The sequence below is a fragment of the Methylobacterium sp. PvP105 genome, assembly GCF_017876975.1.
Lineage (GTDB): Bacteria > Pseudomonadota > Alphaproteobacteria > Rhizobiales > Beijerinckiaceae > Methylobacterium > Methylobacterium radiotolerans.
The window spans coordinates 4,751,485-4,807,799 of record NZ_JAGIPA010000001.1 but is presented as its reverse complement, the minus strand read 5'-3'; the positions used below and the strand labels follow the sequence as shown (position 1 = coordinate 4,807,799).

Here is a 56,315-nt window from a genome sequence, read left to right as displayed (position 1 = left end):
GCCGAGATTGCCCTTCACGAGCCGCATGCCGCCGTCGGGCTGGAACGGGTTGCCCGGCCGGCGCAGCATCGTGTCGTCCAGGCTCTCCGGCACCGCGTCCTCGAAGACCAGATCCTCGCCGTCGAGTTTCGGGTCGCGGGCGTGGTCGCGCAGCGACTGGCCCGCCACGGTCAGGATGTCGTCGTGCAGGAGGCCCGCGTCGAGCAGCGCCGCCATCACGAAGCTCATGCCGCCCGCGGCGTGGAAGTGGTTCACGTCGCCGGCGCCGTTCGGGTAGACGCGGGCGATCAGCGGCACGGCGCTGGAGAGCCGGTCGATATCCTCCCAGTCGATCACGATGCCGGCGGCGCGCGCGATGGCCGGCAGGTGGATCGCGTGGTTGGTCGAGCCGCCCGTGGCGAGGAGGCCGACCGCGGCGTTGACGATCGCCTTCTCGTCGACGCAGAGGCCGAGGGGGCGGTAGTCGTTGCCGGCGCCGCCGATCTCGGTGAGGCGGTGGATCGCCGCCCGGGTCACGGCCTGGCGCAGCTTGGTGCCCGGGTTGATGAAGGACGCGCCCGGCATGTGCAGGCCCATCATGTCCATCATCATCTGGTTGGAGTTGGCGGTGCCGTAGAACGTGCAGGTCCCGGCCGCGTGGTAGGAGGCGGACTCGGATTCGAGCAGTTCCGCCCGGCCGACCTTGCCCTCGGCGTAGAGCTGGCGGATCCGCTGCTTCTCCTTGTTGGCGAGGCCCGAGGGCATGGGACCGGCCGGGATCAGGATCGTCGGCAGGTGGCCGAAGCGGAGCGCCCCGATGAGCAGGCCCGGCACGATCTTGTCGCAGATGCCGAGGAGCGCCGCCCCGTCGAACATGCCGTGGCTCAGCGCCACCGCGGTGGAGAGCGCGATCGTGTCCCGGGAGAACAGCGACAGCTCCATGCCGCTCTGGCCCTGGGTGACGCCGTCGCACATGGCCGGCGTACCGCCAGCGACCTGCGCGGTGGCGCCGCGCTCCCGGGCGAACAGCTTGATCTGCTCCGGGTAGCGCCCGTAGGGCTGATGGGCCGAGAGCATGTCGTTGTAGGCGGTGACGATGCCGATGTTCATCACCGTCCGCTCGTCGCGGATCGCCGCCTTGTCCTCGCCGGAGGCCGCGAAGCCGTGGGCGAGGTTGCCGCAGGCGAGCTTGCCGCGCCGGACCCCCGCCTCGCGCTCGCGGGCGATCAGGTCGAGATAGGCGCGCCGGGTCTCGCGGGAGCGCGCCACGACGCGCTCGGTGACCGCCGCGACCTCGGGATGAAGCTCGGTCATGCTCGTTCCTCCAGGCTCGGTGCCGACGGGCGCGCGGCCGGGGCCGCGAGTCGGGATCGGCCGCGCGGCCGCGTCGTCGGTGGCCGGTATCTAAGGGGGTGCGCCGCGGGATGTAACCCGGGGCGAGCGCCGGCGACGCCATGCGGTCTGCCCGCCGGCTCGGGAAACCCCGAGTTCAGGGCAGCGAACGCTCACGCCCTCGATCGATGCCGCCGGCCTCGTCGTGACGAGCGGAGCGAAGTGACACAGGGCAGCGCGACCCTGGATCGCTTCGCTGCGCTCGCGAAGCCGGTGGGTCCACGCCCCTGCGCGGACGCCCGACGTCGGCAGGTCTCGAAGCGTTCCTCCGAGGCCTGCCTCAGCGAGGGGTTGAACCTCAGGGGCGCAGCGCGTCCCTGGACTCAATACTCCCAGAAGATGCGCTGCAGCTCCTTGGTGTCGCTGGTCTTGGTGAGCGCCACGGCCGCCAGGATCTTGGCCTTGGCGGGGTTGAGGTCGTGGGCGACCACCCAGTCGTACTTGTCGTCGGGCTGCTCGGCGTTGCGCAGGACGAAGCCGTCCGGCACCCGCGACGAGCGGATCACGATGGCGCCCTTGGAGCGGATGTCCTTCAGCTTGTCGACGAGGTAGCCGGGCACCGAGCCGTTGCCGGTGCCGGCGTTGACGATCGCCTTCGCGCCCGCCTGGAGCTCGGCGTCGTAGACCCCCGGGATCATGTTGCCCGAGCCGTAGACGATGCCGACCAGCGGCAGGCTGTCGATCTGGTCGATGTCGAACTCGGAGCTCATGTTGTGCCGCTTCGTCAGCGAGCGGAAGAAGTAGGTCTTGCCCTCGACCACCATGCCGAGCGGCCCCCACTGGCTGTAGAAGGCGCTGGGCACGATGTTGGTCCGCTTGTTCACGTCGCGGCCGCACTGGATGTAGTCGTTCATCGTCACGGTGACGCCCTGGCCGATCGCCTCCTTGCTGGCGGCGACCGTGACGGCGTCGAGCAGGTTGAGGGCGCCGTCGGCCGAGATCGCCGTGCCCGGCCGCATCGAGCCGACCACCACGATCGGCTTGTCGCTCTTCACCACGAGGTCGAGGAAGAACGCGGTCTCCTCCAGCGTGTCGGTCCCGTGCGTGACGACGACGCCGTCGACGTCGTCCTGCTTCAGGAGCTGGGACACGCGCTTGCCGAGCTGGACGAGCTGGGCGTCGGTGAAGCTCTCGGAGGCGATCTGGAAGACCTGCTCGCCGCGGACGTTGGCGATGGTGTTCACCTGCGGCACGGCCGCGATCAGCTTGTCGACCGGCACCTTGGCGGCCGTGTAGGTGGCGCTGTTGGCGGCGTCGGCGCCGGCGCCGGCGATCGTCCCGCCGGTGGCGAGGATCACGACGTTCGGCTTCTTCGCTGCGGCGGCTGCGCCGGCCTCGGGCATCTCGCGGGCGACGAGGGGCGCCGCCCCGAATCCGCTGGCCAGGGCCAGGGCGAAGACCGCTCCGCGCAGGGGAAGAGCCGCGCCGCTTCGGCAGGAGAACATCGGAGATCCTCGACGGTTGACGGGAGAGCGAGTGGGACTCGCCGCGGGGATGGTAGCCGCGCCTCCGGCCGAGGCAAGGATCATGCAGGGCGCCGACGCGCAGGGCGCGACGGATCGTTACGCAAGCTCGGGCGTTGATGGCGGTTGCTGTCCGCTCGGAGGTAGAAGCCATGCTGCATCTCGCCGGCCTGCTCGAGGAACTCGAGCGGAGCGAGCCCGCGCGGGCCGCGATGTCGATCCTCGAGACGTCCCTCGCGCGCCGCTCGACGGAGGAGCAGGGGGCGTTCTGGCGCGCCGTCGACATCTACTACGTCTCGCGGAAGGCCCCGCCGGAGGCGACTGTGCCGGGCGAAGTCGTGCCGGGTGAAGTCGTGCCGAGTCAGGCCGCGCCGGAGCTGGCCGCCGCGTCCTGAGCGCGGCCTCGGGACCCGATCGCGGCGCTCAGGCGCTCGCCGGCACGGCCGGCGGCATGCCGGCGCCGCTCTCGGGCTCGCTGCCCGCGCGCTCCGCGTCGCGGGTCTCGGGCATCAGCGCGAGGTAGAGGACGAAGCCGAGCGCCGCGATCGCCGCCAGCGCCAGGAAGGCGGTGGCGTAGCCCGCCGACACGATGATCACGCCGGCGAGCGTCGCGCTCAGGGAGGCACCGATGCCCTGGGCCGTCGCCACGGCGCCCTGGGCGGCGTTGAACCGGCCGCCGCCGCGGGTCAGGTCCGCGACCACGATCGGGAACAGCGCGCCGTAGACGCCGGCGCCGATTCCGTCGAGGAGCTGGACGCCCACCAGCCAGAACGGGTTGTCCGACAGCGTGTAGAGGACGCCGCGCAGCGCCAGGATGCCGAAGGCGGTGAGGAAGATCGGCTTGCGCCCGATCACGTCGGCCTTCGCGCCCACGAAGATCGCCACCGGCACCATCACGCACTGCGCCGCCACGATGCAGACCGCGATCAGCGAGGTCGCGTGGTCCTTGCCCGAGACGTGCGTCAGGAGCTGGCCCACCGAGGTCAGCATCGCCGCGTTGGCGAGGTGGAAGATCGCGCAGAGCACCGCGAAGATCAGGAGCGCCCGGTTCTGCAGCAGGGTGGCGAGGCCGGAGGGCTTCTCCTGCGCCTGCTCCTCGTCCTCGGTCATGCCCCGGGCGAGGTCGTTGTCGATGGCGTCGGCCGGCACCATCAGCATGGCGCCGATCGACAGCGCCGCCAGGATGCCCATGAGCCAGAACACCACCACCGGTCCGAAGAAGTAGGCGAGTCCGCCCGCTACGGCGGCCGAGACCGCGTTGCCGGCGTGGTTGAAGCCCTCGTTCCGGCCGATCCGCTTGGCGAACATCTTCGGCCCGACGAGGCCCAGCGTGATCGCGGCCAGCGCCGGCGGGAAGATCGTCCCGGCGACGTGGGCGATCGATTGGGTGGCGGTGACGAGGTAGAAGTTCGTGATGAACGGCAGGACGAGGCAGCTGGCCGTCACCGCGATGGCGCCGCCGATCACCACCGCGCGCTTGTGGTTGGTGGCGTCGATCAGCGCGCCGGCGGGCGTCTGCGCCACGAGGCCGAGAATGCCCGCGATCGTCATCACGAGGCCGGTCGTGGCCTCGTTCCAGCCCTGGTCCGGGCCGCGCACGGCGATCAGGTAGATGGCGAGGTAGGGGCCGAGGCCGTCGCGCACGTCGGCCAGGAAGAAGTTGAGCGCGTCAAGGCCGCGCAGGGCCTTGGCCGAGGGCGTCCGGCTGCCGGCGCCGCGGGCGCCCGTCTCGATGCTGTTCATCCTGCCGCGATCCCCCGACCGACGGACGGCGCGGCTCCGATCCGGGCCGCGCCGTCGCACGCGGGGCTCGACGCCCGCGCGCGCCATCGGTTCCCGCGCCGCCGGGACCTCACGCGGGATGTGAACGATTCTCCGGCCCGATGGGCCTCAGGCCGGGTCGGTGCCCGCCGAAGCGTCGGGATTTCCGACAGCATCTGTCGTCTCTTCCGACAGATCGATCCCCGGCGCGGCGAGGCCGTAGCGCTCGATCTTGGCGTAGAGGAGCTGCCGCTGGATGCCGAGCCGGCGGGCGGCCCGGGCGCGGTTGCCGTCGGCCTCGCGGAGCGCGGCGGCGATCATGGTCCGCTCCAGGTGGGCCACGGCGCCGGGCAGGTCGCCGGCGAGCCCGTCCGTCACCGCGTCGTCGCCGCGCCGCTCGGGCCGCGCGGCCGGCAGATCGATGGCCTCGGCCGCGATCACGCCGCCGCGCACCAGCACGGCGGCCCGCTCCACGACGTTGCGCAGCTCGCGGACGTTGCCGGGCCACTCGTAGGCGAGCAGGCGCGAGGCGGCACCGCCGCTCAGGCGCTTGCCGGAGGGGACCAGGAAGTGCTCGGCGAGCGGCACGATGTCGGCCAGCCGCTCGCGCAGGGGCGGCAGGGCGATCGGCACGACGTTCAGCCGGTAGTACAGGTCGGCGCGGAACGTGCCCTCGGCGACCAGCGCCGGCAGGTCGCGATGCGTCGCCGCCACGAGCCGGACATCGACCCGGGCGGACCGGCCACCCAGCGGGGTGACGACGCAGTCCTGGATCACCCGCAGGATCTTGGCCTGCATCGCCGCCGGCATGTCGCCGATCTCGTCCAGGAACAGGGTGCCGCCCTCGGCCTCGTGGAAGGCGCCGGCGCGGTCCGAGGCCGCCCCGGCGAAGGCGCCCCGGACATGGCCGAAGAGCTCGCTCTCCAGCGCGTCGGCGGGGATCGCCGCGCAGTTCACCGGGATGAACGGCCGCGCGCGGCGCCGCGAGAAGGCGTGGAGGGCCCGGGCGACCTCCTCCTTGCCGGTGCCGGTCTCGCCCTGGATCAGGATCGTGGAGGCGCTGTCGGCGACGAGGCCGATGGTCTTCTGGACCTTCCGCATGCCCGCGCTCGACCCGATCAGGACCGGGTGGCCCGGCGGCGGGGCGGCGCTGCCGGGATCGCAGCGGGCGTCGCGCAGCATCGCGTCGAGGGCGGCGGCGAGATCGGCCCGGCCGATCGGCTTGGTCAGGTGGTCGTGCGCCCCCAGGCGCATCGCCTCGATGGTGTTGGCCGGGCTCGCGAAGGCCGTCAGCACCGTCACGGGGGGCGGCTCCGGCAGGGCGCGGATCCGCTCGAGCGTGGCCATGCCGTCGAGGGCGCCGGGCATGCGCAGGTCGAGGAGCACCGCCGCCACCGGACCCTCGGCCAGCCGCGCCAGGGCCTCCGAGCCGGAGGCGACCGGGAGCGCGGTGTGCCCGAGATCGGTCACCGTCTCGGCGAGCCCGTCGCGCAGGGCTCTGTCGTCGTCGACGATCAGGATGGTTGCCATGGCAGGTCCAGGACAAAGGTGGTCTCCGGAGCGCCCTCGACCAGCCTCGCCTCGCCCCGATGGGCCAGGGCGATCTCGCGCACGATCGCGAGCCCGAGGCCGGTCCCGTCGGGCCGGCCGGTGACGAACGGCTCGAACAGGCCGGCGCGGATCACCGGATCGACGCCGGCGCCGGTATCGGCGACGCTGAGGCGCAGCCGCAGCGCGCCGTCGACCGTCGCCCGCTCGGCACCGAGGCGGATCCGGCCGCCCGGCGGCGCGTGCTGCAGGGCGTTCAGCAGCAGGTTGTCGACGGCCCGGGCGATCTGCGCCCGGTCGAGATGCGGATGGTCCGTGGCGGGCAGCCCGTCGGCGGCGACCGCGATCCGGACCGACCGCGCGCTCGCCAGCTCCTCGTGCAGGTGCGCGCACTCGGCCAGGAGCGGCTCTACCGGCGTGGGCATCCGGTTGAGCGGCCGCGCCTGGGTCAGGTTGAGGAGGTCGCGCAGCAGCGTGTCGACCCGGGCGATCTGGCCGAGCACCGCCTCGAGGGCGGCAGCGGTCCGGTGGGGATCGCCGCTGACCAGGGCGTTCTCGGCTTTCAGGCGCATCGCCGCGATGGGATTGCGGATCTCGTGGGCGACGCTCGCCGCCAGCCGGCCGACGGCGGCCAGTCGCTCGGTCGCCACGATGCGCGCCTGAGCCTCCCGCAGCCGCCCGCCGGCGGCGTTCAGGGCGTCCACCAGCCGGTCGAGTTCGCGCTCGCCGGTGCGGTCGAGATGGGGCAGATCCTGGCCGTCCGGGCGCGGCGCGGCGAGCGCGGCCTCCAGCCGGGCGATCCGCCCTGAGAACCCGTACAGGAACCAGCTCAGGAACGCGGCCGATCCGAGCACCGTCACGGCCAGGAAGCCGAGGCCCGCGAGGAAGCGCGTGTAGGTGGGGCCGTCGTTGACGTGCGCGCGCGTCATCGACCACGCGGTCAGGCCGGCCTCCGGCCCGTGAAGGGGGCAGGCCTGGAGCATCAGGACCTGGGTCCGGCTCGGCCGGCGCTCCGAGACCGCGTGGTCGACCCGCAGCGCCTGCGCGTTCAGCGCCGCGATGGCGTCGCGCTCGGCCGCCGGAAAGTCGGTCTTCGGCCCGGATCCCTCGTAGGTCGGATAGGCGTAGGCCACGGATCCGCGGGCGGCGCTCCAGATCCCGCCCTCGAGGCCCGGGAAGCGCGCCAGCGCGGTCGACAGGGTGCCGACCAGGTCGGCCTCTGCGCTACCCTTGCCGCGGGCCCGGACCAGGGCGGCGTACCGGTCGATGATCTCGCGGCAGGCCCGCCCGACCGCGAGGTCGGCCTGCGCCACCTGGACACCCGTCGACTGGTCGTAGACGCCGAGCATCAGGTAGGCGGTCGCGGCCGCGGAGGCGAGCAGCAGGACCCAGAGCGCGAGCAGCCGGGCGCGCAGGCTGTAGGCCGTCACGGCGGTGTCCGACCCGGCATGGCGCTGGCTCCTGCGGCGGCGTCGCGCCCGGACCCCGTTCCTACGCCAAGGCCCGGCCCCGTGACCACTCGACGACGCGAGGACGGCGCGCAGGATCGCGATGACGGAGCACCGCGCGCGGGCGATCCCGGGCCAGGCCCGGGACCGCCAGGAGAGGTGCGCCGCGTCCGGTGCTCCTCTCGGACAGAAAGACAGTCAGTCGTCGGCGTGGGCGCGCCCGCTCACTTGCGGTTCGTGATGAGGCTGTCGACGTTCTTGTTGGCTTCCTTATTCTCCTTCCGCTGCATCACCACCTCGTGCTTGGTGTCCTTCATCGACATCTCGTCGCGCTTGCCCTGGGGCATCTCCTTCGGGGCCGCCAGGGCCGGCGTGACCGACCAGAGACAGGCCAGGCAAAGTGCAGCGCGCGCCGTAGTCTTGAACATGATGCCTCCTCCATTCAATTGACAGTGCGAGACGTCTTGGAGATATCGCCGGTTCCACTTGCGCGGATCACGGACGTGCGATCCGGTCCGCCGCGTGGATGGTGCCGTCTCACGGCGGACCCGACGGGTTGATCGGCAGGGCGTCGCTCCCGAGCTGCACGCAGGTCAGCATCGCCACGTAGGAGGGGGCGCCGCCGATCTGGCTCTCCGCAGCGCAGGTCCGGCGCTCCGCCACGTCGAACGTCGGCCAGCGCTTGATCAGGGTGCGCCGCGCGGCGGCCTCGTCGGACAGGCAACCCCGGTAGCTCGCCCGATCGACGGCGTTGGATCCCGCCCGGTGCTCCGGCGCGCAGATCGCCCGGATGTTGAAGTGCGGAACGCCCGCCGTCCGGGCGGAGGCCGCCGGGGTTCCGCCGAGGAGCAGCTCGAGTCCCAGGATGGTCGAGATCCAGAATCGCCGCACGGAGCCCTCCCTTGTGCGCGCCGACCGGGCCGCGCCCGAGATCCGTCGGGCGCGGCCGTCCTCGGCGGTCGGTCACTTGCTGGTCTTGGCGCCCGCGGTCGTACCGGTGGCCTGCGGCGCGCCCTTGTCGGCCGTGGCGGCGGTCGCCTTCTGGGGCACCGCGATCGCGTCGATCACGTCGAAGCGCATGTTGTCCTGGGCCGACTTCAGGGCGGCGTTCGCCTCGTAATACTTGCCCTGATTGATCAGCGTCGCCGCCTGATCGACGTCGGTGATGGTCTTTTTCAGGGGCAGGACCGCCATGGTGAAGTTGACGTCGACGTGGGCGAGCTTGAGCTTCTCCAGGGCGCCCTTCTGGTCGCCCTGGGCGAGGTTCTTGTTCGCCTCGGTCACCGCGGAGGCCTTGGCGGGCGTGGCCACGAAGTCGTCGCCGAGGGTCAGCTGCGCGTCGACCGGAACCCAGGCCACCTGCTCCTTGGAGGCCGCCTTGGTATCAGCCTTGGCGTCGGTCTTGTCGCTCGGCGCGGTCGCCTTGTGGGCGGCCATGTCGGCGGGCGACTTGAGATCGGCCTCGGCCTTGGTGAACACCGCGTCGTCGGTCTTGGCCTTCGCGAAGGCGGCCTGCGCCTTGGCGATCATGTCCTTGGCCTGACTCGGGTTGGCCTCGAAGATCGCGAGCCGGGTGAGCTGAAGATCTCTGAAGCCCTGCGCGCCGTCCTTCGAGAGCTTGCCGACATCCTTGTCGACCGCCGCCTGGCTCGCGCTGATCTGCGTGCCGTTGTTCTGGACGGCCTGCTCCGCCGCGTAGGCAGTTCCACCGAGGATTGTGGTGAGCACGAGAGCCGCAGCCATAGATTTGCGATAGGACATGATAATATCTCCCTCTGGTGCCGGAGATAAGGCCTTCATCTGCATTGGCCTCATTCATTCCGTGTTCAGATAATAGATCAGCCATCATTTGGTCGCATGACCGAAGGATTAAAAAACGGCAATGCGCCGGGCGCTGGCCGTGGGGGCTCGGCGCGGCGGGAAGCGGCCGGCGCGCGCGTTCAGCAGCGCCAGCAGGGCCGGTGCCATGAGGCCGTGCGCGTCGGGGCGTCGGGGCAGGCGCGGCGGGTGCCGCCCAGGACGGCCCCGGGGCGGCGCATCAGCGTGCAGCTCGCGCCGATGCGCGCGCCGTGACGCCGTTGATCTCCGCTCCGGCGCGATAGTCGGCGTCCACCGGCTCCCCGGCGTCGAGGGAGGCGCCCGCGCCGGCCGTGTCGATCCGGGTCCGGCGCGCGAAGATCCGCTCCGCGGCCGGGCTGCGGGCGCGCGCCCGGCCGCGGAGGAACCGGATCCTCACGCGCTCTCCGCGAGGTCCGATTGCCGCTCGAACAGGGCGCGGTAGGCCCCGTCCGGGCGGCGCATCAGGGCGGCGTGCGACCCGTCCTCGACGACGCGGCCGCGGTCGAAGACGAGGATGCGGTCGAGGGCCCGCACCGTCGACAGCCGGTGAGCGATGACGATGGCGGTGCGCCCGCGCATCAGCCGCGCCATGGCCTCCTGCACCAGCGCCTCCGATTCCGAATCCAGGCTGGATGTCGCCTCGTCGAGGATCAGGATCGGCGCGTCCGCCAGGAAGGCGCGGGCCAGCGCTACCCGCTGGCGCTCGCCGCCCGACAGCTTGACGCCGCGCTCGCCCACCGGCGTGGCGTAGCCCTTCGGCAGCCGCGCGATGAAGTCGTGCGCGTTGGCGAGGCGCGCCGCCCGCTCGATCTCCCGGGCCGAGGCGCCGGGCCGGGCGTAGGCGATGTTCTCGGCCAGGGAGCGGTGGAACAGCACCGGTTCCTGGGGCACGATGGCGACCTGCGCCCGCAGGCTCGCCTGGCTCGCCGACGCCACGTCCTGTCCGTCGATCGTCACGCGCCCGCCCGACACGTCGTAGAGCCGCTGGATCAGCTTGACGAAGGTCGTCTTGCCGGAGCCCGAGCGCCCCACCAGTCCGACCCGCTGGCCGGCCGGAATCGCGACGGTCAGCCCGTCGTAGAGGGGCCGCGTGTGGTCGCCGTAGTGGAAGCGCACGGCCTCGAAGCGGATCGCCCCGCCCGCGACCGCGAGTGGAACCGCGCCGGGGCGGTCCGCGACGCCGACGGGTTCGGCCTCCAGGGCGACCAGCTCCTCCATCTCGTTGATGGCCCGCTGCAGGTGGTTGATGTGGCCGCCGATGTCGCGGAGGTAGCCGTGCACCACGAAGGTCGAGGTCAGGACGTAGGCGACGTCGCCCGGGCTCGCCCGCTCCCGCCACCACAGCCACAGGGCGATGGCGACGATGACGGTGCGCAGGACGAGCAGCAGCCCGAGCTGGCCGGTGCCGCCCCAGGTGACGATCATCCACGTGCGCCGGGTCCGCCGCTGCCACTTCCCCAGCAGCCGGCCGAGCCGCGCCTCCTCCCGCGTCTCCGCGCCGAAGGCCTTGACGACGGCGTTGTTGCCGATCGCGTCGCTCAGCGCGCCGCCGAGGCGGGTGTCGAGGGCGTTCGACAGGGCGGCCGCGGGCGCGATGACGCGGGTCGCGAGGAGGACGGTCGCGCCGATATAGGCGCCCGCGCCGATCGCGACCGTCGCGCCGAGGGCCGGCCAGTGCAGGCCGAGCACGAGGGCCGTGCCCACCAGGACGACGAGCGCGGGCAGGAGCGACAGCAGCAGCGTGTCGTTGAGCCCGTCGATCGCCCACATGCCGCGGGAGATCTTCCGGACGGTCGAGCCCGAGAAGGTGTTGGCGTGCCACTCGGTCGAGAAGCGCTGGACGCGGGCGAAGCCGTTGCGGACGATATCGCTCATGGTGTGCAGGGAGAGCGGCACCACCAGGCTCCAGGCGACGTGCCGCAGCAGCACGGTGGCGAGGCCGAGCCCGGTCATCGCCAGGAAGGCCGGCCAGGCCGCGTCCAGCGCGGCGCCGCGCTCGCTCCCGGAGAGCGCGTCGACCAAGCGGCCCGCGTAGAGCGGCAGCAGCACTTCCGCCAGGGTGGCGAGCGTGATCGCGCCGGTGAGACCCGCGACGAGGGGCCAGCGCGCGCGCCAGCTGCGGACGACGTAGGTCAGGACGCGACGGACCGCGTCCGCCTTCCGGGGTGACGACAGAGACATGCAAATGCCCGACGCAGGGACAGCGTCGGCTCCGGGTGACGCGGGCGTCCCATCGCGAACGATGCGCGCCGGCGAAATCAGACGGGACTGGGTTCAGAGGCGCCGGGCCACGGGGCCGGGCGGGAGCGGGAGGCGGCTAGCCGATCCGCGCGGGGGCGCCGACCCGTCCTGCTCCGAGGGTCGAGAACTTGGCGATCATGCAGCCCCCTCCCTGATGCGAGCGCGACAGGCCTTTGAGGCTAGGAGGGGCCGAATTGATTCGCAATGCCCATAGCGACGCTTCGGGCCTTCGCGATAGGCCGCGTCTGACCGCCGCTTCGGACCGGTCTTTCGGCCGCCGCCACCGCCGATCCATGCGCCCGGTTCAATCCTGCGAGGACCGGAAAACGGTCGAGCTTCGTTGAAAAGCTGACGCAACGCGGTGTAAACACTTGGCTGCAAACTTGGCCGTTGTGCGGCGCCTTGGTTGCGCGCCTCTCTCGGATCGCTGTCGCGGATCCGTACATGGAGACCGACGGTGTCGCACTCCCTGGTGAACCGGGACGCGCTCGAGGAACTCACGGCCGTGATCGGCACGGAGAAGCTCGTCCGCATCCTCGACCGATTCGTCGTCAGCCTCACCACCGCCTTCGAGGGGCCGGATCGTGCCAACGACGATTACGGCCGCGAGGCGCACACGCTGGTCTCGATGTCCGGCATGCTCGGATGCGCCGAGCTCTCCCGGGCCTGCCGCGGCCTCGAGGAATCGGCCATGGCGGGCGACGATCTGACCCGATCGCTGGTCGATCTCAGGACCCTGCGCGACCGGACGGTCGCGGCCCTGCGGGACCTGCAGGCGGAGACTCGGCTGAGCGCCTAGCGCCGCGCAGCCGGATCAGGCCGCCACCACCGCGTCGAGGGGAGCCTCGAAGGTCAGCACCGCGCCCTCGCGCGGGTAGCTCATGTGGGCGGTGCCGCCGAAGCAGTGGGCGAGGCTGCGGGCGATGAGCCGCGTGCCGAACCCCGTGCGGGTCGGCGGCGTGACCGGCGGTCCGCCGCTCTCCTCCCAGCGGAACCGGAGGGTCTGGGCGCCGGCCGCCTCGGCCACGTTCCACGTGATGCAGACCCAGCCGGCGGCCACCGACAGCGCGCCGTATTTGGCGGCGTTGGTTCCGAGCTCGTGCAGCATCAGCGCCAGGGTCATGCCGTGCCGCGGGCCGAGCGTCAGGTCGGGGCCGGCGATGCGGAACCGGCCCGCGACGCCGTCCCCGTGGAGCGACACGGCCCCCTCGACCAGGCCGCTCAGGGACGCCCGGGTGAAGGAGCCCTGCAGCAGCACGTCGTGCGCCTTCGCGAGGGCCAGCAGCCGCGCGGCCAGGGCCTCGCCGGCCGCTTCCAGCGACGGCGCGTTGCGCATGGTCTGCGCCGCGACGGCCTGGACCATGGCCATGGTGTTCTTCATCCGATGGGCGAGTTCCTGCATCAGCAGCGTCTGGCGCGCCTCGGACAGCTTCTGGTCGGTGATGTCGCGCGACACTGCCAGGATGCGCTCGGGCCGGTCCGGCGCCGCGCCGATCGGCGTGACGGCCACGTCCCACCAGCGGATCGCGCCGCCGGTCTCCGACTGCGCCTGGAACCGGCTCGGCCGGCCGAGCCGCGCCCGGTCGAGCGCCTCGGCCACCGCCTCGCGGTCCTCGGGGCGCGTCCAGACGTCGATCCACGGCCGGCCGATCGCCTCCGCCTCGTCTCCCGCGGCCGACAGGGCCGGGCCATCCTCGCTGGCGGTGATCAGGCAGCCGTCGCGGTCCAGCAGTTCCAGGTAATCGTTGGGGGCCTGGGGCAGGCCGACCGGGCGTGCGCGGCCGGCAGCGCGCGCCCGGGCCTCGGGCGCGAGCCCGGCCCCTTCGCGGGGCGGCGGCCCGCGGGGCGCCTCGGCCCGTTCGGCCGCCATGCGTCCGGCCTCGACACGGCTCGCCGCCTCGATGATGCGGCCGAGCCGCCGGCTCCGCTGCCGCTCCCAGTCGGCCTGCGCGGTTGCCTGGCTCAGCAGTCGGCGCAGGCGGATGTTCTCCGCCTCGAGCGTCTCGACGCGGCGCTCCGCCCCGTCGGTCCGCGGCCGTACGATGTCCGCTTCCATCGCCCGCCCCCCACGTCGTCGCGACGGGGCGCCCGTGCGCGGCGCGCCGTCGGAGGTCCCCGACCGCGGCGCGGCGACGGATGTCGGAGGCAGGGCCGCACCGGCGGTTCAGACCGCTTCTGGTGCCGGTTCCCCGCCCGCAGCCGAGCGAATCGTTGGATGTGTCACGCTACCATGCCGCGCGGGATTATCAACTCAGTCCCGTATTCGATTGCGGGTGTAAACTTATGTTGATGTCTCTGGCCGATGCGAAGACGGTTACTTGTTTCGCATCAGCAGCACGAGCCAGCCAATCCCGAGGATAAAAATTATCAATCCGATCGAGACGAAGACGGGCGTGCCGAGATCGATGAGGCGGGGCGCGAGCTGGGTGGCGAAGGCCGCCACCACCAGGGCCACCGCGACGCGCGCGGCCGCGCGCTCGATGCCGCGGGTGACCTTGTCGAGGCCCTTCACCTCGATCTCGACGGTGACGCGGCCCTGCTTCAACCGCACCAGCATCAGGTGGATCAGGGTCGGCAGCTCCGAGGCGGCGCCGTAGAGGCCGACGCCCAGGGCCTCGGCCTTCTGCTTGAGGGCCGAGAGCGAGAACTGCGTCTGCATGCTCGCCCGGACCGTCGGGCCGGCGGCGGCGAACAGGTCGAAATTCGGGTCGAGGTGGCGCATCACGCCGTCGGCGGTGACCAGCCCCTTGAACAGGATGGCGAGGTCGGTCGGCATGGCGAGGTCGTTCTCGCGGGCCATGTTCATGAAGTCGGTGAGCACCAGCCCGAGATTCAGCGGGATCGACGAGTGGCTCTCCACGAAGGACTGGGCCGAGACCTGGAGGCGGGTGAGGTCCGGGTTGCTAGTGCCGGTCCAGTCGAGGAGCACGGCCATGAGGCCGTCCGCGTCCTGCTTGAGCATGGCGCCGATCAGCACGAGCAGCTGCGAGCGCCGCCGCTGCGACAGCCGGCCGATGATGCCGAAATCGATGAAGCCGATCTTGTTGCCCGGGAGCGCCAGCATGTTGCCGGGATGCGGGTCGGCGTGGAACACGCCCTCGATCAGCGCCATCTGCAGGAACGCGTCGGTGCCCTTCTGGGCAAGCAGTTTCTTGTCGATGCCCGCCGCGCGCAGGGCCGCCTCGTCGTTGGGCGGGATGCCGTGGATGAAGTCCTGAACCAGCACCCGCTCGGAGCAGTACTCCCAGTGGATCTTCGGGAAGACGATGTCGTCGCGGTCCTCGAAGATCTGGGCCAGCAACTCGCAGTTGCGCGCCTCGTTGAGCAGGTCGAGCTCGCCGTTCAGGCCCTCCGCGAGGTGGCGCATCTGCTCCCGCGGCTGGTAGCGGGCCATGTCGGGCCACTCGTTCTCGACGATGCGGGCGCCGTGCGCCATCAGGCGCAGATCCGCCTCGATGATCTTGCGCAGGTTCGGCCGCAGCACCTTGACGATGACGTCTTCGCCCGAGTGCAGCCGCGCCCGGTAGACCTGGGCGATCGACGCCGAGGCGATCGGGTTGGTGTCGAACTCGGCGAACACCTCCATGGGCGAGGCGCCGAGATCGAGCTCGAGCTGCGGGCCGATCTGCTCCCACGTCACCGGCACGACCTGGCTGTGGAGCTTCTGCAGCTCCTCGGTCCAGGCCGGCGACAGGAGGTCCGGCCGGCTCGCCAGCACCTGCCCGAACTTGATGAAGGTCGGCCCGAGCGCTTCGATCGCCCGGCGCAGCCGCTCCGGCTCGGACAGGCGCGTGACGTCGACCCGAGGCTGACGGCGCGGCACCAGCGGCAGGTAGCGCAGGCCGAGCCGGTCCACGACGCGGGTGACGCCGAAGCCGATGAGGATCGTCGCGATCTCCGACAGCCGCTGGCGGTCGCGGGCGGCAACGAAGGCTGTCTTCAGCATGAATGGAGCGATCCGGTCGGACGGGATTGGGCGTCCGGACAGCACGAGCATAAGGACTTTTTTGCGGTCGCGAACCCCGGTTCCGCCCCGGGGCCGCAACTTAGGCGGCGCGGTCGGCGGGGCGCGGCGGCGGCGGGGCCGGCGCGGACGGGGGCGCTGGCGGCCCGTCAGAAGGCCGGCTCCAGGCCGCTGGTCCGGTAGGCCTCGGCCGCCCGCGGCGTCGTCAGGCCTGCGAGGAACCGGGCCGCGCCGTCCCGGTCCGTCGCGCCGCGCAGGATCGCCGCCGCGAAGGTGGTCATCTCCTGCACCGGGTCGGGGAGGGGGCCGACCACCTCGATGCCGGGCACGACCATCAGCTCGCTGATCTGCTGGACGGCGATGTCGGCCTCCCCGGAGACGAGCTTCTCTGCCGTGAAGCCCTGCGGGATGATCGTCGCCTTAGCGTTGACCGCCTCGGCGAGGCCGAGCCGCGGCAGCAGGCCGGCGAAGTAGATCCCGCTGGCGCCGGTCCGGGAGTAGGCCACCGAGCGCGCCGCCACCAGGGTGCGCTTCAGCGCCTCGACGGTCGCGATGTCCGGATGCGGAGCTCCGGCCTTGACGGCGATGCCGTAGCGCGAGCGCACCACGTCGACCCGGCTCTCGGGCTCGACGCGTCCCTCGGCGACCAGCCGGTCCATCGCGTCCGACAGGACCAGCACCGCGTCGGCGGTCTCGCCCTCGGAGAGGGTCTTCATGATGACGGTGGTCGGCGCCCAGTGGATCGTCGTCCGGCCCCCCGCGGCCTCGAAGGCCGGGACGACGTGGGCGTCGAAGGCGCCGCGCACCACCAGCGCGCATTTCAGGCGTGTCTCGGGTCGCTCGTTCGCCATGATGGGTCTCGTGCTTCGTCTCTGGAACTGGGCGCCCCGGCGCTCCGCCGGGTCACGTCGGCTCGGCTGGCCCGCCCTCGGGCGTCGCTGCGCGGCCGCCTCAGGCTGAGTGGGCGATGGTCCGCGCGCCGAGAAGCCGGACCGTCACCGCGGCGGCTCGGCGCGGGAATAGTCGATCGCCGTGAAGCCGCCGCCCTGGTAGCGCTCCACCACCGGGTTGCCGCTGGTCTTCCCCTCCAGCGCCGCCGCGTGGGAATCGGCGCTGTCCTGCGGCGCCCAGCCGATGACGGCGCGCCCGTCCTTCCGCCACCAGGTCATGCGGCTGTTGTTCGACGCGCCCCAGATCACCACCGAGCCCGTCGGGCCGAGGTCCGGGGCCAGGGTGGCGCGGGTGATCAGCCGGGTCAGGTCGGCGTAGGACAGCCACGTGGCCAGCATCCGCGCGTCGGTCGGCTCCGGGAAGCACGAGCCGATCCGCAGGAAGACGCTCTCGACCCCGTGCTTGTCGCGGTAGAGGCCGCCCATCAGCTCGCCGTAGGCCTTGGACAAGCCGTAATAGCCGTCGGGTGCGAGGCCGCAATCGTCGTCCAGCACCTCCGAGCGCGCGTGGAAGCCGATCGCGTGGTTCGAGGAGGCGAAGATCATCCGGGCACCCTCGCGCCGGGCCGCCTCGTAGGCGTGGTAGAGGCCGCGGATGTTCGGGCCGATCACCGTCTCGAACGGGTGCTCCACGGAGATCCCCCCGAAATGGAGGATCGTGCCGCAGCCCTCCGCCAGCCGCAGGATCGCCGGCCCGTCCTCCAGGTCGGCGACCTGGAACCGGGCCCCCTCGGGTAGCGGATCGGGGAAGGGGACGCGGTCCGTGAGCCGGAGCGTCCAGCCCTGCGCGCCGAGCGCGCGGGTCAGCACGCGCCCGAGGGCGCCGGAGGCCCCGGTCAGGAGGACGGGTTTGGACGGGACGGTCTCGGCACTCATGGGACGCTGCTCCAGATTTCGGCGGCCTGGTCGGGCAGCCTTGATCAGACGGCCTCGGTCAGACGGCCTTGGCCGCGGTGAGGGGACCGGCTTCCGCCGGGTTGCGCGGCCGCCGCACGAAGATCGCCATCGCGACGACGCCGGCCGCCGCGATCAGGGCGGCGATCACGAAGGCGCTGGCGTAGCCCCCGAGATACTGCACGGCCAGCCCCGTGGCGGTCGGCCCGATGATGCCCGAGATGTTGCTCAGGAGGTGGATGAAGCCGCTGACGCCGCCGACCCGCGCCTCGGGCACCAGCTCGTGGATCGTCGCCCAGCAGGATTGCACCGAACTGGTCAGCATCAGCACGGCGAGCGCGATGAGCGAGACCGCCATGGCGGTGCTGGTCGCGGCGTTGACGGCGAGCAGGGCGACGCCCGCGACGGCCAGCGGCACGATCGTGGTGATCTTCCGCGCGGCGAGCTTGTCGCCCATGCGCGTGTAGACGAAGTCCGCCACCACGCCCCCGCCGACGTATCCGACGAAGCCGCAGGCCCAGGGAATCGAGGCGACCAGCGCCATCTCCTTCACCGGCATGTGCAGCGCGTCGGTGAGGTAGCTCGGGAGCCACGAGAGGAAGATGTAGAGGGTGTAATTCACCGCGAACATGCCGAGCCCGAGCGACAGGGTGCTCGGCAGGAACAGGTATTCCTTGAGCGACCGGGCATGGTCGGACGGCGCGAGGTGCGTGACGGCCCGGCTTCGCTCCACGAGGGCGATCTCCTCCGGATCGACCCGGGGATTGTCCTGGGGCCGGTCGGTCATGAGCATCCGCCACGCCACGACCCAGAGCAGGCCGACGGCGCCGATGGCCACGAACGCCACCCGCCAGCCGTACTGGATCGCCAGCAGGCCGACGACCGGCGCCGCGATGGCGCTGCCCACCGTCTGGCCCGAGAAGGTGAAGCCGATGGTCCGGGCGGTCTCCTCGCGGGGGAACCACGTGGTGATGGTGCGGTTCGTGGTCGAGTTCATCGGACCCTCGGCGAAGCCGAACAGGGCGCGGACGACGAACATCTGGGCGAAGCCGGTCACCGCGCCGGTGAGCATGCACAGGACCGACCACGCGGCGGCGGCCCAGCTGTAGACGCTGCGCGGCCCGTAGCGGTCGGCGAGCTGGCCGCCCACGAAGGCGAACAGCGCGTATCCGAAGAAGAACGTGCTGAAGATCACCCCCAGTTCCGAGGGCGACAGGTTCAGGTCCTCCTTGACGAAGGGCGCGGCGACGCCGAGCGCGGCCCGGTCCATGTAGTTGATGATACCGGCGATGAACAGCAGGAACGCGATCAGGAATCTGTAACGCTTGGCGAACATTGGGCATCCTCCGAAATATTTATGGTTTTCTTTTCTTGATTGCTCGGTGCGGCCCGGCGGCCAGAGGTCACGGTTCGACCGCCGCCGGCTCCGCCTCTCCTGCCCCTGAGGGGCATGGTCAGGCCCACGCTCGGCGCGGGCCCGAACGCGCGTCGGCGCCTCCTACAAGAACGCGATCGTGCAGGGGCTGAGGCTCGGGCGTTCGCCCGTCCGAGTCAGGTCCCCGGTCTCGGGATCGATGGCGAAGGCGACGAGGCTGTCGCCCTGCTCGTTGGCGACGAGCAGGTGGCCTCCGTCCGGTGCCAGGATCATGAAGCGCGGGTCGCGGCCGCCGGAGGGCGTCCAGCCCGCCGGCTCGAGGCGCCCGGCCGGGTCCGCCCGGAACCGCGCGATCCCGTCCTGCCCGCGGTTCGACGCGTAGACGAACCGCCCGTCCGGCGTGACCGCGATGGCCGCGGCGGTGCTCGCCCCGAAGAAGTCCGGCGGCAGGGTCGAGGCGAGGTGCAGGGGCGTCAGCGTCCCGGCGTCCGCGTCCCACCGGCAGGTGGCGACACTCGAGTCCAGCTCGTTGACCAGAAAGGCGAGGGGCCGGTGCGGGTGGAACGCGATGTGGCGCGGGCCGGCGCCGGGCCGCATCGCGGTCTGCGAGACGACGGCGAGCCGCTCACCCGCGAGCTTCAGCACGAAGACGCGGTCGAGGCCCTTGTCGGGGACGACGACGTGGCGGCCGTCCGGCGACAGGACCACGTGGTGCGGGTGGGCGCAGGCCTGCTCGGTCCGATGCGGGCCCGGCTCGCCCGGCAGCGGCAGGACGTCGCGCGCGGGCTCCAGGCCGCCATCGGCGCGCACCGGCATGAGGGCGACCGATCCGCTGGCGTAGTTGGCGACGATCAGGAAGCGGCCGTCGGGGGCGAGGGCCTGGTGCACGCTGTTGGTGCCGCCGGTGGCGGCGCTGCCGAGACCGCGCAGGGTGCCGTCGGGCGAGACCGCGAAGGCGCTCGCCGCCTCGCCGTCGCCCTGGACCGTGTAGAGGATCGCGCGCGCCGGGTCGGTCACCAGGAAGGACGGGTTCGTCAGGTTCTCGACCCGCCCGAGACGCGTCCAGTCGCCGAGGTCGCGGCCGGTCCGGTAGATGTCGATGCCCTGGCCGCGCGCCCGGCGCCGCTCGGTCGTGAAGCAGCCCACGAAGGCGAGGCCGCGGGGGGCGGTATCGGTCATGCGGAGCATCCGGATCGGGAACAAGGCTGCGGCGGCAGCCTGCGGGATCGACCCCGCGGGGATGCCGGCCGCCCGAGAGCGGCCGCTCCGGCGCCCCGGGAGGGGGTCCGCCTCGCGGGGACCGGCGCGCTGCGCGTGTTCGGGAAGACGATCATGGTCGATCCTCCCGCCATTGGCTCAGGCCCGCCGCGGGGCGCGGCGCAGGAAATCGGGATTGAGTTCGGACAGGCGGTTCACCCCGATCAGCGCCATGTCGCGGTTGAGCTCCTCCTTGAGGATCCGCATCGCGTGCTCGACGCCCGGGACGCCGCCGAGCGCCGCGGCGAACATGAAGGGCCGGCCGAGCAGGACGAAATCGGCGCCCAGCGCCAGCGCCTTCATCACGTCGGTGCCCCGGCGGACGCCGCTGTCGACGATGATCTTCAGCCCGCCCTTCCGGGCGGCGATCTCCGGCAGCACGTCGAGGGGGGCGACGGCGTAGTCGAGCTGGCGGCCGCCGTGGGTCGACAGGATCACGCCGTCGGCGCCGCACGCCCGCGCGATGTCGACATCCTCCGGCGCCAGCAGGCCCTTCACCAGCAGGTTGCCGGACCAGCGCTTGCGGATCGCCTCCAGGTTCTTCCACGAGAGCTGGTCGCGGGCGATGGTGTTGCGCACCGCGCCCTGGGACATCATCGGCGGCCCGCGCTCGGCCTCCGTGTTCTCGAAGTGCGGGGCCCCGTGCTTGAGGAAGGTCCGGGCGACCGTTCCGAGCAGCCAGCGCGGGTGGGTGACGCTCTGCCACGCCACCTTCGGCGTGACCTTGATCGGCATGGAGAAGCCGCTGCGGATGTTGTGCTCGCGGTTGCCGAGGGTCGGGGTGTCGGCCGTGACCACGAAGGTCCGGTAGCCGGTGGCCTCGACCCGGTCGAGGAGGCGGTCGATCCGGTTCTGGTCGCCCGGCAGGTAGCCCTGGAACCAGGCCTGCGGGTTCTGGGCGTGGACGTCCTCCAGCCTGATCAGCGAGGAGGCGCTGAGGCACATCGGCAGGTTCATCCGCCGGGCCGCCTCGGCGAGCACGAGGTCGCCCCGGTAGGCGATGAAGGCGGCCCCGCCCAGCGGCCCGATGCCGAAGGGCGCCGCGTAGGTCTGGCCGAACAGCGTGGTGGCGGTGTCCCGCGCCGAGGTGTCCCGCATCAGGCGGGGCACGAGGGCGTAGTCGGCGTAGGCGCCGCGGCTCTGCGCCAGGGCCGAGCCGGTCTCGACCCCGCCGGAGACGTACTGGAAGATCATCGGCGGCAGCAGCTTGCGCGCGTGCCGCTCGAAGTCGTCCAGCGCCAGCAGGTCGCGGAACCGGTAGGGCGTGACCGCGTCGCTCCGCTTCAGGCTGGTGACGATGGCCTGCGGGGCGGCGATGCCCGCCGCAGTCGCGTCGGCGCCGCCGACGGTCGGCGCCGCGCGCTCGGGGGCTCCCAGTCCGGAGGCCGGCCGGTCGAGCGTCGCCATCGGGTCCTCCTGCGGGTCGCCGGATCGCGCGGCCTCTTGAAAGCGCTTTCAGATAGCCAGCGGCCGGGCGAGGTGTCAATATTCTGCCGGTCCGGCTCAGTTGGCCGGGCATCGCCGCGTCGCGTATCCGGTACCGGCGCGATGCCCGTCGGGCCGCTCGGGGGTGGGGGATCGATCTCAGTGCTGGACCTGCCGGAAGAGATCCTCGAGCCGCCGACGCGCGGCCCGGTTGCCCGGGACGTCGCCCGCCGCGCCGGCGTCTCGACCGCGACGGTCTCCCGGGTTCTCAACGGCTCCGCCGGGGTCCGGGCCGACAAGCGCGAGGCGGTGATGCGGGCCGCGCAGGATCTCGGCTTCGTCGCCAACGGCGCGGCCCGGGCGCTCTCCACGCGACGGTTCATGGCGGTCGGCGCGGTCGTGCCGAACATCGAGAACGAGGCCTTCGTGCGCGTCCTGTCGAGCTTCCAGGACCGGCTGCGGCAGGCGGGCTACACCCTGGTCGCGGCCAATGCCGGCTACGACCTGGAGGACGAGCTCCGCGAGGCGACGTTCCTGCTGGAGCGGGGCGTCGACGGGCTGATGCTGGTCGGCGACATCCACCACCCAGACCTCCACGCCCGGATCGCCCGCGCCGGCATCCCGATGGTCCAGACCTTCAGCCTGTCCCGCGAGCGGCCCTGCGTGGGCTTCGACAACGCCGCCTCGGCGGCCCGGGCGGCCAACTACCTGATGGACCTCGGTCACCGCCGGATCGGGGTGATCTCGGGTCTGCGCAAGGACAACGATCGCGGCGGCGCCCGGGTCACGGGCATCGCGGCGGCGCTCGCGGCCCGGGGCCTGCGGCTCGCCCCGGAGCACGACATCGAGATCTCCTACGGGATCGGCGGCGGCCGCGACGGGTTTCGCCAGATGCTGGCGGGCGGGCCGCCGCCGACCGCGATCATCTGCGGCACCGATCAGATCGCCTTCGGGGCGATGATCGAGGCGCGGGCCCGCGGGCTCTCCGTCCCCGGGGACCTGTCGGTGATCGGCCACAACGATTCCGACTTCGCGCCCTTCCTGGACCCGGCGCTGACGACGATCCGCATCCACTCCGCCGAGATCGGCCACGCCGCCGGCGACCACCTGATCGCCCGGATCCAGGGGCGGCCGATGGTCCGCCTCACCGAGATCGACGCCGAACTGATCCTGCGCGCCAGCACGGCCCCGCCGAGGCGTACCGGCGCCTGACCTGCGCTATCTTGCCACCGCTTTGAAATCGCTTACAACATGCGGACCGGCGCGGCCGGGTCCGCGCCCTCTCCGGAACACAGCATGGCTCCCCGCATCGTCCTCCTGCACGCGACGCCGGTCGCCATGGCGCCGATCCAGGCCGCCTTCGCCGAGCGCTGGCCGGAGGCCGAGACCGTCAACCTGCTCGACGACGGCCTGTCCCTCGACCGGGCGAAGGAGCCGGGCGCGATCTCGGAGAGGATGATCGAGCGCTTCGTGCGGTTCGGCCGCTACGGCCACGACATGGGCGCCGACGGCATCCTGATCACCTGCTCGGCCTTCGGGCCGGCGATCGATCGGCTGATCGAGAGCGTGCCGGTGCCGGTGCTCAAGCCCAACGAGGCGATGTTCCGCGCCGCCATCGCTCAGGGCGCGCGCATCGGCATGCTGGCGACCTTCGGCCCCTCGGTCGGCACGATGACGGACGAGTTCGAGGAGTTCGTCGCCGAGACCGGGCGCCCGGCAAGCCTGCGGACGGTCCTGGTGGACGACGCGATGGCGCGGCTGCGCGCCGGCGATGCCGAGACCCACAACCGGCTGATCGCCGAGCGGGCGCCGGACCTGCGCGACTGCGACGCGATCATGCTCGCGCATTTCTCCACCTCGCGCGCGGCCGAGGCCGTGCGGAAGGCCGTCGACATCCCGGTGCTGACCGCGCCCCACGCGGCGGTGGACCGGATGCGGGCGGTGATCGAGACCGGCGGGAGCGCCTGAGCCATGACGCGACCCATGAAGCTCGGGTCCTACAAGGATCGTCTCAGCGGCCATTGCGGCTTCCTGTTCACGGAGCTGCCGCTGGCCGAGCGCTTCGCGGCGGCGGCCCGGGCAGGGTTCCGCGCCGTCGAGCACCCCAACCTGTTCGCGACGCCGGCCCGCGAGGTCGCGGGCTGGCTGGAGCGGGCCGGCGTTCCGCTGGTCCAGACCGGCTTCCCGGCGGGGGACGCCGCCAAGGGCGAGAAGGGGTTCGCGGCCCTGCCCGACAGGATCGACTACTACCGCTCCACGATCGAGCCGACCCTGGACTACGTCGCGCAGCTCGGCTGCCGGATGGTTCACCCGATGGCGGGCGTCCGGCCTGCCGGGGTCGAGCGGGCGCGGCTCTGGGACACCTACCTCGACAACCTCGCCTTCGCGGCCGACGCCGCCGGCGCGCGGGGCATGACGGTGATCGTCGAGCCGATCGGCCCCGGCTCGATCGCCGACTACGTGATCGACGACCCGCTGGTGGCGGTCGAGGCGATCCGGGCGATCGGTCGCGACAACGTCAAGCTCCTGTTCGACGCCTATCACTGCGTCTGCCTCGGCCACGATCCGGCGGCGCTGATCCGGGCGCACGCGCCGCTCATCGCCCATGTCCAGATCGCCGACGACCCCGGGCGGCACGAGCCCGGGACCGGCACGATCGCCTTCGACCCGATCTTCGCCGCCCTGGAGGAGGTCGGCTATTCCGGCTTCGTCGGCTGCGAGTACCATCCCGCGGCCGGCACCGAGGCGGGGCTCGGCTGGATGAGGGCGGACGCGGCGTAGGCCGGGGGCTCAGAACCGGGCCGCGACGCCGCCGATGATCGTGCGCGGCTGCCCCGGCGTCGCGTAGCGGTTCTGGAATGCCCGGTCGTAGAACGTCGCGTCGAACACGTTGTCGACGTTCAGGTAGATCCGCACGCCCGGCGCGATCTGGTAGTACGAGATCAGGTTGACCAGCGTGTATTGCGGCAGGTTGAAGGTCGCGAGCGCCGTCCCCGCGGCGCGACGACCGACGAAGTCGAGGCCGCCGCCGAGCCCCAGACCCTTCAGCTCGCCGCTCTGGAACTCGTAGACCGTCTGGAACGCGAGGCTGTTGGCGGGCACGTTGGCGATGCGCGTGCCGACCGGAAGGGTGTTGTCGCGGGCGACGGCCGCGTCGACGCGCGTGTAGGTCCCGATCACGCGCCAGCCCGGTGCGAGGTAGCCCGCCGCGGTCAGATCGAAGCCGCGGCTGCGGATTGCGCCGGTGGCGACGCTGAAGTTCGGATCGACCGGGTCGGTGCTGAGGACGTTGGACCGCCGGATCTCGAACAGGGCGGCGGTGGCGTCGAGGCGGCCGTCGAGGAGGCTGACCTTCGCGCCGGCCTCGTAGCCCTCACCCTCCTCGAACGCGAAGGGCCGGCCGCTGCGATCCGTGCCGATATTGGGCCGGAAGGAGCGGGCGTAATTGCCGTAGACCGAGACCGTGTCGGTCAGGTCGTAGAGCAGGCCGAAGCGCGGCGTCGCCACCAGGCCCTGCAGGCTGGTGGTGCCCTTCGTGAGGTTGTTCGTCGAGACCAGCCCGAGATCCTCGACCCGCACACCCAGGAGCGCGTGGAGGCGGGGCGTCAGGTCGATCTGGTCCTGCACGTAGCCGGCGTAGCTCTCGGTCTTCTGCAGGAAGTTCGTGACCCGCGCGGTGATCGGCGGCAACGGCTGGCCGTAGCGCGGTGCGAGCAGGTCGAGGAGGAACGGGTTCGTCGCGACGTTCGAGCGGTTGAACACCTCGCGGTAGCGGTAGCTGTCGTATTCCAGCCCGAGCAGGAGCGTGTGGCGGAACGGGCCGGTCTCGAATTTGCCCGCGAGATTCGCCTGCAGGTCGAGATCGGACCACGTCAGGTCCCGCCATTCCAGGGTTCGCCGCTGGGTCCGGCCATCCGGCAGCAGGCCGATGGCGCCGACCCCGTAACCCGACAGGTTCCCGCCGAGCACCTGCGCGCCGGCGTTCAGCACCCAGTCCTGGTCGAACCGGTGCTCGACGCGCAGCTGGCCGAGGGCGTTGTCGACATGGGCCGGCGGCAGGCCCGGCTCGCCGATGAAGCGGCTGCGCGGCAGGGCGCGCACGTTGCCTCCCAACGGCACGATGCCGCGGTCGAAGGTCTGCGCCGTGCTGATGAAGTCACCCTCCAGGGTGATGGTCGTGTCCGCATTCGGCTTCCAGGCGATGACCGGGGCGAGGGCGTAGCGGTCGCTGGTGACGAAGTCCCGGAAGCTGCCGTTGTCCTCGACGGCGCCGGTGACGCGCGCCAGCACCTGCCCGCTCTCGTCGAGGGCGCCCGTGGCGTCGAAGGTGCTCCGCTTGGCGCCGAAGCTGCCGTACTGCGTGCCGATCGTGAGGGAGCGCGCCGCGAGGGGCTGCTTGGTCACGATGTTGAAGGTGCCGCCGGGATCGCCGCGGCCGTACAGGAAGGCCGAGGGGCCTTTCAGCACCTCGATGCGCTCGATGGAGACGATGTCGGGGCTGTTCGGGTAGCCGCGATTGATCGGGAATCCGTTGCGGTAATACTCGCCGGTGGCCACGCCGCGGATCGTGAACTCGGTCAGGCCGAGGCCGCCGAAATTGTTGCCGCGGCCGACACCCGCGAGGTCGAGGGCCGTGTCGATCCGCGTGGCCGCGGCGTCCTCCAGCACCTCCTGCGGTACCGCCACGATGGTCTGTGGCACCTCGCGCACGGGCGTGTCGGTCCGCGTGGCGCTCACCGCGCGCGCGACCCGGTAGCCGTCGACGCGGGTATTCCCGTCGCCGATCCCCGCCACCGAGAGTTCCTCCAGCTGGATCTCCTGGGCGCTGTCAACGGCAGTTTGTGCCGAGCCTGAGGACGGAAGAAATACCGGAGCGAGGATCAGGGAGATCTTGACTGCGCGCCCGGAAACGCCGCGCGAAGCCCGTGTGCAAGGATTTGCACAGTTACGCCGTACCACGATGTCGACCATTCTGTTTCGAGTGGCGCCAGATACGGTAGAGAAACACTCACGGTCAAGCTTGCTCTCGAGGTCATCCCGAAGGCTGGATTTCGAATAACTATAATCTGCGCGGGTTCGACATCGCGCCTGTGGTCTGGCGGCAGCCCGGACTCGTCGGTACGAGACTGCGCGGCGGGCCTCCCGATCCCGACGGGCCGCGGTGAACGCCGTCGCGCCGTCAACGGTTCGGGCCAAGCCCGCGGCGGGCCGCCTCGCGCTGTGCGGCCGGCCGCGGCGCCCCGGAGAGCGGCGCGAATCTGTCGCCGGACGCCGACGCGGACCCGAAGCGGTTCAGTGCCGGACGGCCCGAGCCCGCCGCGTCGCGCGGGAATAGTCCACAGGATCGTGCGCCACCGGGGCGGCGCCGGACCCGCTCCGGGTCACGCGTCGCCGAACAGCCGCGCCCGGCGCTCCAGCACGGCGGGCCAGACCTCCGGATTGACGAGGCGCGGCGGCGTCTCGCCGCGGAGCAGGCCGACGATCTGCTCGGCCCCCCAGGCGGCCACGTTGCGCCGTGCCTCGTGGGTGACGCCGGCGGTGTGGTAGGTCGCCACCACGGTGTCGAGCTGCAGCAGGGCCGCGTTGAGGGGCGGCGGCTCCGGCGACCAGACGTCGAGGCCCGCCCCCGCGAGGTGGCCGGCGGTCAGCGCCGCGGCGAGCGCGGCCTCGTCGTGGACGCCGCCGCGGGCGGTGGTGATGAACACTGCCCCCGGCCTCATCGCCGCGAAGCTCTCGGCGTCGAAGCTGCCGCGGGTCGTGTCGTCGAGGGGGCAGTGCAGGGACACGATGTCGGACTCGGCGAGCAGTCGCGCCCGGTCGACCGGCTCCGCGCCGCGGGCCCGGATCTCATCGCCCGAGAGCAGGGGGTCGTGGGCGAGGACCCGCATGTCGAAGCCGCGGGCCAGCTTGGCGACCTCCCGGCCGGTATGGCCGATCCCGATCAGGCCCAGGGTCGCGCCGCCGATCTCGTGGCCCATGAGCGATTCGCGGGTGAAGCCGCGCGCGGTCCGGAGCAGCCGGTCCGAGACGCAGATCTTGCGCGAGACGGCGAGCATCAGGCCGATCGCCAGCTCGGCCACCGAGCGGGCATTGCCGCCCACTTGGTTCACCACCGCGACGCCGGCCCGGGTGCAGGCGGCGGCGTCCACCGTGTCGAAGCCCGCCCCGGCCGACGAGACCGCCAGGAGGTCGGGGCATTCGGCGAGCAGCGCGTCGGTCACGTGCCAGCGGCGCGGCAGCTCGTCCCGCGCCGGCGAGACGTGGAGGACGTGGGCCCGCGCCAGCAGCGCGGCCAGCACGTCATCCGGCCCCTGCAGGTCGCCGACCTGCAGGTCGATGTCGGGCTCGGCCCCCAAGCGCGCGTCGAAGACCGGGTTGATCCAGACGTTGAATCGGCAGACGCGCTTGCGGACCGCCACGCGGGATCAGCCCTTCACCACCGCGTCGATCGCGTCGATGACGTGGTCGATGTTGTGGGTGTTGACCGCGGCCACGCAAATCCGGCCGGTCTCCAGAGCGTAGACCTCGTGCTCCTCGCGCAGGCGGGTGGCTTCGGCGGGGTTCAGGCCCGTGTAGGAGAACATGCCCTTCTGCGCCTTGATGGCGTCGAAGCCGCGCTCGGGGTGGCGCTGCTGCAGGCTGTCGGCCATCCGCTCGCGCATGGCGCGGATCCGGTCGCGCATCTCGGCGAGCTCCCGCTCCCAGTCGGCGCGCAGCTCCGGATCGGTCAGCACGATCTCGACGATCGCCGCACCGTGGGTGTGCGGGTTCGAGTAGCTCGCCCGGACGAGGCGCTTGGCGAAGGCCTCGACCTTGGCCTTCGCGGCCGGGCTCTCGGCCACGATGGTCAGCGCGCCGACGCGCTCGCCGTAGAGCGAGAACGACTTCGAGAACGAGGAGGCGACGAGGAACTCCTGGCCGGACTCCGCGAACAGGCGCACCGGCTCGGCGTCGGCGTCGAGGCCGTTGCCGAAGCCCTGGTAGGCGATGTCGAGGAACGGGATCAGGCCGCGCTCGGCCATCAGGGGCACGAGGTCGCGCCACTCGTCGAGGCTGAGATCGGCGCCGGTCGGGTTGTGGCAGCAGGCGTGCAGCACCACGATCGAGCCCTTCGGCAGATCCTGGAGATTTGCCTTCATGGCCGGGTAATCGGCGCCGCCGGTCTCGGCCGAGAAGTAGGGGTAGTCGACCACGGTGAAGCCGGCCTGGCTGAACAGGGCCTTGTGGTTCTCCCAGCTCGGGTTGCTCACCGCCACGGTGGCGCCCGGGTAGAGTTTGGCCAGCAGGTCGGCGCCGGTCTTCAGGGCGCCGGTGCCGCCGATGCTCTGGAGTGTCGCGGCCCGGTTCTGGGACAGGATCGGCGCACCCTTGCCGAACAGCAGCTCCTGGACGGCGTCGCGGAACGGCTTCGTGCCCTCGATCGGCCGGTAGGTCTTGGGCAGGCCCTTCTCGATCCAGCGCTTCTCGGCGGTCTGCACGGCGCGCAGGCGCGGCACCTTGCCGTCCGCGTCCGTGTACACGCCGACGACGAGATTCAGCTTCTTCGGGCTCGGGTCGGCGTTGAAGGCCTCGAACAGGCGCATGATCGGGTCGAGCGGCGCGTCCTGGATGCCGGCGAACAGCGAGGTCATGATCGTCAATCGTCCCAGAGGGTCTCGGCCGGCCACGCGTGGAGAGGTGCCGGCACGCCCGGCGACGGGCCGGGCCGATGCCCTTATTCCGCACATCGCGCCCGCCCGCCAGCGCTTCCGCGCGCATCAGCGTCCCGATCCACTCAACCATCCGGCGCCGATCCGCCGCCAGCGCCCTTCCGGTGAGGGCTCCGACGGTCCTAGAGTGCCGCCATGATCCGTCGCCTCGTCCCATTCCTCGCCCTTCTCTGGACGGCCGCCCCGGCCGTCGCGCAGGCGCCGGTGCGGATCGGGCTGTCGGCGCCGCTGACCGGTCCGGACGCCGCCTACGGCCAGGGGCTCCGGCAGGGCGCCGAGCAGGCGGTGGCTGACCTCAACCGCGCCGCGGGCGGGCGCCCGCGCTTGGTCCTCGTCCCGGCCGACGACGGCGGCGAGGCCCGGCAGGCCGCCGCGGTCGCGAAGAAGTTCGCCGCCGACAACGTGCGCCTCGTGGTCGGGCCGCTCGAATCCGGGGCGGTCGCGGCCGCGGCGCCCGTCTACGAGGAGGCGGGTGCGGTCGTGGTCGCGCCCGCGGCGGCCTACGGGCCGCTGACCGGGCGGAGCCTGTGGAACCTGTTCCGCCTCGGACCGAGCGACGCGCAGCAGGGCCGGGCTGCCGGGGCCTATCTGGCGAAGGCCTTCGCGGGGCGCCGGGTCGGGATCGTCAGCGACCGCTCGACCTTCGGCCGCGGCCTCGCCGACGCGGTGGCGGCACGGCTGAAGGAGGCCGGCACGCCGGAGGTGCTGTTCGACGGCTTCCCCCGGGGCACCCGCGACCTCGCGGACGTCGTCGCGCGGCTGAGGGCGGCGCGCCCCGACGCGGTGTATTTCGGCGGCCTCGCGCCGGAGGCCGCGACCCTGCTCCACGCCATGCGCGAGGCCGGCCTTGGCGCGACGCTGGTGGCGAGCGACGGCATCCTCGACCCGGCCTTCGCCGCCGCGGCCGGCGGGGACGGGGAGGGCACCGTCATGACCCTGGTTCCCGACCCGCCGCGCCTGCCAGAGCCGCGCGGCGCCCGCCCGGCGCCGCGGTCCCCCGAGGCGGAGAGCGTCGCGGCCGCGGCCTACGCCGCCGTGGAGCTGCTGGCGCAGGCGACCGAGCGCGCCCGCGCCGCCGACCCGAAGACCGGCCGCATCGCCGATGGCCGCAAGGTGGCGGAGGCCGTGCGGACGGGGCCGTCCCGGACGCTGCTCGGATCGGTGGCCTTCGATGCGCGGGGCGACCGCTCCGGAGCGCCGATCGCCCTGCGGATCTGGCGCCGGACGCCGGACGGGCGCCTCGACTACGCCGGCAACGACGCGGAGCCGTGAAAGCCGGCGAATCGTGTCGATGACGGAAGGTGTTCGGCCTCCGTGACTTGCGGCCGGTTCCCGCGGGGACTACATGCGGGCGGTGCTGCTGAGCTGGCGCGGGCGGTCCCCCGGATCGGATCCGCGCCCTGCGGCGTTTCCCGAGCTCGATGACAGCCGAACACGCATTGCCGGAACGCCTGCTGCCGGACGGTCCGACTGGAGAAGGTGCATGGCGAAAGAAGAATTGATGCAGTTCGATGGTCTCGTGATCGAGATCCTGCCGGATGCGCGCTACCGCGTGCAGCTCGACCAGGGCCACGAGATCGTGGCCTACACGGCCGGCAAGATGAAGAAGAACCGCATCAAGACGCTGGCCGGCGACCGGGTGACGGTCGAGATGTCGCCCTACGACCTCGAGAAGGGCCGCCTCGTGTTCCGCCACAAGGACGAGCGCTCGTCCGGACCCCGTCCGCCGGTGCGCGGCGGCCAGTTCCGCCGCCGTTGACGGCCGGGCGCGCGAGCCGGACTTCCTCGGCCGCGCCCGCCTACCTGCTGCTGACCGTCACGGCGCTCCTCTGGGCCGGCAACGCCGTCACCAGCCGCTGGGCGCCCGGTCACGTCTCGCCCCAGGTCATCACGACGCTTCGCTGGGCGGTGGCCTGCCTGGTGCTCATGCCCTTCGCCGGGCGCCGGCTCGCCGCCGCGTTGCCGCTGCTGCGGCCGCACTGGCTGCGCATCCTGCTGATGGGCGGCCTCGGCTACACGGCCTTCAACTGTCTGTTCTACGCGGCCGGCGTCCATACCGGCGCGATCAACCTCGCCCTGTTCCAGGGCGCGATCCCCGTGCTGGTGATCGTCCTGAACCGGCTCGCCTACCGGGTCCCGGTCGCGCCGGGACAGGTGCTGGGCGTGGCGCTGACCCTGGTGGGCGCCGGCCTCGCCGCCACGCACGGCGACTTCTCCGTGCTGACGAACCTCGCCTTCAACCGCGGCGACGTGCTCGTCTTCGGCGCCTGCCTGCTCTACGCGGGCTACACGATCTTCCTGCCGACGCGCCCGAAGGTGCCGGCCCTGGCGTTCTTCGCCGCGATGGCGATCGCGGCGTTCGTCACCTCGCTGCCGCCGCTCGCCGTCGAGTGGGCGACCGGCCACGCCGTCTGGCCCAACCGCGAGGGCTGGCTGATGGTGGCCTTCGTCGGCCTCGGGCCGTCGCTGCTGGCGCAGCTCTTCTTCATGCGCGGCGTCGAGATCATCGGCCCGAACCGCGCCGGCCTGTTCGTCAACCTCGTGCCGATCTTCGGCGCGATCCTCGCCGTCCTGCTGGTCGGCGAGCCGTTCGGGACGACGGAGGCCGCCGCCCTGGCCCTGGTGCTGGCCGGGATCGCCTGCGCCGAGCGCCTGAAACCGGCGCCCGTCGCGGCGGCGACTCCGGAAGCCGCCTACTCGCAGACGCGGACGCGGCGGATGTAGACGTCGCCGTAGGCATCGTAGGTCCGGCGGCGCTCGAAGTGGCAGACCGGGCCGTAATCCTCCTCGACGTAGACCGGCGGCGGGGCGCGGTAGACCGGGCGGCCCGGGTAGTAGCCGTTGTTGGCCGACGCGATGGCGCCGCCGACGGCCAGGCCGCCGAGCACGCCGAGGGCGGCCGCGCCGCCGGCGCCGATGCCGTCGCGGGCCTGGGCGGCCGGCGCGAGCGTGGCGAGGCTCCCGACGACAAGGCTCGTCGCGAGAAGGTACTTCATGACATCCCCCTGAAAGCAGGCGATTCGTGCCGATCGATCGGCACAGAGCTGCTACCACACCCGAGCTTTGGGGCGTTTGTTCGGCCGCACGTGCCGGCTTGACGTGAGGTGCTCCGCCGCACCAAACCCAGGGGCGAGCGAGAGGAGCGGCGACCGTCATGGTGACACGGGGCTTCGTCGGACGCAGGCAGCCGCCCGAGACTAGCGCGCGCCTGCCGCCGGGTCAGTATCTGACCGACGACTTCCCGATCCTCCAGATCGGTCCCAACCCGACCGTCGACATGGCGACGTGGCGGTTCACGCTGCGCGAGGGGTCCCGGCCGATCAAGGCGTGGAGCTGGGCGCAGTTCGAGGCGCTGCCCCGCACCACCTGGCACGGCGACATCCACTGCGTCACCAAGTGGTCGAAGTTCGACACGACCTGGGAGGGCGTCAGCTTCGACGACATCCTGGCCGATGCCGGGATCTCCGCGCCGACGGGCTACCTCCTGGCGGAATCCCACGACGACTACACCACGAACGTGCCGGTGGCCGACCTCGTGGGCGGCCGCGCCCTCGTGGCGACGCGCTACGAGGGTCAGCCGATTCATCCGGATCACGGCGGCCCGGCGCGGCTGTTCGTGCCGCACCTCTACTTCTGGAAGAGCGCCAAGTGGGTGAAGGGCCTCCGGTTCACCCAGACCGACACCGCCGGCTTCTGGGAGCTGCGCGGCTACCACATGTACGGGGATCCCTGGCGTGAGCAGCGCTACATCGGTGACTGAAACGGTGGCTGAAGCGGTGCCTGGCGCGGTGACGGACAGGGAAGCGGACCCGGCGATCGAGCCCATCGTCTTCCGCTGGCACGAGGCGGAGATCGCCGCGATCGCGCCGGTCACGCCGCACGTGAAGAGCGTCCGGCTGCGCTGCGGACTCGCCGAGGCCTACCGGGCCGGGCAGCACGTCGATGTCCGGCTCACCGCGGAGGACGGCTACCAGGCGCAGCGCAGCTACTCCATCGCCTCGGCGCAGGACGGCAGCGGCACCCTGGAGCTGATGATCGAGGGCCTGCCGGACGGCGAGGTCTCGGGCTGGTTCTCGCACTGCGCCGAGGTCGGCGACCGGGTCGAACTGCGTGGGCCGATCGGCGGCTCGTTCTCCTGGGACGGACCTGACGGCGGGCCCCTGCTCCTGGGCGGCGGCGGCTCCGGCGTGGTACCGCTCCTGGCGATGCTGCGGCGGCGGGCGCAGAACTGGCGGGCGATCCCGGCGGCGCTGATCTACTCGGCCCGCACCCGCGCGGAGGCGATCGCGGTCGCCGAGCTGGAACGGCTCGCCGAGACGGACCCCAACTTCTCCCTGCATCTCGCCACGACGCGCGAGCCCGGCGGCAGGCGGATCGACGCGCCCCTCGTCGCCGACGCCCTCGCGCGGATCGGGGCACCCGGGAAGGTGTTCCTCTGCGGCTCGAACCGCTTCGTGGCCGCGGCCTCCGACCTGATCCTGGCGCAGGGCGTCGCGCCGGGCCTGATCCGGACCGAACGCTTCGGCGCCTGAAGGCGCCGCGATCTTCCGCATCGGAGGGGACGTCGGCGCGGTCGTCCCGCGAGCGGAGCGATCCGGACGGTGCCACCCCCGTCGAGGCCGCGCTGCCCTGGATCGCTTCGCTGCGCTCGCGATGACGGAGAGGGGCGCGTCCACCGAGGGTACAAACGAACAGCCTGTCAGGGGCTGAAGATCAGCACGAGGTAGACGAAGAACAGCACGAGGTGCACCGCGCCCTCGAGCACGGTGGTGCGCGAGCCGGAGAAGGTCTGCGCGCTGAGGATCAGCGTCACGGCGAGCAGGGTCATCTCGGTGGGCTTGAGGCCCAGCACCACGGTCTGGCCGGTGAGCAGCCCGATAGTCAGGATCGCCGGCACGGTGAGGCCGACCGTCGAGGTGGCCGCCCCCAGGCACAGGTTGATCGCCCGCTGGAGCTCGTTGCGGGCCACCGCCTTGAGCGCCGAGATCCCTTCCGGCGTGAACACGATGGCGGCGATCAGCACGCCGCCCAGCGCCGTCGGCGCGCCGAGGGCGGCGATGCCGTGGTCGAGGATCACCGCGAGGCTCTTGGCCAGGATCACGATCGGCACGACGTTGGCGAGCAGCAGGCCGATATGCTTGGCGACGCTGCCGCCCGAGACCGGATCCGCGCCGTGCGACGGCTCCGTCGCCTCGGGGACTTCCGCGTCGATGAAGAACTCGCTGTGGCGCCCGGTCTGGATCAGCAGGAACACGCCGTAGAGGGCGAGGGTGAACACCGAGAACGTCACCGCCTGCAGGGTCGTGAGGGTCCCGTCGCTGGTAGAGCTCGTGAAGTTCGGGATGATCAGCGCGATGGTGGTGAGCGGGATGATCACCGACAGGAAGGCCGAGGCACCCTGGAGGTTGTAGCGCTGCTGGTGGTGGCGCAGGCCGCCGACGAGGAGGCCCAGCCCGACCACGCCGTTCAGCACGATCATCAGCACCGCGAACATCGTGTCGCGGCCGAGCGTCGGCGCGTCCTTGGCCGACAGCATCACGGCGGAGATCAGCGCCACCTCGATGATGACGATGGCCAGGGTCAGGACCAGGGTGCCCAGGGGCTCGCCGAGGCGGTGCGCCAGCTCCTCGGCCTCGTGCACCACGCCGAAGGCCGCCCAGACGATCACGCCGAGCAGCCACGCGAACAGGCTCCCCGCGAACAGGGGGTCCGACAGGTCTCCGAGCCAGCCCTTGCCGAACCACGCGAAGGCGAGAACCGTCGCCCAGGCTACCGCCACCCGCAGAGCTGCCATCATGATGAACGTCTACTCCGGCCGGATCGCGTCGGGGCTGCGATGTACGAGACTCGACCGTGCCTTAGCAGGTCGCAGCACCGGTGTCGGCCTCGGTGTCGGCCTCCCGGCCGCGCGGCGACCGGGTGGGCGGCCGATCGTCGGGCGTGGGATCGTCGTGAGCCGCACCCGCCGCGCCGCGGATCGAGCGCGCGCAACCGCCCCATGCTGCAACGGGAGTGGTCAGTCGGCGCGCTTGGCGCTACCTTCCAGGCACCCGAATAAAGTCCGGCGCCTGATTCCCCCGCCGCGCGATGGCGCGCTGCCGGGCGCGGCACGGCCGTTGAGAGTTCCCGAAGCTTGCCTTTCCCGACCCTGCCCGCCCCCCTCGCGCGGGCCTTGAGCGACCGCGGCTACGCCGACCCGACGCCGGTCCAGGCCGCCGTGCTGGAAGCCGCCGCCGGCTCCCGCGACCTCCTCGTCTCGGCCCAGACCGGGTCCGGCAAGACCGTGGCCTACGGCCTCGCCATGGCCAGCATGCTGATCGGGGAGGCCGACCGGCTGCCGCCCCCGGCGGCGCCCCTCGCCCTGGTGATCGCCCCGACCCGGGAACTCGCCCTGCAGGTCCAGCGCGAGCTGTCCTGGCTCTACGGCCCCGCCGGCGGCCGCGTCGCGGCCTGCGTCGGCGGCATGGATCCGCGCCGGGAGAGCCGGATGCTCGCGGAGGGAACCCACATCGTGGTGGGGACGCCGGGCCGCCTCCGCGACCACCTCGAGCGCCGCAACCTCGACCCGACGGCGCTGCGCGCCGTGGTCCTCGACGAGGCGGACGAGATGCTCGACCTCGGCTTCCGCGAGGACATCGAGTTCATCCTCTCGGCGACGCCGCCGGAGCGGGCCACGTACCTGTTCTCCGCGACCCTGCCGAAGGGCATCGAGGCCCTGGCCGAGCGCTACCAGCGCGACGCCCTGCGGCTCGCCATCAAGGGCGAGACCCGCGGACACGCCGACATCGCCTACCGGGCGGTGCGGATCATGCCGCGGGAGACCGAGCACGTGGTGCTCAACCTGCTGCGCGAGGCGGACGCCAAGACCGCGATCGTCTTCTGCAACACCCGCAACGCCGTCCGGCACCTCCAGGCCAGCCTGACCGAGCGGGGCTTCTCCGTTGTGGCGCTGTCGGGCGAGCTGGGCCAGGGCGAGCGCAACGCCGCGCTCCAGGCCCTGCGCGACGGTCGCGCCCGCGTCTGCGTCGCGACCGACGTGGCAGCCCGCGGCATCGACCTGCCGTCGCTCAGCCTCGTGATCCACGCGGACCTCCCGCACGACGCCGAGGTCATGCAGCACCGCAGCGGCCGCACCGGCCGCGCCGGCCGCAAGGGGACCTCGGTGCTGCTGATCCCCAATTCCCGGCGGCGCCGGGCCGAACAGATGTTCGCCATCGCCAAGGTGAGCCCCGAATGGTCGGGCCCGCCCTCGGCCGACGAGATCCGTCGGCTCGACGGCGAGCGCATGCTCTCCGACCCGCTCTTCGCCGAGCCGCCGGCCGAGGAGGACGTCGCGCTGGCCGAGACGCTGCTCGCCGGCAAGAGCCCGGAGGAGCTCGCCGCGCTCCTGGCCCGGGTGTACCGCACCCGCCTTCCGGCGCCCGAGGAAGTCAGCGATCCGGGCGAGGGCCGCGCGCCCCGCGGCGAGCGGCCGCCCTACGACCCGATGGACCCGGAGCGGATCGCCGCCATGGGGCCGGCGGTCTGGTTCCGGCTCAACCTCGGCCGCCGCGACAACGCCGACCCGCGCCGGCTGCTGCCGATGCTGACCCGCCGGGGCGGCATCGGGCGCCAGGAGATCGGCGCCATCCGGATCTTCGACCGCGAGACCAAGTTCGAGGTGCGGGGCAACGCGGCGGCGCGCTTCGCCGAATCCTTCGCCCGCAACGGTTCGCCGGAGATCCAGGTCGAGGCGCTGGCGGGCGACGGGGCGCCGGCCGAGCGCAGGGGCCCGCCTGCCGGGCCGAAGGGGTTCGCGAGCCCGCGCGCCGGCAAACACCAGCGGAAGGTCGAGCGCACCGGGCCCAAGGGCGACAAGGCCGGGCGCCAGACGGGCCGGGCCTGAGCGCCGGGCCGCGTGAGCCGTCCGGCCCCGTTATCGGGGCCGGCGCGGCGGATCAGAAGACATTCTTGACGGCGTCGCCGAGGGCGTCGACGCTCTCCTTCAGCTTCCGCCCGGCTGGTGCCAGGGACGGAAGCTTGATCCCGAGCACCTCGGTGTCCTCCGCCTCGGCCGGCTCAGCCTGGGCGACGGTCGCGGTCGGGACGCCCTTCGCCTTGTCGGCGGTCCGCGTCGGCGCCGGCGTCTTGCGGGCCGCCGCCTTGGGCGCGGGCTTCTCGCTGCGCTCGGGCTTGTCGGACCGCTCGGCCTTCTCCGCACGCTCGGTCTTCTCAGCGCGCTCCGCCTTCTCCGCCCGCTCGGCCCTGTCCAAACGTTCGGTGCTCTCCACCACAGGCGCCGGCTTCGGTGCGGCCGGCTCGACGAGCTCGCGGGCGCGGACCGTCTCGGAGGCCCGGGGCGTCTGAAGCGCGGCCGTGCGGACCGGCACCAGCGGCGCGACTTCCCGCGCGGCCGTGACAGGCGTGACGGGAGTCGGGACCGGGATGCGCTGCGTCGGCGCGACGGGGGCCGCGGCGACCTTCGCGGGCTGCGGGGCGGGCGCGGGTGCCTTCGGGGCAGGCGTGATCGCCGCGAAGGCTTCCGGCAGCGACACCATCCTGAGCGCCGGCGTCTCCGGCTTGGCGGGCTGCGCCGGGGCGGCGGCCGCCTGGACGGAGCCCTTGATCGCGGGCAGCCCGTCCTTCAGCTCCGGCCAGTCCGCGGCCTGCCGGGACGCGACGATCTTGACGGGTGTCGGGGCCGCGAGCCCGGCCATCACCGTCGAGGCGGCGACGCCGAAGCCGACAAGCGCGCTCGCGCCGGCCACGCCGAACAGCACGACCTTGAGATTCAGCGACGGCCCGGGCTTGGCCGGCGACATCCGGTCGGGCCGGGTCTCGGACGGGTCGAGGTTGAGATCGATCATAGGCCGGGGTCCCTGACACGATACACGCCGCGCGCGACCGGGCTCCCCTTCACCGGCCGCCACACCCCGAGGATTCGAAGGTGGTTCGACTCTCGTGGCGATAGAGGAGCTGCAATACGGCGCAATGATGTCGGTCCGAATTGCCTGCCCAGCCAGTCCTGGCGCGGCTATCCACAAGATTACGCCGTGCCGCTTAAGATTCGGTGTTCGGGCCGTTGGCGCCGGTGCGGGCGGTGCGGCCCGAGCGCGTTCGGGCCGGCAGCCCGCGCGCCGCCCGCCGCGGGCACGATGGACTTCGCCGGCGCGGTCGCTATGCGTCACCGCGTGGATACCCGCCCGAACCTGCCCCCGCGTTCCGAGACGGCCGCCGCGCCGGACGGTCTCCGGCTCCGCCGCTGGCCCTGGTCGGCGTGGTCCACCCGCGCGCGGCTCGTCGCGGTGGTCCTGCTCATCGACGCCTTCGCGGCCGTGATTTCCTGCGCGGTCATCGTGCTGAACGCCCGGTCGGCGGTGCGCGTCGAGACCCGCGCGTCACTCGCCACCGTCGAGTCTCTGGTGGCCGACACGATCCGCCTGTCGGACACAGCCGCGCCCGACACGCTGCTCCAGACCCTCGACCTGCGCTTCAAGGTCCTGCGACACGTCCGGGTCGCGGTGCTCGACGCGGACGGCGACCAGGTCGGCCGGCCGCTGCCGCCCCCGCGCGCCGACCGGGAGGCGCCGCACTGGTTCGCCGACCTGATCATGCCGCCGATCGAGCGCCACGTCCTGCCGATCGTCGTCAACGGGCATCGGCTCGGCACGGCGCAGATCACCACGCAGCCGATGGACGAGATCGACGAGATCTGGGGCTACGCCCGGGCGCTCTCGCTCACCACTTTGGCGATCAACGCCGCGATGCTGATCGCCCTCTACATCGCGCTGGGCCGGATCCTCGCGCCGCTGCGGCGGCTCGGCGCCGGCCTGACCCAGCTGGAGCATCACGACTACACCGCCCGCCTGGAGCCGCCCGGCGCGCGGGAGCTGGCGGTGATCGCCGAGCGGTTCAACAAGGTCGCCGAGGCCCTGGGCGAGGTCCGGGCCGCCAACGGCCGCCTCAACCGCCAACTCCTGACCGCGCAGGACGACGAGCGCCGCCGGACGGCCCTGGAGCTGCACGACGAGTTCGGCCCGTGCCTGTTCGCCCTGGAGGCGAACGCGGCCTCGATCGGCCGCATCGCCTCCGGTGCGGCCGAGCCGAGCCGCGAGAAGCTCGCCGCCCGGGCGGCCGAGATCAGCGCCATCGTCGGGCAGGTCCAGACCGTCAACCGAGAACTCCTGAACCGCCTGCGACCGCACGGCCTCGGGCAGGCGCCCCTGTCGACCTGCCTCGACCTGCTCCTGCGCGGCTTCGGGCAGCGCCATCCCGGCATCACCTTCGCGGGCCGGTTCGACGGGCTGGCCCGGGGCTACGGCGACCTCGTGGACCTCACGGTGTTCCGCTGCGTGCAGGAGAGCGCGACCAACGCCGTGCGGCACGGCGCCGCGACCCGGGTAGAGGCGGAGGCGGCCGAGACCGGCGGCCGGATCGACCTCACCATCCGCGACAACGGCACCGGCATCCCGCCGGAACACGGCACCGGCCTCGGTCTGTCGGGGATGCGCGAGCGTGTGGAGGCCCTCGACGGCACCTTCGCCCTTGACAATGCCGGCCCCGGGGCGATCGTCCGGATCACGATCCCCGTTCCGCCTGACCGGGGCGACGAGAACAACACCGCGCCGAGCGCATGAACGCCATCGCATCCCAGATCGACGCCGCCGCCACCCGCCTGCCGGTCCTCGTCATCGATGATCACCCCATCGTCCTGCAGGGCTGTCGACGGGTGCTGGAGGATTCCGGCGTCGAGACCATCGCGGAGGCGACGACCGTCGTCGGCGGCTACCGGATCTTCCACCGGCTCCGCCCGCCGGTCGTGATCTGCGACCTGACCTTCCAGGGCAGCGGCATGGCCGGGCTCGGCCTGATCCGGCGCATCCGGGCGGTCGCACCCGAGACGCGCATCCTGGTCTTCAGCATGCACAACGACCCGGTGATCGTCGCCCGCGCCCTCGAGGCGGGGGCCCTCGGCTACGTCCTCAAGGACCACGCCTCGGCCGAGCTGTTCGAGGCCTTCGCCAAGGTCCGCGTCGGCGAGGTCTACCTCGACCGGCGCCTGGCGACCGAGGTGGCGATGCTGCGCGCCGATGCCCGCCGCGCGCCGGAATCGCAGCTGACCCCCCGCGAGCAGCAGATCCTGGCGCGCCTCGCGCAGGGGCGCTCCTACGGGGCCATCGCGGCCGACCTGTCGGTGAGCTACAAGACCGTGACCAACGCCTGCTCGCAGATGCGCCAGAAGCTCGGCGTGCGCACCCTCGCCGAGCTGATCCACGTCGCCGTCACCCACGCGCAGCGGCAGGGCTAGGCCGTGGCGTCCCCCGGACTGGCGGGCGCCCTGGGCGCCTTCTCCCAGGAGGCCTGGGCGCGCAACGCCGCGGCCTACGAGACCATCCGGTCGATGCCGTTCAATGCCGAGCTCGCCGCCGGCACGCTGCCGCAGGACCGGTTCCGGCACTACATCGTGCAGGACGCGCACTACCTGATCGGCTTCGGCCGGGCGCTGAGCCTCGCCGCCGCGAAGGCGCCGGATCCGGACACGATCGTGCAGTTCTCCCGCGCCGCGCAGGAGGCGATCGTCGTCGAGCGCGCCCTCCACGGCGGCTTCTTCCGCGACTACGGCATCGGGCCGGAGACCTTCGCGGCGACGCCGCTGACGCCGGCCTGCGACCACTACGTCTGCTACCTCGTGGCCACCGCCTACGCCGAGCCCTACGCGGTGCTCTGCGCGGCCCTGTTGCCCTGCTTCTGGATCTACAAGGCGGTCGGCGACGATATCTTCGCCCGCGCGGCGCCCGACAACCCGTACCGCGCCTGGATCGACACCTACGCGGGCGACGAGTTCGCCGCGGCGGTCGCGGCCATGATCGCCGCCACCGACCGCGCGGCGCTGGACGCGTCGGAGGGCGAGCGCGCGCGGATGCACCGGGCCTTCACGCAGGCCACCCGGCTCGAGTGGCAGTTCTGGGACAGCGCCTACCGCGACGCGGCCTGGACCCTGTGAGCCGCCCGGCGCGCCCGTGACCGCGCCGGAGACCCGCCGCGATCTCGTCGCGGCCGCGCTCGCGGCCGCCCTGGCCGCGCCGCTCCGTCCGGCCCTGGCGGCCACCGTCGGCAATCCGGCGCCGGTCCCGCCGGACCGTCCCGTCCGGATCGCCATGCTGGTCTATCCCGGCCTGACCGCGCTCGATCTCGTGGGGCCGCAGACCTTCCTCGCGGGCCTCGCCCCCGGCAGCCTCCACCTCGTCGGCGCAGAGGCCGGTCCGGTGACGAGCGACACCGGCCTCACCCTGGTGGCGACCCACGGCTTCGCGACCTGCCCGGCGGATCTCGACGTCCTGTTCGTCCCCGGAGGCGACGGCACGCCCGCGCAGATGGGCAACGCGGCGCTCCTGGCGTTCCTGCGCGACCGCGCCGCCCGGGCCGGCTGGATCGCCAGCGTCTGCACCGGATCGCTGATCCTCGGCGCGGCGGGCCTGCTGCGCGGCTACCGCGCGACGTCGCACTGGTGCGTGCGCGACGCGGTTCTGCCGCTCCTCGGCGCCCGGCCGGTGGCGGAGCGCGTCGTCTTCGACCGCGACCGCGTCACCGCGGCCGGGGTCTCGGCGGGGCTCGATCTCGGGCTGGCGCTCGCCGCGCGCCTGCGCGGGGACGCCTACGCGCGCACCGCGCAGCTCGTCGCCGAGTACGCCCCGGCACCGCCCTTCAGTGCCGGCACCCCCTTCGAGGCCGGGCCCGCCACCGTGCGGACGGCCGAGGCGATCCTCGCCCCGCTGGTGACGGGGGCGGAGGCCGCAGCCCGCACGTGAGCGCTGCGCCGGCGATGCAACCGCGCCACGGTCCGGCGCGACGTGCGGCGGCGTCCTTGACGGCGCGCCGCCGTGGCCCGAACTGTTGCGGTGCACGATCCCCCGGAGCCGCCATGTCCCTGATCGCACGCCTGCGCGCCTACGCGGCCGAGGCTCTCGGCGTCGGCACGCAGGAGGCCGTGGATGAGACGCATCTGGCGGCCACCGCGCTCCTCGTCCACGTCGCCCGCGTCGACGGCATCCTGGCGCCGGCCGAGAGCGAGCGCCTCTCGCGCCTCGTGCAGGGCCACTACGCCGACGGTCCGGACGCGGCGCGGGCGCTGATCGAGCGCGCCGCCGCCATGGACGCGGAGGTGCGCGACGTGGCGAGCCTCGTGGAGATGATCCCGCACGAGGCCGACCGGTCCGAGCGCGAGGAGCTGCTGACCATGGCGTGGTCGGTCGCGGCGGCGGACGGCCACGTCGACGAGTTCGAAGAGGCCCTGGTCGAGCGCCTCGGCCGCCTGCTCGGCTTCGACGAGGCCGCCGTCGCGGCGGCCCGGCGCAGCGGACAGCAGGGCGTCGCGGCCGCCTAGCCCCGGCCGCCCGCAATGATCGCCAGTCTGGCCCTGATCCTGCTCGCGCAGCTGCTGGGCGAGGCCCTCGCCCGCGGCGCGGGCGTTCCGATCCCGGGCCCGGTGATCGGCATGGGCCTGATGTTCGCGTTCCTGCTGCTCCGCGACAACGCCCGCCTCGGACTGCCGCGCGTGCTGCCGAAGCCGCTCACCGACGGCACGCTCGAGACGACCGCGCGCGGGCTGCTGATGAACCTGTCGCTCCTGTTCGTTCCCGCGGGCGTCGGCGTCGTCGGCCGCCTCGACCTGCTGCGCGCCCAGGGCGCCAAGCTGGCGCTCGTGCTGGTCGTCTCGACGGCGCTGTCGCTGCTGGTCACCGTCCTGGTCTTCCGCGCCGTCGCCGCCCTGGTCGAGCGCCGCGGCACCGACGGGGAGTCCTGACGCGTGGGCGGCGACTTCTCGCTCTGGGTCTACCTCGCCAAGACGCCGCTCCTGTGGCTCACCGTGACGCTGACCGCCTACGTCCTGGCGGACCGGATCGCCGCCGCGACCGGCCGGCACCCGATCGCCAACCCCGTCCTCATCACGGTCGTCCTGGTCGGGGCGGTCCTGGCCATCACCGGCACGCCCTACGGGGCCTATTTCGAGGGCGCGCAGTTCGTCCACTTCCTGCTCGGACCCGCCACCGTGGTTCTGGCGATGCCCCTCTACGAGCGGCGGGCGACCGTCCTGCGTGCCCTCGCGCCCATGCTGGCGGCCCTCGCGGCCGGCTCGGCCACCACCCTCGCCGTGGTGATCGGCCTCGCGCGGCTCCTCGACATCCCGCAGCCGATCCTCGTCTCGCTGGCGCCGAAATCGGTGACCTCGGGCGTGGCGATGGGCATCGCTGAGGCGCTCGGCGGCGACCCGACGCTCACGGCGATCCTGGTGATCCTCACCGGCATCATCGGGGCGATCCTCGTGACGCCGATGATGAACCTCCTGCGGATCAGCGACATGCGCGCCCGCGGCTTCGCGGCCGGGCTCGCGGCCCACGGCATCGGGACGGCCCGCGCCTTCCAGGTCAGCGAGGTCGCCGGCACCTTCGCGGGCATCGCCATGGGGCTCAACGCCTTCCTGACGGCGGTCCTCGCGCCCCTGGCGCTGCACCTGCTGTTCTGAGGCTCAGGCGTCCAGCCGGTCGGCCACCGCCTCGGCGAGCGACAGGCTGGAGGTCAGGCCCGGGCTCTCGATCCCGAACAGGTGCACGAGCCCCGGCAGGCCGTGCTCGGCCGGCCCGTCGATCCGGAAATCGGCCGCCGCCTCGCCCGGGCCGGTCAGCTTCGGCCGCAGGCCCGCGTAGTCCGGATACAGCGCGCCGTCGGGCAGGCCGGGCCAGTAGCGCCGGATCGCGCCGTAGAAGGCCTCCGCGCGCCCGGGATCGACCCGGTAGTCGAACCCGTCGACCCACTCCACGTCGGGCCCGAAGCGGGTGCGGCCGGCGAGGTCCAGGGTCAGGTGGATGCCGAGGCCGCCGTCGATCCGGGGCGCCGGGTAGATCAGGCGCGAGAAGGCCGGCTTGCCGGTGCAGCCGAAGTAGTTGCCGCGAGCGAGGCGCAGCGTCGGCACGCGCTCGGCCGGGTAGCCCTCCGTGCGGGCGGCCAGGGCCGGCGCGCCGAAGCTCGCGGCGTTGACCACGGCGTCGAAGGCCATCGTGCCGGGCTCGGCTCCGCCGAACGCGGCCTGCCACTGACCGGCCCGCCGGCTCAGGTCCTCGACGGGCGTGCGCAGGGCGAGCGCGCCGCCGTGATCCTCGATCTCACCGAGCAGGGCGAGCATCAGCGCGTGGCTATCCACGACGCCGGTGCGCGGCGAGTGCAGCGCCACGGTGCAGGCGAGATTCGGCTCCAGCCGGCGGGCGGCGCTCCCGTCGAGGATTTCGAGGCCCGGGACGCCGTTGGCCTCGCCCTGGCGGCGGATCGCCGCGATCTTCTCGGCCTCCCCGTCGTCGGACGCGACGATCAGCTTGCCGCACGCGCGATGCGGAACGCCGTGACTCGCGCAAAAGTTGTATAGCTGCCGGGCGCCCTCGACGCAGTGGTGCGCGCGCTCGGATCCGCCCGGGTAGTACATGCCGGCGTGGATCACCTCGGAGCTCCGGGACGAGACTCCCGTGCCGAAGGCGTCCTCCGCTTCCGCCACGATGACGGCGTGCCCGCGCAGAGCGAGCGCCCGCCCGGTGGCGAGCCCGACGACGCCGGCTCCGACGACCAGGACCTCCATGTGTTCGCGTTCTCCAGCGCGCCCGGACGGGCAGGTGAGTCCTCAATACCGCACTTGAGCCGGAACAACGACGCGCCCGTTGATTCGTCGTTGACCCTAAATCTCAATCCTAAGTAGAAATATCGGCGCGATAAATGCGCGGCTCGGTTGTAGCGACGGCGGACGGGCGCATAATAAGCCCATCCGCCGCCTCCGGCCGGAGCCGAGAACGTCTCAGGGACATGCACCGGCCGTCGGCGGCGAAGAGCCCGACGGAAACCGACGAGCGCCACATCCGAAACACGTAGAATCGAGGTGACGACCATGCAGATGACATCGCCGAGCGTCGAACTCGCCGCAAAGATCCTGAGCGCCTACGTCACGCGCAACAGCGTCCCGGCGGGAACGTTGCCCGACCTGCTCTCCGAGGTACACCGCTCGATCACGGCTCTGGACCAGCCGGCGGAGCCGCAGGTCCGGCGGCCGACCGAGGCGCAGATAAAGGCCTCGATCCGGCCCGACACGCTCATCAGCTTCGAGGACGGCAAGCCCTACAAGGCGCTGCGGCGCCACCTGACGATGCGCGGCCTCACGCCCGAGGCCTACAAGGCCAAGTGGGGCCTGCCCGTCGATTACCCGCTGGTCTCGGCCGCCTACAGCGCCCGCCGCTCGACGATCTCCCGCCAGATCGGTCAGGGCCAGCGCCTGCGGATGCAGCAGGCCGCGGAGTGACGTCGCGTCGGTCGCCGGCGCGCCAGGCCGGCGACCGACCCTCACGGCCAGGGCGGAGTCTGCGCCTCGGCGGCGGCGGTCGCCACTTCCTGGATCATCAGGGCCACGAGCCCGGACCACCCGGTCTGGTGCGACGCGCCGACCCCGCGGCCGCTATCCCCGTGATAGTATTCGTAGAACAGGACGAGATCGCGGAAATGCGGGTCTTCCTGCTCGATCCGGCTGTCGCCGTAGACCGGCCTGCGCCCGTCCGGGCGACGGGTCGAGAGGCTGATCAGGCGCCGTGACAGGTGGGCGGCGATCTCCCGGAGCGCGTAGGTCCGGCCCGACCCGGTCGGCGCCTCGACGCGGAAGTCGGGGCCGTAATAGTCGTGGAAGCGGTTCAGCCCGGCGATGAGCAGGTAGTTGACCGGCATCCACACCGGGCCCCGCCAGTTCGAGTTGCCGCCGAACAGGCGCGAGCGCGACTCGGCCGGCTCGTAGGCGAGCCCCAGGTCCCGCCCGTTCCACGCGAAGCAGAACGGCTCGTCCGCGTAGACGCGGGACACGGCGCGCAGCCCGTAATCCGACAGGAACTCGTTCGGGTCGAGGGCGCGGTGGAGCAGGGCCTTCAGCCGGTGCCCGCGCAGCAGCGACAGCAGCGCCGTCTGACCCTCGCCGGGCTCGTTCCAGCGCGAGACCAGCGTCGCGAGGTCCGGGCGGTTCTTGAGGAAGAACACCATCCGGCTGCGCAGGGACGGCAGCCGCGCGAGGTCGCACTCATTGATCACCGCCACCGCGAAGATCGGGATCAGGCCGACCATGGTCCGGGCCCGGATCGGGAGGCGCTGGCCGTCGCGGGTCTCGATCACGTCGTAGAAGAAGCCGTCCGGCTCGTCCCACACGCCCGCGCCGGTGGCGCCGGCGATGAGGAGGAAGTGCTCGAAGAACTTCTCCGCCATGTCCTCGAAGGTCGGGTCGTCGAGGGCCAGCTCGATGGCGATCCGCATCAGGTTCAGCGCGTAGGTCGCCATCCAGGCGGTCGCGTCGGACTGGGTCAGCGTGGCGCCGTCTCCCACCGGCTTCGACCGGTCGAAGATGCCGATGTTGTCGAGGCCGAGGAACCCGCCCTGGAATAGGTTGCGGTCGTCGGAATCCTTCCGGTTCACCCACCACGTGAAGTTCAAGGTGAGCTTGTTGAAGATCCGCTTGAGGAAGGCGTGGTCCGGCTCGCCGGTGAGGGCCCGGTCCAGCTCGAACACCCGCCAGGCGGCCAGCGCGTGGACCGGCGGATTGGCGTCCCCGAAGCCCCATTCGTAGGCCGGCAGCGCGGCGTTCGGGTGGGTGTAGGCCTCGTCGACCAGGAGCAGGAGCTGGTTCTTGGCGAAGTCGGGATCGATGAGCCCGAACACGATCGCCTGGAGAGCAAGATCCCAGGAGGCGAACCAGGGGTACTCCCAGGCATCCGGCATCGAGATGATGTCGTTGGCGCGCAGGTGAGCCCAGTCGCTGTTGCGGCCGTGCCGCCGCTCCGGCGCCGGAGCGGGCTGCGCCGGGTCGCCGGCGAGCCACTCGCGCACGTCGTAATGGTAGAGCTGCTTCGACCAGAGCATGCCGGCGAGCGCCTGCCGCTGCACGAGCCGCATCTCTGGGTCGGCGATCGGCGCCTGGAGCGCCCCGTAGAAATCGTCGGCCTCCGCCTCGCGGGCGGCGAAGACCGCGTCGAAATCCGCGAAGGGCTCGCCCGGCGCGGTCTCGGCGCGCAGGCGCAGGCGCACGCTCCGCGTCTCGCCCGGGCCGAGATGCAGGTCGTAGCGGGCGGCGCACTTCGTGCCGGACAGCGCGTTGACGGCGGCCCGGTCGCCGCCCACGACGCGGCGGTCGATGCCGTCCTTGTAGAAGCCCTCGGCGGGGCCGCTGCCGAACAGCCGGTGCGTGTTCGTCTCGTTCTCGGTGAACAGCAGGTCGCCCGCGCCCTCGGCGAAGAAGCGGAAGGTCGGCATCTCGGGGTGGCGCGCCCAGACCGAGCCCTCCGACCCGGCCATCAGTTCCGGCCTCGGCGTGCCCTGCTTCCACGACCACGTGTTGCGGGCCCAGAGCTGCGGCAGCAGCGTCAGGTCGGCGGCGTCCGGGCCGCGATTTGTGGCGGTGACCCGCATCAGGATGTCGTCGGGCGCGGCCTTGGCGTAGGCGATCTCGACGTCGAAGTAGCGGCCCTGGTCGAACAGGCCGGTATCGAGGAGCTCGAATTCCGGGTCGTCGAGGCCGCGCCGCGCATTCTCCTCGACCAGGGACTCGTAAGGGAATGCCGCCTGTGGGTACTTGTACAGCATCCGCATGAAGGCGTGGGTCGGGATTCCGTCGAGGTAGTAGTAGAGTTCCTTGACGTCCTCGCCGTGGTTGCCTTCCTGGTTGGTCAGGCCGAACAGCCGCTCCTTCAGGATCGGGTCGCGCCCGTTCCAGAGCGCCAGGGACAGGCACCAGTTCAGGTGGCGGTCGCCGAAGCCGCCGATCCCGTCCTCGCCCCAGCGATAGGCGCGGGACCGGGCATGGTCGTGGGGCAGGTAGTCCCAGGCGTCGCCACCCGGGCTGTAATCCTCCCGCACCGTGCCCCATTGCCGGTCGCTGAGATACGGCCCCCAGCGGCGCCACGCCGGATCGGAGCGTGCCTCCACGAGACGGCGTCCCTCGGCGGTGTCGAAGAGGTTCGGCGGCACGCCGTCGGGCTTGGTCATACGCGCGCTGCTCCTGCCCCCGCGGATCCGTACGGGATAGAGCCGCGCCGCCGGCAGGGAAAGTCGTCGTCCCGCCGGCGCCGCGTCGCCGCGGGGGGAGCGTCAAACGATGCGGGATCAGACGATGCGGATCGACAGGTCCGGCAGGCCCGCGATCGAGCCCGCGAGCACGTCCCCGCGGACGACCGGCCCGACATTCTCGGGCGTCCCGGAGAAGACGATGTCGCCGGCCTTGAGCTCGAAGGCCCGCGACAGCTCCGCGATCTGCTCGGCCACCGACCAGATCATCTCCGACAGGTCGGCGTCCTGCCGCACGGTGCCGTTCACGGCGAGCCGGATGCGGCCGCGGGTTGGATGCCCGGCCCGGACGACGGGCAGGATCGGCGTGATGGGCGCGGAACGGTCGAAGCTCTTGCCGATCTCCCACGGCTTCTTCTGGTTACCCATCCCGCGCTGGAGGTCCCGGCGGGTCATGTCGAGGCCGGTGGCGTAGCCGTAGACGTGGTCGAGCGCCTGCGCGGCCGGGATGTCGCGGCCGCCCGACTTCAGCACGGCGACGAGCTCGATCTCGTGGTGGTAGTTCTGGGTCAGCGACGGGTAGGGATGCTCGGCGACGCCGCCCGCCACGACCTGCACGGCATCCGCCGGTTTCTGGAAGAAGAAGGGCGGCTCGCGCGACGGGTCGGAGCCCATCTCGCGGGCATGGGCCGCGTAGTTGCGGCCGATGCAGTAGATCCGGCGGACCGGGAAGACCTGCGACTCGCCCAGGATCGGGATGGTGGCCTGCGCGAGCGGGAACAGCGGGTCCGGCTGCGCCTCGGCGGCCGCGGCGGGGCCGAGGCCCGCGGCGGCGCCGGCGGCGACCGCCCCGAGCACGCGGCGTCGATCGATCGTTGCCATGCCTCTGTCCCTTCACCGCGATCCGTGCGCCGCATGCGGGCGATACGACCGGGCGGGACCGGCCGCCAGCGGTCCGCGGCCGGGATGGAAAGGCTCAGGCGGTCCGTGTCACCCGGATCCCCTCCGCCGCGGCCGCGACGCGCAGCCCGGTGTAGTCGGCAATCGTGGGATGATTGGTCCTCACCGGCTCGTGATGGGTGGCGGTGACGACCACGACGGCCGCATCCGCGGCCTCGGCCGCACGGATGCCGGCCGGGGCGTCCTCGAACACGAGGCAATCCGCCGCCGCGACGCCGAGGCGTCCGGCCGCCAGCAGGAAGCAGTCCGGCGCGGGCTTGCCCCGCGCTACGTCCTCGGCGGCCACGAGAAGGTCGGGGACCGGCATGCCGGCCGCCGCGAGGCGGCGCTCCGCCAGCCGCCGGGGCGCCGAGGTGACGATCGCCCAGCGGTGGCGCGGCAGCGCCTCCAGGAAGGCCCGCGCCCCCGGGATGGCCACGATGTCGTCGACATCCGCCATCTCGGCCTCGGTGATCGCGGCGGCCTCGGCCACGGGATCGACGCCCGGCAGGTTCAGCCGCCGGATGGTCTCGACCGACTGCACGCCGTGGATCGTCGGCAGGAAGGACGCCGCGTCGAGGCCGTGCGCCTCGGCCCAGCGCGACCAGATCCGCTCCGCGGAGGCGATCGAGCTGATGATCGTCCCGTCCATGTCGAACAGGAGCGCCGCCAGGGGGCGCGACGGGAGGGCTGACTCGGGCATGGGCGAGGGCTAGGCCGGCGCCGCCGTCCCGGCAACCGGCCCGCGCGCATGGCCGCGTCTCGCGGGCGGCCGGGCCTCCGGGACGCCTTCGCCCGGGGTCGCCGCGGGCCCGCCCGCTTCACGGGCCGATGCCTTTGGTGTAGCGCGGGTGCAACCCCGGGCCGTCGGCGGCCCTGCAGAAGCGAATATCGACCGACCATGCCGAGCCGCATCGACGCCACCTTCGCCCGCGCCCGCGCGGAGAACCGGTCCGTCCTCGTCACCTACGTGATGTCCGGCGATCCCGATCCCGAGACCTCTCTGGAGGTCCTGAAGGCGCTGCCGGGCGCCGGCGCCGACATCCTGGAATTCGGCCTGCCGTTCACCGACCCGATGGCGGACGGCCCGGCGATCCAGGCCGCCGGCCTGCGGGCGCTCAAGGCGGGCCAGACTGTGTCGGGCACCCTCGACCTCGTGCGCCGCTTCCGCGCCGGCAACGACACCACGCCCGTCGTGCTGATGGGCTACTACAACCCGATCCACACCTACGGCGTCGACCGCTTCCTCGACGACGCGGTGGCGGCCGGCATCGACGGGCTGATCGTCGTCGATCTCCCGCCCGAGGAGGATGCCGAGCTGTGCCTGCCGGCCCTCGGCAAGGGCCTCGCCTTCATCCGCCTCGCCACGCCGACGACCGACGAGCGGCGTCTGCCGGCCGTCCTCGCGAACACGGCGGGCTTCGTCTACTACGTGTCGATCACCGGCATCACCGGGACGGCGACACCGGATTTCGGCAAGGTCTCCGAGGCGGTCGCCCGCATCCGCCGCCACACAGACCTGCCCGTCGTCGTGGGCTTCGGCGTCAAGACCGGCGCGCACGCCGCGGCGATCGCCAAGGGCGCCGACGGCGTCGTGGTCGGCTCCGCGCTGGTGGACGCCCTGGTGCGCTCCCTCGACGGCGAGGGCCGGCCGCAGGCCGGAAGCGTCGGGGCGGTGACCGAGCTGGTGCGCGAACTCGCCGCGGGCGTGCGGTCGGCGGGCGTCGGGCGGGCCGCCTGACGGGCGGGCCGGGCACCCCTGGCGGCGGCGCGCGCCGCACCTGATATCTGCGCGGGCTTGAAGCGGACGGACGCGAGTCGATGGTCGAACCGATGAACTGGATCTCGGAGGTGGTGCGCCCCCGGATCAAGACCTTGTTCAAGCGCGAGACGCCCGAGAACCTCTGGGTCAAGTGCCCGGACACGGGGCAGATGGTCTTTCACAAGGAGGTGGAGGCCAATCACTGGGTGATCCCCGGCTCCGAGCATCACCTGAAGATGGGCGCCCAGGCGCGCCTGAAGATGATGTTCGACGAGGGTACCTGGATCGACGTGGCCCTGCCCGAAGTCGCCCCCGACCCGCTGAAGTTCCGCGACGAGAAGCGCTACGTCGACCGGCTCAAGGAGGCCCGGGCCAAGACCGGCCTGCAGGACGCGTTCAAGATCGGCTTCGGCCGGGTCGGCGGCCTGCCGATGACGCTGGCCGCGCAGGAATTCGGCTTCATGGCCGGGTCGCTGGGCATGGCGGCGGGCGAGGCCTTCGTGCGCGGCGCCGAGACGGCTCTGGAGAAGCGCACGCCCTACGTGCTGTTCGCGGCCTCCGGCGGCGCGCGGATGCAGGAGGGCATCCTCTCCCTGATGCAGATGCCGCGGACCACCGTGGCGGTGCGCCGGCTCAACGCGGCGCGGCTCCCCTACATCGTGGTGTTGACGAACCCGACCACCGGCGGCGTCACCGCCTCCTACGCGATGCTGGGCGACGTCCACCTCGCCGAGCCGGGTGCCCTGATCTGCTTCGCGGGACCGCGGGTGATCGAGCAGACGATCCGGGAGAAGCTGCCGGACGGCTTCCAGCGGGCGGAGTACCTGCGCGAGCACGGCATGGTCGATCAGGTGGTCCACCGGCACCAGCTCAAGGAGACGATCGCGCGTCTCTGCAGTCTCCTGACCAACGTGTCCCAGGCCGGCGCACCGGCCGCGGCCTCCGAGGCGGCCTGAGCCCGGCGATGGCCTCGTCCGACGCCCTGATGGCGCGCTTCCTGGCGCTCCACCCCCGCACCATCGACCTATCGCTCGGCCGCATCGAGCGGCTGCTCGCGCGGCTGAACCATCCGGAGCGCCGCCTGCCGCCCGTGATCCACGTGGCCGGCACCAACGGCAAGGGCTCGACCATCGCGTTCATGCGGTCGATCCTGGAGGCCGGCGGCCTGGCCGCCCACGTCTACACCTCCCCGCACCTCGTGCGATTCCACGAGCGGATGCGCATCGGCGGGATCGGCGGCGGGCACTTCGTGGACGAGGACCGTCTGGCCGACGCCTTCGCGCGCTGTGAGGGCGCCAATGCCGGCGAGCCGATCACGATGTTCGAGATCACCACGGCCGCGGCGTTCCTGCTCTTCTCGGAGAGCCCCGCCGACGTGCTGCTCCTGGAAGTCGGCCTCGGCGGCCGGCTCGACGCCACCAACGTGATCGACCGGCCGGCCTGCGCGGTGGTGACGCCGATCGGCCGCGACCATGCCGAGTATCTCGGCGACACGGTCGAGTCGGTCGCGACCGAGAAGGCCGGGATCTTCAAGCGCGGCTGCCCGGCGGTGATCGCCGCCCAGGACTACGCCGAGGCCGACGCCGTCCTCTGCCGGCGCGCGGAAGCCGTCGGTGCCGGGCCCGTGCTGGTCGGTAATCAGGACTTCTCCGTGCACGAGGAGCGCGGCCGGCTCGTCTACCAGGACGAGACCGACCTGTTCGACCTCCCGCGGCCGCGCCTCGCCGGGCGCCATCAGCTGGTCAACGCCGGAACGGCGATCACCGCGCTGCGCGCCGCCGGGTTCGGCGATATCGGGACGGCGGCCCTGGAGCGGGGGCTGACCGAGGTCGAGTGGCCCGGCCGGCTGCAGCGTCTCGGGCGCGGCCGACTGGCCGCCCAGCTCGATCCCGGCACCGAGCTCTGGCTCGACGGCGGCCACAACATCGACGGCGGCCGGATCCTCGCCGCCGCCATGGCGGATCTCGGCGAGAAGAGCGACGTGCCGCTCGTCCTCGTGGTCGGCCTGCTCGGCACGAAGGACGCCGACGGCTTCCTGCGCAACTTCGTGGGTCTGGCCCGGGCCCTTGTGGCCGTTCCGATCACCGGAACGATGGCCGCGCGCCCGGCCGAGGAGGTCGCGCGGATCGGCGAGGAGGTCGGCCTCTCGACCTACGCGGCACCGAGCATCGAGGCAGCCCTCGCCCTGGTGCGGGACATCGCCTTCGAGCGCCCTCCGCGGATCCTGATCTGCGGATCGCTCTACTTGGCCGGCATGGTTCTCGCCGCCAACGACACGCCGCCGGTCTGAGTCGTCTCCAGTCTGGCGACTCCCCGTGCGCCGGCTGTATCTAGTGGCCGGCACGCCGGACACCTGTGCAATTCGGATTCTGCATTCGAAAATCCGTCGAATCGCCGCAATCGCCCGGATGGAGACCCGCCCACGGCCACGCTTTCCTCCCGCTGTGGCAGCTAAGCTACATCCTCGCGGGGCCCGATCGCATAATTTCCCCCTCGATCGGGCTTATGCTGGGGATCACAGTAATGAAGAAGCTTCTCACCTCTCTCGCGGCGTTCACCGCGCTCACGGCTGCCGCTTCGGCCGCCGATCTGCCGCGCCGCGCCGCGCCGCCGCCGGTGTTCACCCCCGTTCCGGTGTTCACCTGGACCGGTGCCTACTTCGGTATCAACGCCGGCTACGCGTTCGACGCCAGCAGCAACTCCACCCGCGGCTTCGTCCAGACGCCCGGCAACCCGGTCGCTCTGGTGCCGGGCGGTCTCGTCCCCTACCAGGCCCTGCTGCCGAACGGCTCGTCGCTGATCTACAGCAACGACAGCCGCGAAGGTTTCTCGGGCGGTGGCCAGATCGGCTACAACTGGCAGCTGACCCCGGGCTCCGGCGCCGTGATCGGCTTCGAGGCTGACGCCCAGTACCTCGACTTCGGCCGTCGCGCCCGCTTCGCCACGAACGCCGCGGCGATCAACCCGGGCTTCATCCCGGTCAACGGCACGCTCAACACCATCGACTTCTTCGGCACTGTCCGCGGTCGTCTCGGTTACGCCTTCGACCGGACCCTCGTGTACGCCACGGGTGGTTTCGCCTACGCCACCGGCACGGATGACGGCGCTCGCGTCGGCCTGCAGAACTTCGCCGGCCGCCGGAACGACTTCAAGACCGGCTGGACCGTCGGCGGCGGTGTCGAGTACGCCCTGCCCACCGACTCGTTCCTGAACTTCTTCCGCTCCTCGGCCGTGACGCTGAAGGTGGAAGGCCTGTACGTGAACCTCGACAACAACAACGGCCGCGCCCAGGCGCCGCTGGTCGGCGCCGCGATCTCCCCGGTCGGCCTGGTGCCGGTGTACTCGCTCGCCGGCGCCAGCCGGAACGAGAACGCCTTCGCCGTCGTCCGCGCCGGCCTGAACTACAAGTTCGGCTCGTACTGAGACCGGACGCGGGATCCCGGACTTCGCTCCGGGATCCCTCAAGAACAATCTTGGGCTCGAAACCGAGAAAGCCCGGCCTCGCGGCCGGGCTTTCTTTTCGTCGTTCAGGGCCTCGAAGGCGCTTCAGGCAGTCTGGGCGCCGATCCAGCGCGACAGGTCGCCCTTCGGGGCGGCGCCGACCTTCTGGTCCACCCGCTCGCCGTTCTTGAAGAGCAGCAGCGTCGGGATCGAGCGGATGCCGTACTGGGCGGCGATCTGCGGGTTCTCGTCGACGTTGACCTTGGCGATCTTCACCTTGCCCTGCAGGTCGGTCGCGATCTCCTCGAGGGCCGGGCCGATCTGACGGCACGGGCCGCACCACTCCGCCCAGAAATCCACCACGACGGGCTCGGCGGACTTGAGAACGTCCTGCTCGAAGCTCGCGTCGGTTACTTTCACCGTCGCCATAACGTCACCTTTCGGAATCCGCCGCCCGTCGGGCGGCGTCGAACGGGCAGAGGCCCGCGCGGTCCCGTCAGAATTGGCGACGGCCCGGCGCGCGGTCAAGAAGTCCGGTCCCCGGGGGCGGGCTCCGGCGGCCGGGACGGGGCGCCCTGTCGACACACGGGCGCGCCGCGATGTGCGCTGGCGCATGCGGGCCGCCCCCGGGCGCCCGGCCGGGGGCGACGCGTCACGCTTCGATGCCGATCCGGTCCAGGGCCGCCGCGACGTCGTCGGGGTCCAGGGTCCGGATCACGGGGCCCGAGGTCCAGACGAGGAGCGGGCGGATCGTCCGGCCCGGATAGATCTGCGCGAGGAGGCGCGCGTAGAGGGCGATCTGGCCGGCCTCCGCGGCCGGCAGCGGCGCGCCGGGCTCGGGCGGGCGGCCGGTCTTGAAGTCGGCGAGGTGCACCGCGTCCGCCGTCACGGCGAGGCGGTCGACGCGACCCTGAACCACCCGGTCCGTACCGCCGGCCCGGACCCGCCCCGAGAGCGCCACCTCCGCGCGGGCGTCCGGCGCGAAGAGCGGCGCCAGCTCCGGGGCGTCGACGATCCGGAGGACCGACCGGACGATCGCGGGCGCGGCCGCGCGCGGCAGCCCGGGCGCCCGGGCCCGCACGAAGGCGCGCCCGGCCGTCTCCCGGCGGGCGGGCTCGACCCGGGGCAGGTGCTGCAGCAGGGCGTGGGTCAGGATTCCCCGGCGGCGGGCCTGCGCGTCGGCGAGACGCGGCGGCGGCACGCGCGCGCCGTCCGCCGCCTGCAAGGCGCCGGACGGGTTCAGGGCCTCGAAGGCCGGCTCCGGCGGGACCGGCCCGCGCAGCCAGTCCGGCTCGAGCTCGGCCTCCGGCCCGGACGCGGGCGCCGCCGCGGCGGGAGCGGGACCCGCCGGGGCGCCGTCCTGCCAGAGGGTCGCGGGGCCGTAGGGGAGTTCCAGCGAGCGGCCGGCGCCGAGCGCCGCCTCGAGGCCCGCGTGGATCATCCGGCACCACGCCGCCTCGGTCTCGCGCTCGTGGCCGCGGAAGGGCGCCACGATCAGCCGGTCGGCCGCCCGGGTCATGGCGACGTAGAGCAGGCGGTTGTGCTCCTGCCGCGCCTTGGCGAGCAGGGCCGCGCGCGCCGCGTCGGTGGCGGCGCAGTCCTGGGTCCGCCCCCCCGACCAGACCGGCGGCAGGGCGATCTCCGTCGCCGGGAGCGGGAGCAGGGGCGGGTCGTTGCGGCCGAGGGGCTCGCACCCGTCGAGGATCACCACGACCGGCGCCTCCAGGCCCTTGGCGCCGTGGACCGTCATGACCCGGACCTCGTCGCGGCCCGATTCGAGGTCGCGCTTGACCGTGTGCCCGGCCTCGGCCCCGACGTAGCGGGCGAGGAAGCCGCCCAGCGACGGGGCGTCCTCGCCGGTCTCGGCCTGGGCGGCGGCGG

52 protein-coding genes (2 of these 52 only partly in view) are annotated in these 56,315 nt (G+C 72.4%); 23 read left to right on the top strand and 29 right to left on the bottom strand.

The genetic code is table 11. From position 1 onward, the window contains the following. Both edd and J3A75_RS23510 read right to left on the bottom strand, forming a co-directional pair. Positions 1–1,293, bottom strand: the 5' portion of a protein-coding gene (gene edd / locus J3A75_RS23515) for a phosphogluconate dehydratase (RefSeq protein WP_012320368.1). Its footprint begins 534 nt before the window's first position; only the first 1,293 of its 1,827 coding nucleotides appear in the window; the start codon lies at positions 1,291–1,293; its stop codon lies off the left edge, out of view. A gap of 401 nt (positions 1,294–1,694) precedes the next feature. Further along, entirely contained in the window at positions 1,695–2,816 is a 1,122-nt protein-coding gene (locus J3A75_RS23510; RefSeq protein WP_012320367.1) for an asparaginase, read from the bottom strand. Positions 2,817–2,986: 170 nt separating this feature from the next. Between J3A75_RS23510 and J3A75_RS23505 the strand changes: the two genes are divergently transcribed. Then, complete coding sequence (locus J3A75_RS23505) at positions 2,987–3,229, top strand: hypothetical protein (protein WP_024829316.1); 243 nt, start codon at positions 2,987–2,989, stop codon at positions 3,227–3,229. A 28-nt stretch (positions 3,230–3,257) separates the two neighbouring features. Here the strand turns inward: J3A75_RS23505 and J3A75_RS23500 are convergent, their stop codons facing one another. From J3A75_RS23500 to J3A75_RS23465, 8 genes are all read right to left on the bottom strand, one after another. Further along, entirely contained in the window at positions 3,258–4,577 is a 1,320-nt protein-coding gene (locus tag J3A75_RS23500; RefSeq protein ID WP_012320365.1) for an MFS transporter, read from the bottom strand. Positions 4,578–4,724: 147 nt separating this feature from the next. Further along, complete coding sequence (locus tag J3A75_RS23495; protein WP_024829318.1) at positions 4,725–6,125, bottom strand: sigma-54-dependent transcriptional regulator; 1,401 nt, start codon at positions 6,123–6,125, stop codon at positions 4,725–4,727. After that, positions 6,110–7,573 (bottom strand): sensor histidine kinase, encoded by a 1,464-nt coding sequence (locus J3A75_RS23490; RefSeq protein WP_024829319.1) that lies wholly within the window; start codon positions 7,571–7,573, stop codon positions 6,110–6,112. The genes J3A75_RS23495 and J3A75_RS23490 overlap by 16 nt, the downstream gene beginning before the upstream one ends. Positions 7,574–7,815: 242 nt before the next feature. Further along, complete coding sequence (locus tag J3A75_RS23485; RefSeq protein ID WP_020093001.1) at positions 7,816–8,019, bottom strand: hypothetical protein; 204 nt, start codon at positions 8,017–8,019, stop codon at positions 7,816–7,818. A 109-nt stretch (positions 8,020–8,128) separates the two neighbouring features. Beyond that, positions 8,129–8,482: a hypothetical protein gene (locus J3A75_RS23480; protein WP_012320361.1), complete on the bottom strand. Its 354-nt coding sequence runs from the start codon at positions 8,480–8,482 to the stop codon at positions 8,129–8,131. A gap of 72 nt (positions 8,483–8,554) precedes the next feature. After that, positions 8,555–9,352, bottom strand: coding sequence for a YfdX family protein (locus tag J3A75_RS23475; RefSeq protein ID WP_053620526.1), 798 nt, complete (start codon positions 9,350–9,352; stop codon positions 8,555–8,557). A 277-nt stretch (positions 9,353–9,629) separates the two neighbouring features. Beyond that, positions 9,630–9,827 carry a hypothetical protein gene (locus J3A75_RS36655; RefSeq protein WP_083374382.1) on the bottom strand — a complete coding sequence of 66 codons (198 nt, stop codon included), beginning with the start codon at positions 9,825–9,827 and terminating at the stop codon, positions 9,630–9,632. After that, the gene (locus J3A75_RS23465; RefSeq protein WP_029359222.1) at positions 9,824–11,611 is read right to left on the bottom strand and encodes an ABC transporter ATP-binding protein; all 1,788 of its coding nucleotides are present in this window, start codon (positions 11,609–11,611) and stop codon (positions 9,824–9,826) included. Before J3A75_RS23465 ends, J3A75_RS36655 begins: the two co-directional genes overlap by 4 nt. A gap of 517 nt (positions 11,612–12,128) precedes the next feature. Here J3A75_RS23465 and J3A75_RS23460 point away from each other — a divergent pair. Next, positions 12,129–12,470 (top strand): Hpt domain-containing protein, encoded by a 342-nt coding sequence (locus J3A75_RS23460; protein WP_012320358.1) that lies wholly within the window; start codon positions 12,129–12,131, stop codon positions 12,468–12,470. Positions 12,471–12,485: 15 nt separating this feature from the next. On the opposite strand, the gene J3A75_RS23455 is transcribed toward J3A75_RS23460, so the two are convergent. From J3A75_RS23455 to J3A75_RS23425, 7 genes are all read right to left on the bottom strand, one after another. Continuing rightward, on the bottom strand, positions 12,486–13,727 hold the full coding sequence (locus J3A75_RS23455) for a sensor histidine kinase (protein WP_012320357.1): 1,242 nt from the start codon (positions 13,725–13,727) through the stop codon (positions 12,486–12,488). 258 nt (positions 13,728–13,985) lie between these two features. Then, positions 13,986–15,617, bottom strand: a complete 1,632-nt coding sequence (locus J3A75_RS23450; protein WP_024829322.1) for an ABC1 kinase family protein — start codon at positions 15,615–15,617, stop codon at positions 13,986–13,988. A gap of 167 nt (positions 15,618–15,784) precedes the next feature. Beyond that, positions 15,785–16,486, bottom strand: a complete 702-nt coding sequence (locus J3A75_RS23445) for a molybdate ABC transporter substrate-binding protein (RefSeq protein WP_012320355.1) — start codon at positions 16,484–16,486, stop codon at positions 15,785–15,787. Positions 16,487–16,630: 144 nt separating this feature from the next. Further along, positions 16,631–17,461 (bottom strand): NAD-dependent epimerase/dehydratase family protein, encoded by an 831-nt coding sequence (locus tag J3A75_RS23440; protein WP_012320354.1) that lies wholly within the window; start codon positions 17,459–17,461, stop codon positions 16,631–16,633. Between the two features lie 58 nt (positions 17,462–17,519). Then, the gene (locus tag J3A75_RS23435) at positions 17,520–18,815 is read right to left on the bottom strand and encodes an MFS transporter (RefSeq protein WP_012320353.1); all 1,296 of its coding nucleotides are present in this window, start codon (positions 18,813–18,815) and stop codon (positions 17,520–17,522) included. Between the two features lie 162 nt (positions 18,816–18,977). After that, complete coding sequence (locus J3A75_RS23430) at positions 18,978–20,033, bottom strand: lactonase family protein (RefSeq protein WP_024829325.1); 1,056 nt, start codon at positions 20,031–20,033, stop codon at positions 18,978–18,980. Positions 20,034–20,210: 177 nt separating this feature from the next. Next, positions 20,211–21,518: an alpha-hydroxy acid oxidase gene (locus tag J3A75_RS23425; RefSeq protein WP_024829326.1), complete on the bottom strand. Its 1,308-nt coding sequence runs from the start codon at positions 21,516–21,518 to the stop codon at positions 20,211–20,213. Between the two features lie 180 nt (positions 21,519–21,698). Between J3A75_RS23425 and J3A75_RS23420 the strand changes: the two genes are divergently transcribed. The 3 genes from J3A75_RS23420 (at position 21,699) to J3A75_RS23410 (ending at position 24,317) form a co-directional block, all read left to right on the top strand. Continuing rightward, positions 21,699–22,748, top strand: a complete 1,050-nt coding sequence (locus J3A75_RS23420) for a LacI family DNA-binding transcriptional regulator (RefSeq protein ID WP_024829327.1) — start codon at positions 21,699–21,701, stop codon at positions 22,746–22,748. 84 nt (positions 22,749–22,832) lie between these two features. Continuing rightward, complete coding sequence (locus J3A75_RS23415) at positions 22,833–23,504, top strand: aspartate/glutamate racemase family protein (RefSeq protein WP_024829328.1); 672 nt, start codon at positions 22,833–22,835, stop codon at positions 23,502–23,504. Positions 23,505–23,507: 3 nt separating this feature from the next. Continuing rightward, positions 23,508–24,317 carry a hydroxypyruvate isomerase family protein gene (locus J3A75_RS23410; protein ID WP_234740681.1) on the top strand — a complete coding sequence of 270 codons (810 nt, stop codon included), beginning with the start codon at positions 23,508–23,510 and terminating at the stop codon, positions 24,315–24,317. Positions 24,318–24,326: 9 nt separating this feature from the next. On the opposite strand, the gene J3A75_RS23405 is transcribed toward J3A75_RS23410, so the two are convergent. From J3A75_RS23405 to J3A75_RS23395, 3 genes are all read right to left on the bottom strand, one after another. Continuing rightward, positions 24,327–26,330: a TonB-dependent siderophore receptor gene (locus tag J3A75_RS23405; RefSeq protein WP_083374381.1), complete on the bottom strand. Its 2,004-nt coding sequence runs from the start codon at positions 26,328–26,330 to the stop codon at positions 24,327–24,329. Between the two features lie 587 nt (positions 26,331–26,917). Beyond that, positions 26,918–27,955, bottom strand: a complete 1,038-nt coding sequence (locus tag J3A75_RS23400; protein ID WP_070999947.1) for a hydroxyacid dehydrogenase — start codon at positions 27,953–27,955, stop codon at positions 26,918–26,920. 6 nt (positions 27,956–27,961) lie between these two features. Beyond that, on the bottom strand, positions 27,962–29,167 hold the full coding sequence (locus J3A75_RS23395; RefSeq protein ID WP_209650784.1) for an amino acid aminotransferase: 1,206 nt from the start codon (positions 29,165–29,167) through the stop codon (positions 27,962–27,964). A gap of 213 nt (positions 29,168–29,380) precedes the next feature. On the opposite strand from J3A75_RS23395, the gene J3A75_RS23390 reads away from it, so the two are divergent. The 3 genes from J3A75_RS23390 (at position 29,381) to J3A75_RS23380 (ending at position 31,969) form a co-directional block, all read left to right on the top strand. After that, complete coding sequence (locus J3A75_RS23390) at positions 29,381–30,517, top strand: branched-chain amino acid ABC transporter substrate-binding protein (RefSeq protein WP_070999946.1); 1,137 nt, start codon at positions 29,381–29,383, stop codon at positions 30,515–30,517. A 211-nt stretch (positions 30,518–30,728) separates the two neighbouring features. Continuing rightward, entirely contained in the window at positions 30,729–31,004 is a 276-nt protein-coding gene (gene infA, locus J3A75_RS23385) for a translation initiation factor IF-1 (RefSeq protein ID WP_012320343.1), read from the top strand. Further along, a complete protein-coding gene (locus tag J3A75_RS23380; RefSeq protein WP_012320342.1) occupies positions 31,001–31,969 on the top strand; it encodes a DMT family transporter in 969 nt (322 codons plus the stop codon). The genes infA and J3A75_RS23380 overlap by 4 nt, the downstream gene beginning before the upstream one ends. Here the strand turns inward: J3A75_RS23380 and J3A75_RS23375 are convergent. Further along, positions 31,939–32,241, bottom strand: coding sequence for a hypothetical protein (locus J3A75_RS23375; RefSeq protein WP_012320341.1), 303 nt, complete (start codon positions 32,239–32,241; stop codon positions 31,939–31,941). The genes J3A75_RS23380 and J3A75_RS23375 overlap by 31 nt on opposite strands. 158 nt (positions 32,242–32,399) lie before the next feature. On the opposite strand from J3A75_RS23375, the gene J3A75_RS23370 reads away from it, so the two are divergent. Both J3A75_RS23370 and J3A75_RS23365 read left to right on the top strand, forming a co-directional pair. After that, positions 32,400–33,005, top strand: a complete 606-nt coding sequence (locus tag J3A75_RS23370) for a sulfite oxidase-like oxidoreductase (protein ID WP_070999945.1) — start codon at positions 32,400–32,402, stop codon at positions 33,003–33,005. A gap of 28 nt (positions 33,006–33,033) precedes the next feature. Next, complete coding sequence (locus J3A75_RS23365) at positions 33,034–33,777, top strand: FAD-binding oxidoreductase (RefSeq protein WP_244413106.1); 744 nt, start codon at positions 33,034–33,036, stop codon at positions 33,775–33,777. A gap of 167 nt (positions 33,778–33,944) precedes the next feature. Here the strand turns inward: J3A75_RS23365 and J3A75_RS23360 are convergent, their stop codons facing one another. Next, positions 33,945–35,042: a calcium:proton antiporter gene (locus J3A75_RS23360; protein WP_012320338.1), complete on the bottom strand. Its 1,098-nt coding sequence runs from the start codon at positions 35,040–35,042 to the stop codon at positions 33,945–33,947. Between the two features lie 336 nt (positions 35,043–35,378). Here J3A75_RS23360 and J3A75_RS23355 point away from each other — a divergent pair, with 336 nt between their 5' ends. Continuing rightward, the gene (locus J3A75_RS23355) at positions 35,379–37,130 is read left to right on the top strand and encodes a DEAD/DEAH box helicase (RefSeq protein WP_012320337.1); all 1,752 of its coding nucleotides are present in this window, start codon (positions 35,379–35,381) and stop codon (positions 37,128–37,130) included. A 52-nt stretch (positions 37,131–37,182) separates the two neighbouring features. Here the strand turns inward: J3A75_RS23355 and J3A75_RS23350 are convergent, their stop codons facing one another. After that, entirely contained in the window at positions 37,183–38,091 is a 909-nt protein-coding gene (locus J3A75_RS23350; RefSeq protein ID WP_070999944.1) for a hypothetical protein, read from the bottom strand. 288 nt (positions 38,092–38,379) lie between these two features. On the opposite strand from J3A75_RS23350, the gene J3A75_RS23345 reads away from it, so the two are divergent. The 7 genes from J3A75_RS23345 (at position 38,380) to J3A75_RS23315 (ending at position 43,748) form a co-directional block, all read left to right on the top strand. Then, positions 38,380–39,861: an ATP-binding protein gene (locus J3A75_RS23345; RefSeq protein ID WP_063111717.1), complete on the top strand. Its 1,482-nt coding sequence runs from the start codon at positions 38,380–38,382 to the stop codon at positions 39,859–39,861. Continuing rightward, a complete protein-coding gene (locus tag J3A75_RS23340) occupies positions 39,858–40,532 on the top strand; it encodes a response regulator (RefSeq protein ID WP_012320334.1) in 675 nt (224 codons plus the stop codon). Before J3A75_RS23345 ends, J3A75_RS23340 begins: the two co-directional genes overlap by 4 nt. 3 nt (positions 40,533–40,535) lie before the next feature. Next, positions 40,536–41,228 (top strand): thiaminase II, encoded by a 693-nt coding sequence (gene tenA, locus J3A75_RS23335; protein WP_012320333.1) that lies wholly within the window; start codon positions 40,536–40,538, stop codon positions 41,226–41,228. A 16-nt stretch (positions 41,229–41,244) separates the two neighbouring features. Further along, positions 41,245–42,033 carry a DJ-1/PfpI family protein gene (locus J3A75_RS23330; RefSeq protein ID WP_206614581.1) on the top strand — a complete coding sequence of 263 codons (789 nt, stop codon included), beginning with the start codon at positions 41,245–41,247 and terminating at the stop codon, positions 42,031–42,033. 113 nt (positions 42,034–42,146) lie between these two features. Next, a complete protein-coding gene (locus tag J3A75_RS23325) occupies positions 42,147–42,608 on the top strand; it encodes a TerB family tellurite resistance protein (protein WP_024829341.1) in 462 nt (153 codons plus the stop codon). A 15-nt stretch (positions 42,609–42,623) separates the two neighbouring features. Beyond that, positions 42,624–43,028 (top strand): CidA/LrgA family protein, encoded by a 405-nt coding sequence (locus tag J3A75_RS23320; RefSeq protein WP_012320330.1) that lies wholly within the window; start codon positions 42,624–42,626, stop codon positions 43,026–43,028. A gap of 3 nt (positions 43,029–43,031) precedes the next feature. Beyond that, positions 43,032–43,748, top strand: a complete 717-nt coding sequence (locus J3A75_RS23315) for an LrgB family protein (protein ID WP_012320329.1) — start codon at positions 43,032–43,034, stop codon at positions 43,746–43,748. A 3-nt stretch (positions 43,749–43,751) separates the two neighbouring features. Here the strand turns inward: J3A75_RS23315 and J3A75_RS23310 are convergent, their stop codons facing one another. Continuing rightward, positions 43,752–44,849, bottom strand: coding sequence for an NAD(P)/FAD-dependent oxidoreductase (locus J3A75_RS23310; RefSeq protein WP_209650783.1), 1,098 nt, complete (start codon positions 44,847–44,849; stop codon positions 43,752–43,754). Between the two features lie 303 nt (positions 44,850–45,152). On the opposite strand from J3A75_RS23310, the gene J3A75_RS23305 reads away from it, so the two are divergent. Continuing rightward, complete coding sequence (locus J3A75_RS23305) at positions 45,153–45,560, top strand: MucR family transcriptional regulator (protein ID WP_024829343.1); 408 nt, start codon at positions 45,153–45,155, stop codon at positions 45,558–45,560. A gap of 41 nt (positions 45,561–45,601) precedes the next feature. On the opposite strand, the gene J3A75_RS23300 is transcribed toward J3A75_RS23305, so the two are convergent. The 3 genes from J3A75_RS23300 to J3A75_RS23290 all read right to left on the bottom strand — a co-directional run bounded on the left by J3A75_RS23300 (position 45,602) and on the right by J3A75_RS23290 (position 49,934). Further along, positions 45,602–48,274, bottom strand: a complete 2,673-nt coding sequence (locus tag J3A75_RS23300; RefSeq protein ID WP_059408351.1) for an MGH1-like glycoside hydrolase domain-containing protein — start codon at positions 48,272–48,274, stop codon at positions 45,602–45,604. A gap of 117 nt (positions 48,275–48,391) precedes the next feature. Beyond that, entirely contained in the window at positions 48,392–49,174 is a 783-nt protein-coding gene (locus tag J3A75_RS23295; RefSeq protein ID WP_059408350.1) for a fumarylacetoacetate hydrolase family protein, read from the bottom strand. Between the two features lie 94 nt (positions 49,175–49,268). Next, the gene (locus J3A75_RS23290) at positions 49,269–49,934 is read right to left on the bottom strand and encodes an HAD-IA family hydrolase (RefSeq protein ID WP_024829346.1); all 666 of its coding nucleotides are present in this window, start codon (positions 49,932–49,934) and stop codon (positions 49,269–49,271) included. A gap of 198 nt (positions 49,935–50,132) precedes the next feature. On the opposite strand from J3A75_RS23290, the gene trpA reads away from it, so the two are divergent. The 4 genes from trpA (at position 50,133) to J3A75_RS23270 (ending at position 54,416) form a co-directional block, all read left to right on the top strand. Next, positions 50,133–50,972 carry a tryptophan synthase subunit alpha gene (trpA, locus tag J3A75_RS23285; RefSeq protein ID WP_070999941.1) on the top strand — a complete coding sequence of 280 codons (840 nt, stop codon included), beginning with the start codon at positions 50,133–50,135 and terminating at the stop codon, positions 50,970–50,972. Positions 50,973–51,052: 80 nt separating this feature from the next. Continuing rightward, positions 51,053–51,949: an acetyl-CoA carboxylase, carboxyltransferase subunit beta gene (gene accD / locus J3A75_RS23280; protein WP_012320322.1), complete on the top strand. Its 897-nt coding sequence runs from the start codon at positions 51,053–51,055 to the stop codon at positions 51,947–51,949. Positions 51,950–51,957: 8 nt separating this feature from the next. Next, positions 51,958–53,283 (top strand): bifunctional folylpolyglutamate synthase/dihydrofolate synthase, encoded by a 1,326-nt coding sequence (locus J3A75_RS23275; protein ID WP_070999940.1) that lies wholly within the window; start codon positions 51,958–51,960, stop codon positions 53,281–53,283. 233 nt (positions 53,284–53,516) lie between these two features. After that, positions 53,517–54,416 carry an outer membrane protein gene (locus J3A75_RS23270; protein ID WP_012320320.1) on the top strand — a complete coding sequence of 300 codons (900 nt, stop codon included), beginning with the start codon at positions 53,517–53,519 and terminating at the stop codon, positions 54,414–54,416. Between the two features lie 123 nt (positions 54,417–54,539). Here J3A75_RS23270 and trxA read toward each other — a convergent pair whose 3' ends face one another. Then, a complete protein-coding gene (gene trxA / locus J3A75_RS23265; protein WP_010682902.1) occupies positions 54,540–54,863 on the bottom strand; it encodes a thioredoxin in 324 nt (107 codons plus the stop codon). Between the two features lie 223 nt (positions 54,864–55,086). After that, a protein-coding gene (addA, locus tag J3A75_RS23260) for a double-strand break repair helicase AddA (RefSeq protein WP_070999939.1) crosses the window boundary here: on the bottom strand, positions 55,087–56,315 show its 3' end. 2,269 nt of this gene lie beyond the right edge of the window; the window shows 1,229 of its 3,498 coding nt (coding positions 2,270–3,498); its start codon lies off the right edge, out of view — the gene reads right to left on this strand; it ends in the stop codon at positions 55,087–55,089.

Coding starts and splice junctions, on each gene's coding strand:
- J3A75_RS23510 (WP_012320367.1), bottom strand. CDS start 2,816: ATGTTCTCCTGCCGAAGCGGCGCGGCTCTTCCCCTGCGCGGAGCGGTC.
- J3A75_RS23505 (WP_024829316.1), top strand. CDS start 2,987: ATGCTGCATCTCGCCGGCCTGCTCGAGGAACTCGAGCGGAGCGAGCCC.
- J3A75_RS23500 (WP_012320365.1), bottom strand. CDS start 4,577: ATGAACAGCATCGAGACGGGCGCCCGCGGCGCCGGCAGCCGGACGCCC.
- J3A75_RS23495 (WP_024829318.1), bottom strand. CDS start 6,125: ATGGCAACCATCCTGATCGTCGACGACGACAGAGCCCTGCGCGACGGG.
- J3A75_RS23485 (WP_020093001.1), bottom strand. CDS start 8,019: ATGTTCAAGACTACGGCGCGCGCTGCACTTTGCCTGGCCTGTCTCTGG.
- J3A75_RS23475 (WP_053620526.1), bottom strand. CDS start 9,352: ATGTCCTATCGCAAATCTATGGCTGCGGCTCTCGTGCTCACCACAATC.
- J3A75_RS23465 (WP_029359222.1), bottom strand. CDS start 11,611: ATGTCTCTGTCGTCACCCCGGAAGGCGGACGCGGTCCGTCGCGTCCTG.
- J3A75_RS23455 (WP_012320357.1), bottom strand. CDS start 13,727: ATGGAAGCGGACATCGTACGGCCGCGGACCGACGGGGCGGAGCGCCGC.
- J3A75_RS23450 (WP_024829322.1), bottom strand. CDS start 15,617: ATGCTGAAGACAGCCTTCGTTGCCGCCCGCGACCGCCAGCGGCTGTCG.
- J3A75_RS23445 (WP_012320355.1), bottom strand. CDS start 16,486: ATGGCGAACGAGCGACCCGAGACACGCCTGAAATGCGCGCTGGTGGTG.
- J3A75_RS23440 (WP_012320354.1), bottom strand. CDS start 17,461: ATGAGTGCCGAGACCGTCCCGTCCAAACCCGTCCTCCTGACCGGGGCC.
- J3A75_RS23435 (WP_012320353.1), bottom strand. CDS start 18,815: ATGTTCGCCAAGCGTTACAGATTCCTGATCGCGTTCCTGCTGTTCATC.
- J3A75_RS23430 (WP_024829325.1), bottom strand. CDS start 20,033: ATGACCGATACCGCCCCCCGCGGCCTCGCCTTCGTGGGCTGCTTCACG.
- J3A75_RS23425 (WP_024829326.1), bottom strand. CDS start 21,518: ATGGCGACGCTCGACCGGCCGGCCTCCGGACTGGGAGCCCCCGAGCGC.
- J3A75_RS23415 (WP_024829328.1), top strand. CDS start 22,833: ATGGCTCCCCGCATCGTCCTCCTGCACGCGACGCCGGTCGCCATGGCG.
- J3A75_RS23410 (WP_234740681.1), top strand. CDS start 23,508: ATGACGCGACCCATGAAGCTCGGGTCCTACAAGGATCGTCTCAGCGGC.
- J3A75_RS23395 (WP_209650784.1), bottom strand. CDS start 29,167: ATGACCTCGCTGTTCGCCGGCATCCAGGACGCGCCGCTCGACCCGATC.
- J3A75_RS23390 (WP_070999946.1), top strand. CDS start 29,381: ATGATCCGTCGCCTCGTCCCATTCCTCGCCCTTCTCTGGACGGCCGCC.
- infA (WP_012320343.1), top strand. CDS start 30,729: ATGGCGAAAGAAGAATTGATGCAGTTCGATGGTCTCGTGATCGAGATC.
- J3A75_RS23375 (WP_012320341.1), bottom strand. CDS start 32,241: ATGAAGTACCTTCTCGCGACGAGCCTTGTCGTCGGGAGCCTCGCCACG.
- J3A75_RS23370 (WP_070999945.1), top strand. CDS start 32,400: ATGGTGACACGGGGCTTCGTCGGACGCAGGCAGCCGCCCGAGACTAGC.
- J3A75_RS23360 (WP_012320338.1), bottom strand. CDS start 35,042: ATGATGGCAGCTCTGCGGGTGGCGGTAGCCTGGGCGACGGTTCTCGCC.
- J3A75_RS23350 (WP_070999944.1), bottom strand. CDS start 38,091: ATGATCGATCTCAACCTCGACCCGTCCGAGACCCGGCCCGACCGGATG.
- J3A75_RS23345 (WP_063111717.1), top strand. CDS start 38,380: ATGGACTTCGCCGGCGCGGTCGCTATGCGTCACCGCGTGGATACCCGC.
- J3A75_RS23340 (WP_012320334.1), top strand. CDS start 39,858: ATGAACGCCATCGCATCCCAGATCGACGCCGCCGCCACCCGCCTGCCG.
- J3A75_RS23325 (WP_024829341.1), top strand. CDS start 42,147: ATGTCCCTGATCGCACGCCTGCGCGCCTACGCGGCCGAGGCTCTCGGC.
- J3A75_RS23320 (WP_012320330.1), top strand. CDS start 42,624: ATGATCGCCAGTCTGGCCCTGATCCTGCTCGCGCAGCTGCTGGGCGAG.
- J3A75_RS23310 (WP_209650783.1), bottom strand. CDS start 44,849: ATGGAGGTCCTGGTCGTCGGAGCCGGCGTCGTCGGGCTCGCCACCGGG.
- J3A75_RS23305 (WP_024829343.1), top strand. CDS start 45,153: ATGCAGATGACATCGCCGAGCGTCGAACTCGCCGCAAAGATCCTGAGC.
- J3A75_RS23300 (WP_059408351.1), bottom strand. CDS start 48,274: ATGACCAAGCCCGACGGCGTGCCGCCGAACCTCTTCGACACCGCCGAG.
- J3A75_RS23295 (WP_059408350.1), bottom strand. CDS start 49,174: ATGGCAACGATCGATCGACGCCGCGTGCTCGGGGCGGTCGCCGCCGGC.
- J3A75_RS23290 (WP_024829346.1), bottom strand. CDS start 49,934: ATGCCCGAGTCAGCCCTCCCGTCGCGCCCCCTGGCGGCGCTCCTGTTC.
- trpA (WP_070999941.1), top strand. CDS start 50,133: ATGCCGAGCCGCATCGACGCCACCTTCGCCCGCGCCCGCGCGGAGAAC.
- accD (WP_012320322.1), top strand. CDS start 51,053: ATGGTCGAACCGATGAACTGGATCTCGGAGGTGGTGCGCCCCCGGATC.
- J3A75_RS23275 (WP_070999940.1), top strand. CDS start 51,958: ATGGCCTCGTCCGACGCCCTGATGGCGCGCTTCCTGGCGCTCCACCCC.
- J3A75_RS23270 (WP_012320320.1), top strand. CDS start 53,517: ATGAAGAAGCTTCTCACCTCTCTCGCGGCGTTCACCGCGCTCACGGCT.
- trxA (WP_010682902.1), bottom strand. CDS start 54,863: ATGGCGACGGTGAAAGTAACCGACGCGAGCTTCGAGCAGGACGTTCTC.